58 protein-coding genes and 2 pseudogenes (2 of these 60 only partly in view) are annotated in these 55,454 nt (G+C 69.6%); 26 read left to right on the top strand and 34 right to left on the bottom strand.

Translation table 11 applies throughout. The features are described 5' to 3' along the window. The 3 genes in view from ABZW60_RS26290 to ABZW60_RS26280 are tightly spaced (each overlapping or abutting the next) and all read right to left on the bottom strand, a layout consistent with a single transcriptional unit that may run on beyond the window. On the bottom strand, positions 1–832 hold the 5' portion of the coding sequence (locus ABZW60_RS26290; protein WP_355481084.1) for a PHP domain-containing protein. 5 nt of this gene lie to the left of the window's left edge; the window shows 832 of its 837 coding nt (coding positions 1–832); its start codon is at positions 830–832; its stop codon lies off the left edge, out of view. Further along, positions 832–1,131 (bottom strand): hypothetical protein, encoded by a 300-nt coding sequence (locus ABZW60_RS26285; protein WP_355481083.1) that lies wholly within the window; start codon positions 1,129–1,131, stop codon positions 832–834. Before ABZW60_RS26285 ends, ABZW60_RS26290 begins: the two co-directional genes overlap by 1 nt. Then, entirely contained in the window at positions 1,124–1,912 is a 789-nt protein-coding gene (locus tag ABZW60_RS26280) for a helix-turn-helix transcriptional regulator (protein ID WP_355481081.1), read from the bottom strand. The genes ABZW60_RS26285 and ABZW60_RS26280 overlap by 8 nt, the downstream gene beginning before the upstream one ends. Before the next feature lie 134 nt (positions 1,913–2,046). Here ABZW60_RS26280 and ABZW60_RS26275 point away from each other — a divergent pair, with 134 nt between their 5' ends. Continuing rightward, positions 2,047–2,457, top strand: a complete 411-nt coding sequence (locus ABZW60_RS26275; protein ID WP_355481079.1) for an Ohr family peroxiredoxin — start codon at positions 2,047–2,049, stop codon at positions 2,455–2,457. Positions 2,458–2,469: 12 nt separating this feature from the next. Here ABZW60_RS26275 and ABZW60_RS26270 read toward each other — a convergent pair whose 3' ends face one another. From ABZW60_RS26270 to ABZW60_RS26260, 3 genes are read right to left on the bottom strand one after another with little or no spacing between them, the layout of a single operon-like run. Beyond that, on the bottom strand, positions 2,470–3,540 hold the full coding sequence (locus ABZW60_RS26270; protein WP_355481077.1) for an HAD-IA family hydrolase: 1,071 nt from the start codon (positions 3,538–3,540) through the stop codon (positions 2,470–2,472). Then, a complete protein-coding gene (locus ABZW60_RS26265) occupies positions 3,533–3,664 on the bottom strand; it encodes a hypothetical protein (protein ID WP_355481075.1) in 132 nt (43 codons plus the stop codon). The genes ABZW60_RS26270 and ABZW60_RS26265 overlap by 8 nt, the downstream gene beginning before the upstream one ends. Positions 3,665–3,666: 2 nt before the next feature. After that, complete coding sequence (locus tag ABZW60_RS26260) at positions 3,667–4,011, bottom strand: VOC family protein (protein ID WP_355481073.1); 345 nt, start codon at positions 4,009–4,011, stop codon at positions 3,667–3,669. Between the two features lie 168 nt (positions 4,012–4,179). Here ABZW60_RS26260 and ABZW60_RS26255 point away from each other — a divergent pair, with 168 nt between their 5' ends. Continuing rightward, positions 4,180–4,806, top strand: coding sequence for an HD domain-containing protein (locus tag ABZW60_RS26255; protein WP_355481071.1), 627 nt, complete (start codon positions 4,180–4,182; stop codon positions 4,804–4,806). 5 nt (positions 4,807–4,811) lie between these two features. On the opposite strand, the gene ABZW60_RS26250 is transcribed toward ABZW60_RS26255, so the two are convergent. The 5 genes from ABZW60_RS26250 to ABZW60_RS26230 all read right to left on the bottom strand — a co-directional run bounded on the left by ABZW60_RS26250 (position 4,812) and on the right by ABZW60_RS26230 (position 10,733). Then, complete coding sequence (locus ABZW60_RS26250) at positions 4,812–7,172, bottom strand: excinuclease ABC subunit UvrA (RefSeq protein WP_355481069.1); 2,361 nt, start codon at positions 7,170–7,172, stop codon at positions 4,812–4,814. Positions 7,173–7,200: 28 nt separating this feature from the next. Beyond that, positions 7,201–7,611, bottom strand: coding sequence for a VOC family protein (locus ABZW60_RS26245; protein WP_355481066.1), 411 nt, complete (start codon positions 7,609–7,611; stop codon positions 7,201–7,203). A 9-nt stretch (positions 7,612–7,620) separates the two neighbouring features. Further along, positions 7,621–8,064 (bottom strand): AraC family transcriptional regulator, encoded by a 444-nt coding sequence (locus ABZW60_RS26240; protein WP_355481065.1) that lies wholly within the window; start codon positions 8,062–8,064, stop codon positions 7,621–7,623. Positions 8,065–8,113: 49 nt separating this feature from the next. Beyond that, positions 8,114–9,685 (bottom strand): hypothetical protein, encoded by a 1,572-nt coding sequence (locus ABZW60_RS26235; RefSeq protein ID WP_355481063.1) that lies wholly within the window; start codon positions 9,683–9,685, stop codon positions 8,114–8,116. A 61-nt stretch (positions 9,686–9,746) separates the two neighbouring features. Continuing rightward, a complete protein-coding gene (locus ABZW60_RS26230; RefSeq protein WP_355481061.1) occupies positions 9,747–10,733 on the bottom strand; it encodes a saccharopine dehydrogenase NADP-binding domain-containing protein in 987 nt (328 codons plus the stop codon). 72 nt (positions 10,734–10,805) lie between these two features. Here ABZW60_RS26230 and ABZW60_RS26225 point away from each other — a divergent pair, with 72 nt between their 5' ends. From ABZW60_RS26225 to ABZW60_RS26205, 5 genes are all read left to right on the top strand, one after another. Continuing rightward, entirely contained in the window at positions 10,806–11,741 is a 936-nt protein-coding gene (locus ABZW60_RS26225) for a helix-turn-helix domain-containing protein (RefSeq protein WP_355481059.1), read from the top strand. A gap of 11 nt (positions 11,742–11,752) precedes the next feature. Further along, a complete protein-coding gene (locus ABZW60_RS26220) occupies positions 11,753–12,172 on the top strand; it encodes a VOC family protein (RefSeq protein ID WP_355481057.1) in 420 nt (139 codons plus the stop codon). After that, positions 12,169–12,960, top strand: coding sequence for an alpha/beta hydrolase (locus ABZW60_RS26215; protein ID WP_355481055.1), 792 nt, complete (start codon positions 12,169–12,171; stop codon positions 12,958–12,960). The genes ABZW60_RS26220 and ABZW60_RS26215 overlap by 4 nt, the downstream gene beginning before the upstream one ends. Before the next feature lie 3 nt (positions 12,961–12,963). Next, positions 12,964–13,839, top strand: a complete 876-nt coding sequence (locus tag ABZW60_RS26210; RefSeq protein ID WP_355481053.1) for an AraC family transcriptional regulator — start codon at positions 12,964–12,966, stop codon at positions 13,837–13,839. Positions 13,840–13,908: 69 nt separating this feature from the next. Then, entirely contained in the window at positions 13,909–14,670 is a 762-nt protein-coding gene (locus ABZW60_RS26205; protein ID WP_355481051.1) for an SDR family oxidoreductase, read from the top strand. Here ABZW60_RS26205 and ABZW60_RS26200 read toward each other — a convergent pair whose 3' ends face one another. Beyond that, the gene (locus ABZW60_RS26200; RefSeq protein ID WP_355481049.1) at positions 14,671–15,471 is read right to left on the bottom strand and encodes a MerR family transcriptional regulator; all 801 of its coding nucleotides are present in this window, start codon (positions 15,469–15,471) and stop codon (positions 14,671–14,673) included. Between the two features lie 115 nt (positions 15,472–15,586). Between ABZW60_RS26200 and ABZW60_RS26195 the strand changes: the two genes are divergently transcribed. Further along, complete coding sequence (locus ABZW60_RS26195) at positions 15,587–15,907, top strand: nuclear transport factor 2 family protein (RefSeq protein ID WP_355481048.1); 321 nt, start codon at positions 15,587–15,589, stop codon at positions 15,905–15,907. On the opposite strand, the gene ABZW60_RS26190 is transcribed toward ABZW60_RS26195, so the two are convergent. From ABZW60_RS26190 to ABZW60_RS26180, 3 genes and pseudogenes are all read right to left on the bottom strand, one after another. Beyond that, positions 15,897–16,841, bottom strand: a complete 945-nt coding sequence (locus ABZW60_RS26190) for a small ribosomal subunit Rsm22 family protein (RefSeq protein WP_355481046.1) — start codon at positions 16,839–16,841, stop codon at positions 15,897–15,899. The genes ABZW60_RS26195 and ABZW60_RS26190 overlap by 11 nt on opposite strands. 207 nt (positions 16,842–17,048) lie before the next feature. Then, complete coding sequence (locus ABZW60_RS26185) at positions 17,049–17,639, bottom strand: VOC family protein (RefSeq protein ID WP_355481044.1); 591 nt, start codon at positions 17,637–17,639, stop codon at positions 17,049–17,051. A gap of 95 nt (positions 17,640–17,734) precedes the next feature. Continuing rightward, a pseudogene (locus ABZW60_RS26180) lies at positions 17,735–17,956 on the bottom strand (DinB family protein); the annotation flags it as partial. 454 nt (positions 17,957–18,410) lie between these two features. On the opposite strand from ABZW60_RS26180, the gene ABZW60_RS26175 reads away from it, so the two are divergent. Beyond that, positions 18,411–20,375, top strand: a complete 1,965-nt coding sequence (locus tag ABZW60_RS26175; protein ID WP_355481042.1) for a translation factor GTPase family protein — start codon at positions 18,411–18,413, stop codon at positions 20,373–20,375. Here ABZW60_RS26175 and ABZW60_RS26170 read toward each other — a convergent pair. Genes ABZW60_RS26170 through ABZW60_RS26160 form a run of 3 tightly spaced genes read right to left on the bottom strand, consistent with a single transcriptional unit; the run spans position 20,332 to position 23,067 of the window. Continuing rightward, positions 20,332–21,114: a putative protein N(5)-glutamine methyltransferase gene (locus tag ABZW60_RS26170; RefSeq protein WP_355481040.1), complete on the bottom strand. Its 783-nt coding sequence runs from the start codon at positions 21,112–21,114 to the stop codon at positions 20,332–20,334. The two genes, ABZW60_RS26175 and ABZW60_RS26170, sit on opposite strands and share 44 nt — an antisense overlap. A 44-nt stretch (positions 21,115–21,158) precedes the next feature. Then, complete coding sequence (locus ABZW60_RS26165; RefSeq protein ID WP_355481039.1) at positions 21,159–22,133, bottom strand: SDR family NAD(P)-dependent oxidoreductase; 975 nt, start codon at positions 22,131–22,133, stop codon at positions 21,159–21,161. 34 nt (positions 22,134–22,167) lie between these two features. Next, on the bottom strand, positions 22,168–23,067 hold the full coding sequence (locus tag ABZW60_RS26160; RefSeq protein WP_355481038.1) for a LysR substrate-binding domain-containing protein: 900 nt from the start codon (positions 23,065–23,067) through the stop codon (positions 22,168–22,170). 95 nt (positions 23,068–23,162) lie between these two features. Between ABZW60_RS26160 and ABZW60_RS26155 the strand changes: the two genes are divergently transcribed. The 8 genes from ABZW60_RS26155 to ABZW60_RS26120 all read left to right on the top strand — a co-directional run bounded on the left by ABZW60_RS26155 (position 23,163) and on the right by ABZW60_RS26120 (position 30,125). Next, positions 23,163–24,200 carry a hydroxyacid dehydrogenase gene (locus ABZW60_RS26155; protein WP_355481036.1) on the top strand — a complete coding sequence of 346 codons (1,038 nt, stop codon included), beginning with the start codon at positions 23,163–23,165 and terminating at the stop codon, positions 24,198–24,200. An 11-nt stretch (positions 24,201–24,211) separates the two neighbouring features. Then, positions 24,212–25,354 (top strand): enolase C-terminal domain-like protein, encoded by a 1,143-nt coding sequence (locus ABZW60_RS26150; protein WP_355481035.1) that lies wholly within the window; start codon positions 24,212–24,214, stop codon positions 25,352–25,354. A gap of 8 nt (positions 25,355–25,362) precedes the next feature. Further along, positions 25,363–26,667, top strand: coding sequence for a sugar ABC transporter substrate-binding protein (locus tag ABZW60_RS26145; protein WP_355481033.1), 1,305 nt, complete (start codon positions 25,363–25,365; stop codon positions 26,665–26,667). A gap of 5 nt (positions 26,668–26,672) precedes the next feature. Next, positions 26,673–27,620: a sugar ABC transporter permease gene (locus ABZW60_RS26140; RefSeq protein WP_355481031.1), complete on the top strand. Its 948-nt coding sequence runs from the start codon at positions 26,673–26,675 to the stop codon at positions 27,618–27,620. Next, positions 27,610–28,434, top strand: a complete 825-nt coding sequence (locus ABZW60_RS26135) for a carbohydrate ABC transporter permease (protein ID WP_355481029.1) — start codon at positions 27,610–27,612, stop codon at positions 28,432–28,434. Before ABZW60_RS26140 ends, ABZW60_RS26135 begins: the two co-directional genes overlap by 11 nt. 2 nt (positions 28,435–28,436) lie before the next feature. Further along, positions 28,437–29,213 (top strand): sugar phosphate isomerase/epimerase family protein, encoded by a 777-nt coding sequence (locus tag ABZW60_RS26130; RefSeq protein ID WP_355481027.1) that lies wholly within the window; start codon positions 28,437–28,439, stop codon positions 29,211–29,213. Positions 29,214–29,258: 45 nt separating this feature from the next. Further along, a complete protein-coding gene (locus ABZW60_RS26125; RefSeq protein WP_355481025.1) occupies positions 29,259–29,702 on the top strand; it encodes a carboxymuconolactone decarboxylase family protein in 444 nt (147 codons plus the stop codon). Between the two features lie 72 nt (positions 29,703–29,774). Then, positions 29,775–30,125 (top strand): YciI family protein, encoded by a 351-nt coding sequence (locus tag ABZW60_RS26120; protein ID WP_355481024.1) that lies wholly within the window; start codon positions 29,775–29,777, stop codon positions 30,123–30,125. Positions 30,126–30,205: 80 nt separating this feature from the next. Here ABZW60_RS26120 and ABZW60_RS26115 read toward each other — a convergent pair whose 3' ends face one another. From ABZW60_RS26115 to ABZW60_RS26090, 6 genes are all read right to left on the bottom strand, one after another. Beyond that, on the bottom strand, positions 30,206–30,514 hold the full coding sequence (locus ABZW60_RS26115; protein ID WP_355481022.1) for a hypothetical protein: 309 nt from the start codon (positions 30,512–30,514) through the stop codon (positions 30,206–30,208). Positions 30,515–30,722: 208 nt separating this feature from the next. After that, positions 30,723–31,616, bottom strand: a complete 894-nt coding sequence (locus ABZW60_RS26110) for a carbohydrate ABC transporter permease (RefSeq protein WP_355481021.1) — start codon at positions 31,614–31,616, stop codon at positions 30,723–30,725. Then, complete coding sequence (locus tag ABZW60_RS26105; protein WP_355481019.1) at positions 31,613–32,521, bottom strand: sugar ABC transporter permease; 909 nt, start codon at positions 32,519–32,521, stop codon at positions 31,613–31,615. The genes ABZW60_RS26110 and ABZW60_RS26105 overlap by 4 nt, the downstream gene beginning before the upstream one ends. Before the next feature lie 41 nt (positions 32,522–32,562). Beyond that, positions 32,563–33,855 carry an extracellular solute-binding protein gene (locus tag ABZW60_RS26100; RefSeq protein WP_355481017.1) on the bottom strand — a complete coding sequence of 431 codons (1,293 nt, stop codon included), beginning with the start codon at positions 33,853–33,855 and terminating at the stop codon, positions 32,563–32,565. Between the two features lie 89 nt (positions 33,856–33,944). Beyond that, on the bottom strand, positions 33,945–34,994 hold the full coding sequence (locus ABZW60_RS26095; protein WP_355481015.1) for a LacI family DNA-binding transcriptional regulator: 1,050 nt from the start codon (positions 34,992–34,994) through the stop codon (positions 33,945–33,947). Positions 34,995–35,031: 37 nt separating this feature from the next. Then, positions 35,032–35,739 (bottom strand): SDR family oxidoreductase, encoded by a 708-nt coding sequence (locus ABZW60_RS26090; RefSeq protein ID WP_355481013.1) that lies wholly within the window; start codon positions 35,737–35,739, stop codon positions 35,032–35,034. Between the two features lie 70 nt (positions 35,740–35,809). Between ABZW60_RS26090 and ABZW60_RS26085 the strand changes: the two genes are divergently transcribed. Both ABZW60_RS26085 and ABZW60_RS26080 read left to right on the top strand, forming a co-directional pair. After that, the gene (locus ABZW60_RS26085; RefSeq protein ID WP_355481011.1) at positions 35,810–36,355 is read left to right on the top strand and encodes a MarR family transcriptional regulator; all 546 of its coding nucleotides are present in this window, start codon (positions 35,810–35,812) and stop codon (positions 36,353–36,355) included. Between the two features lie 73 nt (positions 36,356–36,428). After that, entirely contained in the window at positions 36,429–38,729 is a 2,301-nt protein-coding gene (locus tag ABZW60_RS26080; protein WP_355481009.1) for an excinuclease ABC subunit UvrA, read from the top strand. On the opposite strand, the gene ABZW60_RS26075 is transcribed toward ABZW60_RS26080, so the two are convergent. The 7 genes from ABZW60_RS26075 to ABZW60_RS26045 all read right to left on the bottom strand — a co-directional run bounded on the left by ABZW60_RS26075 (position 38,690) and on the right by ABZW60_RS26045 (position 45,657). Beyond that, positions 38,690–39,679: a winged helix DNA-binding domain-containing protein gene (locus ABZW60_RS26075; protein WP_355481007.1), complete on the bottom strand. Its 990-nt coding sequence runs from the start codon at positions 39,677–39,679 to the stop codon at positions 38,690–38,692. The two genes, ABZW60_RS26080 and ABZW60_RS26075, sit on opposite strands and share 40 nt — an antisense overlap. 102 nt (positions 39,680–39,781) lie before the next feature. After that, positions 39,782–40,567, bottom strand: coding sequence for an SGNH/GDSL hydrolase family protein (locus ABZW60_RS26070; RefSeq protein ID WP_355481005.1), 786 nt, complete (start codon positions 40,565–40,567; stop codon positions 39,782–39,784). Between the two features lie 122 nt (positions 40,568–40,689). Continuing rightward, positions 40,690–41,724 (bottom strand): mandelate racemase/muconate lactonizing enzyme family protein, encoded by a 1,035-nt coding sequence (locus ABZW60_RS26065; RefSeq protein ID WP_355481003.1) that lies wholly within the window; start codon positions 41,722–41,724, stop codon positions 40,690–40,692. After that, a complete protein-coding gene (locus tag ABZW60_RS26060) occupies positions 41,721–42,494 on the bottom strand; it encodes an ABC transporter ATP-binding protein (protein WP_355481001.1) in 774 nt (257 codons plus the stop codon). Before ABZW60_RS26060 ends, ABZW60_RS26065 begins: the two co-directional genes overlap by 4 nt. Then, entirely contained in the window at positions 42,491–43,249 is a 759-nt protein-coding gene (gene cbiQ, locus ABZW60_RS26055; protein ID WP_355480999.1) for a cobalt ECF transporter T component CbiQ, read from the bottom strand. Before cbiQ ends, ABZW60_RS26060 begins: the two co-directional genes overlap by 4 nt. Beyond that, positions 43,246–44,265 carry an energy-coupling factor ABC transporter permease gene (locus ABZW60_RS26050; RefSeq protein ID WP_355480997.1) on the bottom strand — a complete coding sequence of 340 codons (1,020 nt, stop codon included), beginning with the start codon at positions 44,263–44,265 and terminating at the stop codon, positions 43,246–43,248. The genes cbiQ and ABZW60_RS26050 overlap by 4 nt, the downstream gene beginning before the upstream one ends. A gap of 36 nt (positions 44,266–44,301) precedes the next feature. Next, positions 44,302–45,657, bottom strand: coding sequence for an NAD(P)/FAD-dependent oxidoreductase (locus tag ABZW60_RS26045; protein WP_355480995.1), 1,356 nt, complete (start codon positions 45,655–45,657; stop codon positions 44,302–44,304). Between the two features lie 117 nt (positions 45,658–45,774). Here ABZW60_RS26045 and ABZW60_RS26040 point away from each other — a divergent pair, with 117 nt between their 5' ends. The 3 genes and pseudogenes from ABZW60_RS26040 to ABZW60_RS26030 form a co-directional block, all read left to right on the top strand. Next, on the top strand, positions 45,775–46,518 hold the full coding sequence (locus ABZW60_RS26040; protein WP_355480993.1) for a metallophosphoesterase: 744 nt from the start codon (positions 45,775–45,777) through the stop codon (positions 46,516–46,518). Beyond that, on the top strand, positions 46,515–46,928 hold the full coding sequence (gene tsaA / locus ABZW60_RS26035) for a tRNA (N6-threonylcarbamoyladenosine(37)-N6)-methyltransferase TrmO (protein WP_355480992.1): 414 nt from the start codon (positions 46,515–46,517) through the stop codon (positions 46,926–46,928). Before ABZW60_RS26040 ends, tsaA begins: the two co-directional genes overlap by 4 nt. Before the next feature lie 81 nt (positions 46,929–47,009). Then, positions 47,010–48,119, top strand: a pseudogene (locus ABZW60_RS26030) (acyltransferase); the annotation flags it as partial. Here ABZW60_RS26030 and ABZW60_RS26025 read toward each other — a convergent pair. Then, entirely contained in the window at positions 48,090–49,178 is a 1,089-nt protein-coding gene (locus ABZW60_RS26025; RefSeq protein WP_355480990.1) for a WYL domain-containing protein, read from the bottom strand. The pseudogene ABZW60_RS26030 and the gene ABZW60_RS26025 overlap by 30 nt on opposite strands. A gap of 59 nt (positions 49,179–49,237) precedes the next feature. Here ABZW60_RS26025 and ABZW60_RS26020 point away from each other — a divergent pair, with 59 nt between their 5' ends. Beyond that, entirely contained in the window at positions 49,238–49,633 is a 396-nt protein-coding gene (locus ABZW60_RS26020) for a RidA family protein (RefSeq protein ID WP_355481801.1), read from the top strand. Between the two features lie 69 nt (positions 49,634–49,702). On the opposite strand, the gene lpdA is transcribed toward ABZW60_RS26020, so the two are convergent. Beyond that, positions 49,703–51,100 carry a dihydrolipoyl dehydrogenase gene (gene lpdA, locus ABZW60_RS26015; protein WP_355480988.1) on the bottom strand — a complete coding sequence of 466 codons (1,398 nt, stop codon included), beginning with the start codon at positions 51,098–51,100 and terminating at the stop codon, positions 49,703–49,705. A 163-nt stretch (positions 51,101–51,263) separates the two neighbouring features. Here lpdA and ABZW60_RS26010 point away from each other — a divergent pair, with 163 nt between their 5' ends. Both ABZW60_RS26010 and ABZW60_RS26005 read left to right on the top strand, forming a co-directional pair. Beyond that, positions 51,264–53,399: a peptidoglycan DD-metalloendopeptidase family protein gene (locus ABZW60_RS26010; protein ID WP_355480986.1), complete on the top strand. Its 2,136-nt coding sequence runs from the start codon at positions 51,264–51,266 to the stop codon at positions 53,397–53,399. A 9-nt stretch (positions 53,400–53,408) separates the two neighbouring features. Beyond that, on the top strand, positions 53,409–53,867 hold the full coding sequence (locus tag ABZW60_RS26005; protein WP_355480984.1) for a PGPGW domain-containing protein: 459 nt from the start codon (positions 53,409–53,411) through the stop codon (positions 53,865–53,867). On the opposite strand, the gene ABZW60_RS26000 is transcribed toward ABZW60_RS26005, so the two are convergent. Beyond that, on the bottom strand, positions 53,835–55,022 hold the full coding sequence (locus tag ABZW60_RS26000; protein WP_355480982.1) for an FAD-dependent monooxygenase: 1,188 nt from the start codon (positions 55,020–55,022) through the stop codon (positions 53,835–53,837). The two genes, ABZW60_RS26005 and ABZW60_RS26000, sit on opposite strands and share 33 nt — an antisense overlap. Positions 55,023–55,099: 77 nt before the next feature. Here ABZW60_RS26000 and ABZW60_RS25995 point away from each other — a divergent pair, with 77 nt between their 5' ends. After that, positions 55,100–55,454: the 5' end (the start) of a TetR/AcrR family transcriptional regulator gene (locus ABZW60_RS25995; protein ID WP_355480980.1), read on the top strand. Its footprint extends 377 nt past the window's final position; only the first 355 of its 732 coding nucleotides appear in the window; it begins with the start codon at positions 55,100–55,102; its stop codon lies beyond the right edge, outside the window.

The raw sequence follows: 55,454 nt of genomic DNA, 5'->3' as shown, positions 1-55,454 counted from the left end.
CATCGGTCCGCTCCCGGTTGTCGTACGGCGTGGGGCCTGGACGAAAGCCGCAGGATTCCGCGATCGCGACCGCCTCGGGGAATCCTCGGGCGAGCATCTCCGGTTCGTGGGCGTCGCTGGCGAACGTGATGCCCGATCCGCCTTCGGCACGCCACCACCGCAGGAGCTGTGGGCTCAACGGCAGCTTCGTGTTGAGCTCCAATGCCTTGCCCTTGCAAGCCAGTGCCCGGAGTACTGCGCGAAACTCCTCCTCGAACGTCTCCGGATCGAAGCGGCCGGCGCCGGTGGGCCAGTAGCGCAGTGGGTAGTCGAGATGCGCGAGTACGTCGAAACCGTCGTACTGCTCGATCATCCGCAGCGTCTCAGCGAGATAGGTCCGGACGACGTCCGCGGCAGGTAGGGCGTCGTACGCCAGCGAGACCTCGCCGAGGCCGGCGTCGGTGCGGAGCGAGTGCACCGAACTGATCACCAGGTCGAAGTCGGCGGCCTTCGGCAGAGCTTCCACTGCTGCCGTGTGCCAGTGCGGCTCGCTCAGTTCGATGCCGGACAGGATCCGGAGGTCCGGGAAGTGGTGCCGGCATCGCTCCAGGGATTCCAGGTAACTGTCGAGATCCAGCGCCGGCGGGGTGAGGACCTGCTCGCTCACGAGGGCTTGCCATCTGGTTGGGAGAGCTTCGCCGTCGCTTACTGCCCAAGGCGTGAAGTCGGCATGTTCGGTGAACACCAGAGCCGGCAGACCGATCTCCACAGCTCGCCGGCACGTAGCCTCCATCGACCCGCGCAGTGCATCCCATGACCACTGGCTGTGCACATGACTGTCCCGAGGAAGCATCAAATCCTCGTCACCGAGAACTCGCGGGCGAGGGCAGTCGCGAGGTGGCGGTAGTCCTCCATCAGAGGGCCGGTGAGAGCCGGGTCGGGTTCGCAGAAGTCGCGCAGGCCCTTGGCGAGGTCCTCGATCTGTGCCGCGAGATCGGACGGGCGGCGCGGGTTGCGGCGTGCGTAGGAACACCACCGCCGTACGGCGACTGCTAGCACCTCGTCCACGTCATCGGCGCGCACGACTGGCGAACCGGACTCCTCCACCCGCAGCAGCGCGTCGCGCGCCGCCCGCAGCACCGCCTCATCCATCGGCGAGTTGTTGGAGGCGGGTAGCGCTGGTGGGGTTGGCGGGGAGGAAGGTTTCTATGGCGAGGTTGGCGGCGGTGACCTCCAAGGGGGCTCCGATGGTGGCGATGAGGGTGAAGAGGCGGACCGGGCCCAGGCGGGTGTTGAGGTCGAGGGTGACCATGGGTTGCTGGGCGGGGGCTGTGGGGGGTTTGTCGGGGAGGTAGGCCTCGACCTCTTCGAGGAGGGTGGCGAGGGCGTCGTCGGCGGTGTCCCGGCTCTTGCGTTTCAGTTGGTGGATGAGGCCGAGGCTGCACGCGGCGGTCATCGACGAGATGCTCGGGAGACCGCCGGGGTGGACGGACAGGCGGAGCATGTTCATCGGGGGTTCGAGGAGCTCGGGGTCGACGCCCTCCCACAGGAGTGACGCGGCTTCGTTCGCGTCGACCAGGTTCCACAGGCCGTCGACGATCAGCGCGGGGTTGGGCATGTGCGCGTCGATCAGCTGGCGCAGTGGTTCGCGGAGCGGGAGCATCGCCGCGGAGTCGTACGGCTGGTCGAGGTACCGGGGCGCGTACCCGCCGGCGAGCAGCAGCCGGTTCTGTTCGGCCAGCGGGAGGTCGAGGTGGTTCGCGAGGTGGACCAGCAGTTGCCGGCTCGGTTGTGCGCGGCCGGTCTCGACGAAGCTGAGGTGCTTGGTCGACACCTCGGCGTCGAGCGCCAGGTCCAGCTGACTCATCCGGCGGTGCGTCCGCCAGAAGCGCAGCAGCTCGCCGACGGTCTGTGGCTCCTCCAGCACGGTCACGCCTTCAGCGTACGGCGGTGGCGCGGCGCGCAGCCATTACCCGCGAGGTAACTGCACCAAGGAGGTAATTGAGCCGCTCCCCCGCGGCCCTGGATCGTTGCCGGTGTCCGCACAACGACCTGGAGGGCAGCACCATGAACCCCACGTACACCGCCGTCGCGACCTCGTCCGGACGGGACTCCCGCGCCGTCACCGCCGACGGGCAGCTCGACGTCAAGCTGGCCATGCCGAAGGAGATGGGCGGCACCGGCGACGGACTCAACCCCGAGCAGCTGCTCGCCGCCGGCTGGGCGGCCTGCTTCTCGACCGTGCTGGACATCCTGGCGAAGCGTCAGAACCTCGACGCCAAGGACGTCGCGGTCACCGCCGAGGTCAGCCTCGTCCCCGCGAACGGCAGACTCGACCTGGCCGCCGTCCTGCGCGTCGAACTGCCCGACCACCTGCACGGCGAGATCGGCGAAAAGTTGCTCGAAGCAACCCACGCCACCTGCCCGTACTCCCGGGCCACCCAGGGCAACATCTCCGTGGACGTCATCGCCGAGTAGATCGGCACGGCCCTAAGCGGTGCTGCGGGCGTCGACGCCGTGCGTGCTGAAGAGCGCGTGCAGGGCGGCGTGGCCCTGGGTGAAGTCCCATTGTTCGGCGTGCAGGCCGGCGGTGCGGGCGCCGGTGATGTTGCGGGGTGTGTCGTCGATGAACAGGATCGTGGCGGCGTCCGCGCCGATCCGTTCCGCGGCACGGGTGAAGAAGGCCGGGTCGGGCTTGGCCACGCCGAGGTCGTACGAGTAGCAGCTGACGTCGAACAGGTCGTCGTACCCGAGCGCCGTCCGCATGTGCGCGCCGCGGTAGCACTCCTGGTTGGTGCCGAGGTGTACGCCGTACCCGTTGCGCTTCAGCGCCCGCACGACGGCGAGAGACTCCTCGATCAGCACGATGTTCTTCCAGACCGCGTCGTACACCTCGGCCACCGGTGTGCTGACGCCGTACTTCACCAGCCCGGCCTCGAGCACCGGCAGGTAGTCGCCACGCCCGGCGAGCATCGGCAGCTCGTCGGACCAGGTCTCGTGCAGGAAGTCCCGCGCCCGGTCGCCGACGTACGGTTCCAGGGCCGAGTACCGCCCGCCGGGCAGATCCTGCAGGACGCCGTCCGCGTCGAACAGCACATGCCGGATCCTGGACCCGGCGACCGCCCGTTTCGAGCCGCCCGATGTCGGGGTCAGCACGGTCCCGTCGGGAAGCGGCGTCGGTTCGCCGCGCACGTACGGAACCACGCCGACCTGGAACTCGTCCTCGTACACGATCGTCCCGGGATCGCCGGATGTGACCTGCTCCCAGGCGACGTCGTGGGCGTCGAGGATCTCCAGCAGCGAGTCCACGAGCTCCCGCATCGGCGGCGGGATCGGGTCCTTGAACCAGGTGACCGCGCCGATGCTGTTGCCGTCGGCATAGAAAGCCGGGTTCGGCAGGTTGGCGAGGAACCAGTCGTCGACGTCCAGATAGCGCGCCTCCTCCGCCGGAGTCAGCCGGCCCGCCCGCCGCAGATGATCCACCGCGACGAACAGGCCGACCTCGACCCCCAGCCGGCCCCGGTAGCCGGCCTGCAGACGGACGTACGTGCGCTCACTCACGCAGGACAGGATGCCGGACGGACTCGTCGGCGTCCGGAGATTTCTCGTCCTCCGGTACGTCGTCGGGTGCTTCCTGCCGGACGCCGTACACGGCCGCGCGGACCTCCCGCGGGACGTTGCACATGGTCAGGACGGGTCTTGCAGGATGCCGAGGACGTTGCCGTCGGGGTCGGTCAGCGTGGCGACCAGGCGGCCGGCGCCGACGTCCTTCGGGGCGTCCTTGAGGGTGCCGCCGGCCGCGGTGATCTCCTTGATCTTGGCCTCGATGTCGGTCACGTGCCAGTACGCGATCGGCGAGGTCATGTCGCTGTTCGGGACCAGCCCGATCTGCTGCCCCTCGGCCTCGTACCCGACGTAGTACGGCGAGTCGGCCATCGGCTCGACCCCGAGCAGGGCGGTGTACACCGGCTTGGCCTTCTCGATGTCGGTGACGGGGTGCAGGATCGTGTTGACGCCTAGCGTGGTGGTCATTTCGTCTCTCCAGATTCGAGGGCCGCAGCCCCTGACGTTTACTGCCCCCAACGCTATTTCCATACCGCCCAGGGTGCTTCTCGATTCCTGACCGGTTGGCCGGAACATTGCGGCATCTGACCTGCGAACGGCTGCCGCGCACCACGCGCACGCACATAGCCTCGCGGTATGGACCTGACTCTGCCGACCAGTCCCCTGGCCGACGCGATCCTCTCCACGGTGAGCGGCACGGAGGCGCCGCCGATCGCCAATCACAGCGTGCGGAGCTTCTTCTTCGCGCAGCTCGTCGCCGAGCGCGAGGGATGTACGACGGACGCGGCGTACGACCGCGACCTGCTGTACGCCGCGACTGTGCTGCACGATCTCGGCGCCGGTGACCTCGCGAAGGGCGAGGCCCGGTTCGAGGTGGAGGGCGCCGACCTGGCGGCCGAACTGCTCCGCCGGCACGGGCTCGCCGAGGCGGACGTCGACCGGGTCTGGGAGGCGATCGCGCTGCACACCTCGCCGGGGATCGCCGAGCGCCGTGGGCTGCTCGCCTATCTGACCCGCGCGGGCGTGGGCGTCGACTTCGGTGCCGGCCTCGACGGCGCGTCCGAGTGGGAGCGCCGGATCCACGCCGAGTACCCGCGGCTGGACATGGCCCGTTCACTGGTCGACGCGATCGTGGAGCGGGCGGCACACTCGGCCGTGGCGTCGGCGCCGTACACGCTCGGTGGCGAACTTCTGCGCGAGCGCCGGGCCGACGGCGTCACACGTGTCGAGCGAGCCGCCGCGGCATCACCGTGGAGTGAATGACCAGGTCAGGCGACGTACTCCGCGAGGTGCTTGCCGGTCAGCGTCTTCGGCTTCTTGATCAGGTCCGCGGGGGTGCCCTCGAAGACGACCTTGCCGCCGTCGTGGCCGGCGCCGGGGCCGAGGTCGATGATCCAGTCGGCGTGCGCCATCACGGCTTGGTGGTGCTCGATGACGATCACCGACTTGCCGGCGTCGACCAGCCGGTCCAGCAGGCCGAGGAGCTGCTCGACGTCGGCCAGGTGCAGACCGGTGGTCGGCTCGTCGAGGACGTAGATGCCACCCTTCTCGCCCATGTGTGTGGCCAGCTTCAGCCGCTGCCGCTCGCCGCCGGACAGTGTCGTGAGCGGCTGCCCGAGCGAGAGGTACCCGAGCCCGACGTCGGCCAGCCGCTCGAGGATCTTCTCCGCGGCCGGCGTCCGCGCCTCGCCCTCGGCGAAGTACGTCAGCGCCTCCGACACCGGCATCGCGAGCACGTCCGCGATGTTCTTCCCGCCGAACGTGTACTCCAGCACGGCCGCCTGGAAGCGCCGGCCCTCGCACTCCTCGCACGGCGCCTCGACGGTCGCCATCACACCGAGCTCGGTGTAGATCACGCCGGCGCCCTTGCACGCCGGGCAGGCGCCCTCGGAGTTCGCGCTGAACAGCGCCGGCTTCACCCCGTTGGCCTTGGCGAACGCCTTCCGGATCGGGTCCAGCAGACCCGTGTACGTCGCCGGGTTGCTGCGCCGCGAGCCGCGGATCGCGCCCTGGTCGATCGCGATCACGCCCTCGCGGTCGGCGATCGAACCCTGGATCAGCGAGCTCTTCCCGGATCCGGCGACCCCGGTGACGACCACCAGCACCCCGAGCGGTACGTCGACATCCACGTCCTGCAGGTTGTTCGTCGAGGCCCCGCGGACCTCCAGCGCGCCCGCGGCCGAGCGCACCGACGGCTTGACCGACGCCTTGTCGTCCAGGTGCCGCCCGGTGAGCGTCCCGCTGGTCCGCAGCTTGGCGAGCGTGCCCTCGAACACCACCTCGCCGCCGCCGGAGCCCGCGCCCGGTCCCAGGTCGATCACGTGGTCGGCGATCGCGATCGTCTCCGGCTTGTGCTCCACGACGAGGACCGTGTTGCCCTTGTTCCGCAGCTGCAGGAGCAGCTCGTTCATCCGCTGGATGTCGTGCGGGTGCAGGCCGATGGTCGGCTCGTCGAACACGTACGTGACATCGGTCAGCGACGACCCGAGATGGCGGATCATCTTGGTCCGCTGCGCCTCACCGCCGGACAGCGTGCCGGCGGGGCGTTCGAGCGACAGGTACCCGAGCCCGATGTCGACGAACGAGTCGAGGGTGTCGCCGAGCGCCTTGAGCAGCGGCGCGACCGACGGCTCCTTCAGGGCCCGGATCCAGGCGGCCAGGTCGGTGATCTGCATCGCGCAGAGGTCGGCGATGTTCTTGCCGTTGATCTTCGAGGCCCGCGCCTCGGCGCCGAGCCGGGTCCCGTCGCAGTCCGGGCAGGTCGTGAACGTCACGGCCCGCTCGACGAACGCGCGGATGTGCGGCTGCATCGCGTCGACGTCCTTGGACAGGAACGACCGCTGGATCGCCGGGATGATCCCGTTGTAGGTGAGGTTGATGCCCTCGACCTTGATCTTGGTCGGCTCCCGGTACAGCAGGTCGTGCAGTTCCTTCTTGGTGTACTTCTTGATCGGCTTGTCCGGGTTGAAGAAGCCGGAGCCGCGGAAGATCCGCCCGTACCAGCCGTCCATGCTGTAGCCGGGGATCGTCAGCGCGCCCTCGTTCAGCGACTTGTTCTCGTCGTACAGCGCGGTCAGGTCGAAGTCGGTGACCGAGCCCATCCCCTCACAGCGCGGGCACATGCCGCCGGCGTACACCTGCTCGCGGACGACCTTCTTCTCGCCGGCGCCCTTGTCGGCCGTCATCGAGCCGGTCGCGGTGCGCTTCGGGACGTTGAACGAGTACGCCGTGGGCGGGCCCGCGTGCGGCTTCGCGACCCGGCTGAACAGGATCCGGAGCATCGCGTTGGCGTCGGTCGCCGTGCCGACCGTGGAGCGCGGGTTGGCGCCCATCCGCTCCTGGTCGACGATGATCGCGGTGGTCAGGCCGTCGAGGACGTCGACCTCGGGACGGGCCAGGTTCGGCATGAAGCCCTGGACGAAGGCGCTGTAGGTCTCGTTGATCAGCCGCTGCGACTCGGCCGCGATGGTGCCGAACACCAGCGAGCTCTTGCCCGAGCCGGACACCCCGGTGAAGGCGGTCAGCCGGCGCTTCGGGATCTCGACGCTGACGTCCTTCAGGTTGTTCACCCGGGCGCCGGTGACCCGGATCAGGTCGTGGCTGTCGGCAACATGCTCCTCGCGGCCCATGCGTTCGTCCTCCCCAAGAGTTGGTGTGTCAGGATGCCTGGTTGATCCGGATGTGGTTGCCGGCCGGGTCGCGGAACGCGCAGTCGCGGATGCCGTACGGCTGGTCGACGGGTTCCTGGATGACTTCGGCGTCGGTGGCTTGCAGCCGCTCGAACAGGCTGTCGAGATCGTCGGTCTGCAGCACCAGGGTCGCGTAGGTGCCCTTGGCCATCATCTCGCTGATCGTGCGCCGCTCGTCGTCGGTGACGCCGGGGTCGGCGGACGGCGGGTACAGCACGATGCCGGTGTCCGGCTGGCCGGCGGGGCCGACCGTGATCCAGCGCATGCCCTCGTACCCGACGTCGGTGCGGACCTCGAAGCCGAGCACGTCGCGGTAGAACTTCACCGACTCCTCGGGGTCGGTGTGCGGCAGGAAGCTGGCGTGAATCTTGATCTCCATGGCCGTACGCTACGTGCCGGACGTGGGGGATGCTTCTCGATTCCTGATCGGTCGCGTGACCTGTTTCGCGACGCACGACGGGATCCCGAGGGTCGCGTCGCCGGCCCGCTCCTTGTAGACGCTCGGCGGCATCCCGACCAGCTCGGTGAACCGCGTGCTGAAGGTGCCGAGCGACTGGCAGCCGACCGCGAAGCAGACGTCGGTGACGCTCATCCCGCCGCGCCGCAGCAGCATCATCGCCCGCTCGATCCGCCGGGTCATCAGGTACCCGTACGGCGACTCTCCGTAAGCGCGCTTGAACTCGCGGCTCAGGTGCCCCGACGACATGTGCGCCCCGCGGGCGAGCGCGTCGACGTCCAGCGGCTGCGCGTACTCCCGGTCGATCCGGTCCTTCACACGCCGCAGCCGCGCCAGATCCTGCAGGCGCTGCTCCTCCGTCGTCCCGCTACTCACCGTAGGAATCCTGCCATGTCAGCCGACCGAAGTCATGTACCGGCCGAGCTCAGCGCGCTCCCCAGTTGAGGTAGGCGACGTTGGCCAGGAGCCAGCCGAAGCCGATGGCTTGTTGGCCGTCTCGTTCTGGCGTGGGCTGGTAGCGGTTGTAGAGGGCGAGGCAGTGGGCGTGGACCTGGGGGTCCCAGGGAGACGCCTGCATCCAGCGCGGGGCCTGGTGGGCGACCGAGGCCGCCCCGAGCGCGGTGCCTGCGACCGTGGTGTGGACGGCGGGGAGGCCGTCGGCGTCGGTGGTCGCGACGTTCTGGGTGAAGGTGCGGGCGATCCGCGCCATGTCCTGCCCGGTGAACGCGAGCCGTGCGCGGAACGCCCGGACGGCGAACTCGACGTCGATCGCACCGTGGCTGACGTCCTCGAACTGGCGCGCCGGGCCGCCCGACGGCGTGAAGACCGAGACGTCGGTGTCCGGGTCGCCCGTCTTCGTGAACCCGTCGTGGATCCGGCCGCCCGCCGGCCAGTAGTGCCACTGGTAGGCGTCGCCCGCGTCGACCGCAAGCTGCCCGGCGAGCATCCGGCCCATCGCGGCGACCTTCTGCCGGTATCCGCTGTCCCCGGTCGCCAGCGCGAGTTCGACCAGTGTCTGCCCGAGTCCCACCGACTGGTTGATCGGCTGCTCGCACCCGTCGTACGCGAGCGGTTGGCCCTTCGGCCAGATCAGGTGCCCGCCGTCCCGGTACTCCCAGTCGTGCACCGCGACCGCCTCGCGGCACGCGACCAGGTACTCGGCCGCCTTCCGCGAGTACCGGCGGCGCAGGACGGGCGAGCCGGCGACGATCCGGACGAAGCTCGCGATCGGATAGGTGATCATGCCGGTGTGGACGGCGAAGATCACCGGCCGGCAGTGCATCTCGTATGTCCCGAGCCGCGGTACGTCGCCCGCGCGCGGCGCCTCCCGCCGATCGACGGCCGTGAGCTGGAGCGGTCCCGGGGCGGCCGCGTAGATCCGGCTGACGGCGTAGTCGGGGCTGGCCGGATCCAGCGAAAGGTCGGTCAGCGTCACGGTGCGGTTCACGAAGGTGTTGACGAGACGGACCGTGAACGTGTCCGGCCGGGTCCCCGCGGAGACGGTCACCGTGGTGTCCTCGGCGTACGACAAGGCCTCGCGGAGATCGAGCAGCGGCTGTCCGTTGCTGTCGGCAAGGGTGGCGTGCCCGGTCGTGTACGGGTGGTCTGCCCGCCACGCCGGGAGCGACAGCCCGCGGTAGTCGGTGACGCCGCGCTCGCTGTCGCGGACCGCGAGGACCTGGTCGACGTTGTCGATCAGGCGGTCCAGGTAGTGGGTGTCGCGGTACTTCTCGTACATGCGGACAAGGCCGAGCAGCACGTACGACTGGCTCCACGCGAGCATGCCGGAGCGCCCGTCGCGGTTGGTGTTGTCGTTCGGCTGGTCCGGCTGACCGGGACCGCCCTCCTGGAAGAGGCGGTCCCAGTCGTCGAACGTCTTCCGGGCCGTGTAGTCGATGCCGTCGGCGTACGCCGGGGTCGTTCCGATCGTGCCGGCCACGGCCCCGGCCGCGGTCAGGTGGAGGAGGGTACGGCGGGACGGGCGAAGCTCGGGCATGGCGGGTCTCCAGCTGTGAGGCGGTCAGCAGGGGACCACCATTCTCCAGCAGGAAACCGATTTACGGCAGGTCGAGCGTCAGTGGTAAATCCTTGAGGAAGTCGACCGCGTCGAACATCGCGCCGGCCGACGCCACCCCGGTGGTCCGCGTCTCGCCGGCGAGGATCCGGCGGACCGCACCGACCGCCAGCGGCGCCGAGATCGCGTAGATGTCCTGACCGGTCGCCGTCGCCCGCCGCTCCTCGCCACCGGTCCGGACCCGGACATCCACGACGAACGTCTGGTCGGACCGGCCCTGCTCGTCGACGGCGGCCGGCGCCGGGGTCTCCGCGTTCGCCAGGTCACCGGCGGCCTCGAGCGTCATGTACGTACGAACCTCGGGTACGGCGACGTGGGTCGGGATCGTCACGACGTCGGCCATCGTGAACTCAGCGAGGACGCGGCGCCGGCCGAGCGGAGCCGGGAACGTCCAGTCCTGCTGGACCAGCTCGTCGTGGTGGTACTGCAGGCTGCCTCCGGCGAAGCGGACCCGCCGGCCGTTCCGCCGGTCGTGCGAGACCTGGCCCGCGGCGCGGGTGCCGGGCGTGGGGTGCCAGCTGCTGAGGCCGTACGCGACCTGCACCTCGTCGGCAGCTGTCAGCTCGCCGAGCGCCGCCGTCGTCAGCAGGTCGCCGAGTCCGCCGTAGAAGGCCATGGCCGGCACGACCGGGAGGTCGCTGTGCCTGGCGAAGGTCGACACGTTGGCCTCCAGTTCGGCCGCCACGTCGACGTACGGGATCCCGGCGCGCGCGGCGGCGTCGATGAGCGGGTCGGCGGTGGTGGCGAACGGGCCCGCGCAGTTGATGACGGCGGCCGCGTTCTTCAGGGCCCGGTCGAGGGCGTGCGGGTCGTCGACGGCTGCCGGGCGGAGGTCGAGGTCGCCCCACTGCGCCGCGAGTGCGGCCTGGTTGCGGCCCGAGACCGCGACGGGAAGGTGCTGCCGGACGAGTTCCTCGACGACGAAGCGGCCGGTGTGACCGGTGGCGCCGTACACCACGATTGCGTTCATGTGATCGAGTCTCGCCGGTCCGGGCCGGGTGGCGTGAGGGTCCGGAACGACACCATCCGTACACTTTCGGACATGCACACTGTCGCGCTCGCCACGGCCGGGCACCTGCTCCACTTCGAGCTCGGGATCGCGTACGAGATCTTCGGCAATCCGCCGGCCGGGTTCGACGAGTGGTACGACGTCCGGTTGTGCGGACCGGGTCCGGTCCAGGTCGGGCCGTTGGTGGTCGAGCCGACCGAGCCGCTGAACGCGATCGCGCGTGCGGACACCGTGCTGGTGCCGGCGCTCGCGGACGTCGACGAGCCGATGCCCGCCGAGCTGGTCGACGCGGTGCGTACGGCGTACGACGCGGGCGCGCGGATCGCGTCACTGTGCACCGGCGCCTTCGTGCTCGGTGCGGCCGGGGTGCTCGACGGACGGCGGGCAACGACGCACTGGGCGCACACCGACGTGCTGAGCGCGCGGTATCCGGAGGCTGTTGTCGATCCGGACGTGCTCTACACGGACAACGGCAACGTGCTGACCGCGGCGGGCAAGGCCGCGGCGGTCGACCTGTGCCTGCATCTCATCCACCTCGATCACGGCGCGACGATCGCCAACACGGTCGCCCGGCGTCTCGTCGTACCGCCGCACCGCGCCGGTGGGCAGGCTCAGTTCGTGTCGACGCCGGTGCAGGTCAAGGGTGAGCATTCACTCGCACAGTTGCTGGCCTGGGTGCAGGAGCGATTGGACGAGCCGTTGACCGTGACGGACCTGGCCAAGCGCGCCAACACCAGCCCTCGCCATCTCGGCCGCCAGTTCCGTGCCGTCACCGGCCAGACCCCGCTCCAGTGGCTCCTCACCCAACGCGTCCGCCGGGCCCAGCAACTCCTCGAGTCGACCGACGATGCCGTCGAGAAGATCGCGACCGCCACCGGCCTCGGCACCGCCACCACCTTGCGTCGGCATTTCCAGCGCGTCGTCGGCGTACCGCCGAACACGTACCGCCGCTCGTTCCGTAGCGCGTAGGCTCGGTCGGCATGGAGACCTACCCGCGGCGGATGCACACGGCGCTGGACGCAACAGATGCGCGCGGGCTCGCCGAGTTCTATCGCGTGCTGCTCGGCCTGCGGTACCGGCCGGGTGACGAGCCGCCCGCCGACGGTACGACCGATGACGCGGACTGGCTGGTGCTGGTCGACGACGAGGGCCGTCGTCAGCTCGCGGTCCAGCAGGTCGACGTACTGCCGGCGTCCACGTGGCCGGCGGCCGACGTTCCGATGCAGCTGCACATCGACTACGCCGTACCGTCGATCGACGAGTTGCACCGGCATCGGGGGCGGGCCGAGGAACTCGGTGCCAGGTTGTTGTACGACCGGTCCTCGGACAGCGGCGAGCCGCTCTATGTCCTGGCCGACCCGGCAGGACATCCTTTCTGTCTACTGGTGGGAGAACCGTGAGCAAGCAGACTGGATACGCCGACGTGAACGGCCTGCGGATGTACTACGAGGTGCACGGCGAGGGCGGCACACCGCTGCTGCTGTTGCACGGCGGGCTGTTCAACATCGACCTGCAGTTCGGTGAGCTGATCGACGGGCTGGCGGCCGGGCGGCAGGTGATCGCGACCGACTTCCAGGGCCACGGGTACACGAACGACATCGACCGCCCGCTGGGCACGGCCGAGCTGGCGTCCGACGTGGTGGGGCTGCTCGCGCGTCTCGACGTACCGAGGGTCGACCTGTTCGGGTTCAGCGTCGGCGGCGCGGTCGCTCTGTACCTCGCGATCGAGTATCCGGAGCTGGTCCGCAAGGCGGTCATCTCGTCGGTGTCGTTCGCCCCGTCCGGCGACCGCGAGGAGAACGCGGCCGCGGTCGGCTCGATGAAGGTGGAGATGATCGCCGGGACGCCGATGGAGGCCGACTACCTGGCGAAGTCGCCGCACCCGGACCACGACCACCTGCAGACGCTGCTCGACAAGCTCGGCAGCTACGACCGCGGCACCTCGGGCTGGTCCGACGACGACATCCGCGGCATCGAGGCGCCGACGCTGCTGACCTTCGGCGACGCCGACGCGGTGAAGCTCGAGCACGCCGTCCGCTTCCACCAGCTCCGCGGCGGCGACGTCAACGGCGACTTCGTGGGCCTTCCCGCCTCGCAGCTCGCGATCTTCCCCGGCACCACCCACTTCACCGGCCTCGCCCGCACTCCCCTGGTGCTGAACGCCGTCACCAGCTTCCTCGACGGCTGACCCATGGACGCGTTGGCCGAGTTGCGCCGGCTGATCGCCGGCGCCGCCGGGCGTGAGGGCGTCGTCGACGGTCTGCTGGTGTCGGTGGTGACAGCGCCGACGCCGCCCGCGGCGAGTCTGGCGTCGCCGACCTTCGCGTTGGTGGCGCAAGGACGCAAGCGGCTGGCGCTCGGGGAGCAGGTCTTCGAGTACGGCGCGGGCGATTACCTCGTCGTGTCCGTGGACCTACCGGTGACAGGGCACTTCGTCGAGGCGTCGCCGGACGCGCCGTGCCTCGGCGTCGGGCTGGAGCTTCGTCCCGAGACGATCGCGTCCCTCCTGCTCGACGCGGCGCAGAAACCGGGCGGGCCCGTCCGCGGCCTGAGCGTCGACCGTGCCTCGGCCGAGTTGGTCGATGCCGTCACCCGTCTCCTCCGCCTGGTCGACGAGCCCGACGACGCGCCCGTTCTGGCGCCGCTCGTCCAGCGCGAGATCCTGTGGCGTCTGCTCCGCAGTCCGCAGGGAGCCGCCGTCCGTGACATCGGCCTGGCCGACAGCAGCCTGTCGCACGTCGCGCGCGTGATCCGCTGGATCCGCGACCACTACACCGAGCCGTTCCGTGTCGAGGACCTCGCGGGGATGGCCGGCATGAGCCCGTCGGCCTTCCACCGGCATTTCCGGACCGTGACCGAGCTGACCCCGATCCAGTTCCAGAAGAAGATCCGCCTGCAGGAAGCACGGCTGCGCGTCGTCGGTCTCGGCGAGGACGTGACGAGCGCCGGGTACGCCGTCGGCTACGACAGCCCGTCCCAGTTCAGCCGCGAGTACCGGCGCGAGTTCGGGCGGCCGCCGAGCCGTGATCGAGCAGGATCAGGCAAGTCGTCGCCAGCATTGGTCTAACGCTTCCCCATCTCTGCAGCGTGTACTGGTCAGGTATCCGAACCTGACCAGTAGGAGTTGTGCACGATCATGCAGGTAGCTGTGATTACCGGCGGAAGTTCCGGCATCGGGCAGAGCGCGGCCTTCGAGCTCGCGAAACGCGGCGCGGCCGTGGTCCTCACGTACCGCGGCGGCCGCGACCGCGCGCAGGAGACGGTCGAGCGGATCGAGAAGGACGGCGGCACCGCGGTTGCGCTGCCGCTCGACGTCGCCCGGCCGCACACGTTCGACACGTTCCGCTCCGCGCTCACCGACGTACTCCGGGCCTGGGACCGAACGTCGTTCGACGTTCTGGTCAGCAACGCCGGCGTCGGGCAGCCGCCGGTGATGTTCGACGACACCACCGAGGAGCTGTTCGACCAGATGGTCGACGTCCACCTGAAGGGCCCGTACTTCCTCACCCAGACACTGCTGCCGTTGATCGCCGACCACGGCTCGATCGTGTTCACCACCAGTACATCGGCGCTCGAGTCGGCCCGCCCGACGCCCGGATACTCGGTCTACGCGAGCGTGAAGGGCGCGCAGATCGTCCTCACCCGCTACCTCGCCAAGGAGCTCAGCGCCCGTGGGATCCGCGTCAATGCCGTCGCCCCCGGCGTGACCCGGACTCGGTTGGGCGACGACGCGTTCGCGCAGCACCCCGAACTGATCCCGCCGATCGCCGAACGCACCGCCCTCGGCCGGATCGGCGAGTCCGACGACCTCGGCAAGGTCATCGCGTTCCTCGGCTCCCCCGACGCCGGCTGGATCACCGCCCAGACCGTCGAAGCGTCCGGCGGCTACGAGCTCTGATCAGCTGACCCGGAAGACAGGCCACGCGATCCCGGTGCGCCAGGTCGCCGGGTCGGGGTCGTCCCGCGGACCGACCGTGTATGTCTCCTGCACCGGGCCGGCCACGGCCAGCGCGTGCTCGTGCACCCAGGTCGCGAGCCGGCCGTAGGTGACGTCGATGTCGTCGTGCGATCCGTGGTGGACCGTGGCGGCGAGCTCGACGGCGGGCAGCTCGACCGGGTGCACCCGCCCGTACGACGGCGCGTCGGCCACGGGGTAGTAGACGAGGACCGTCCCGCGCCCCTCGGCGAACAATTCGTTGTCGTAGTGGCCGCCGGGCGGACCGAGGGGCTCGGCGACGGCGGCGTCGAGCTCGGCCATCGCACCGTCGTACCACTGCAGGACCCCGTCCAGGCTCAGCACATCGGTGATCCCGGCAACCAACCTGGCGGGCTCGGTGCGGAGCTCGACCTCGAGATCGCCCGAGGCGGGGCGGAGCAGCCGTTGCAGCGAGGTGACGGCCGCCCGGGTCCGCTCGAGGGTCTCCTGCAAGCGATCGAGATGGACGGCGACCAGATCCGCGCGCCGGTCCGGGTCGTCGGTCGCGATGATCTCGGCGACCTCGGCCAGCGGTACGTCGAGCTCGCGCAACCGGTGGATGACCTGCGCGGACGGGATCTGGTCGACGGTGTAGTACCGGTACCCACTGGACGCGTCGACCGTCGCCGGCTCGAGCAGCCCGCTCTCGTGGTACCGCCGCAGCGTGCGCACGCTCAGATGGGTCGCCCGCGCGAACTCGCCGATCGTCAACCCGCTTCGCACGTGCTTCAGCCTGCACCCTCCGCCGGGGAGAGAGTCAACTCCTTGCGTCTCCCCCGGCGGGAGACGCCAGCGTCGCCGGTATGAATCCCAGCGACCGCACCATCTGAGGAGCATCGTGCTACCCGACACCATCACCAAGTACCTGATCAGTCACGTCACCCGGAACGTGCCGGCGGCCATGCGCTGGTACGCCGACGACGCCGAGGTCAGCGACGACGGCAAGACCTACCGCGGCCGGGACGAGATCCGCGCCTGGCTGGCGAGTTCGGCGAGCGAATACAGCTACACGACCGAACTCACCAGCACCCGGCAGGTCGACGAGCGGACCTACGTCGCGACGCACCACCTGGAAGGCGACTTCCCCGGCGGAACCGTCGACCTCGACTTCACCTTCACCCTGATCGACGGGCGGATCACGCGGCTCGTCATCGCCTGAGCTCCGCACCCCAGGAGGCGTCCCGGGCGCTGCGGTACGACGGCGACGACTTCGGTACGACGACCCGCTCCGCCGTACCGTTCGCGGTGCAGAGGTCGAGGACTACCTGAGCCTTACGGCGGGTCGGCCGGGTCAGCACCCGCGCCGCCGCCGCGCGTGCCGCGTGCCGGGTCGCGACGACGTACGTGAACTTCTCGTCCTCGTAGTTGCGGGTGCCGTCCTTGAGGACGCGATGGAGTTCGGTCCGCGGCAGGCGCGCGGCGAAGTGACACCAGTCGATCGGGCACGGTCCCTGGTGCGGGCAGGGGGCCGCGATCGTGAACCCCTGACCGATCAGGAGGTCGCGAGCGGCGAGCGTACGGCGATGGCCGGCCGGGGTGCCGGGCTCGACCAGGACGATCGTGGTCGCACACCGCACGGCGGTCCGGATGAGGGCGTCGCGGTCGGCGAGCTCGTTGAGGACGTACCCGATGGTGACGAGATCCACCGGGCCGGGCGTCGTCCAGGTGCGAAGGTCTGCCGGTGTCCAGCGCCAGTTCGACGCGAAGTTGCCCTCGGCAAGTTGCTTGCCGAGGGCGATCGCGGCCGGTTGACGTTCGACGATCTCGGTGGTGATCGCGGGCCACAGCGAGGCGGCGGCCCAGGCGGCGGCGCCCGTCCCGCCGCCGAGATCCAGGTGCGTGGTGAAGGGCGCGTCGACGTGATGCTCGGCCGTCGACAACGCCGCGTGCAGCGCGCGGAAGGTGGCCGGCATGCGCACCACGGCGTACGCGAGGGCGTCGAGCGGGTCGCTCATCCCAGGGGTCGCGTCGTCGATCTGTTCGGTGCGGTAGCGCTGTGAGAGGGCGGCTACGCGGCGGCGTAGCTCGTGGTGCGGTACGCCGTCGGCGGCGCGGGCGAGGGCAGCATGAAGGTTGTTGTCCACGGAGGACATGCGGAAGCTCCGGTTCGATCGGCACGGAGTGCGCGGCTGCTTCAGCGCGCACGTGATCCGCGGCCAGATGCCGCGACGCACCGATCGGTCCGGAGAAGAGAGCTGTCAGCCTGTCAGCGGGCAGCAGAAGAGGAGGGATCGGCGCGGAACCGGATAACCTTCCTGGCCATCACACACCTCCTCGATTCAGCTCGACGATAGCAGAGCTCAGCGGCCCTCCGACGTGCACAAGCAGACCTTGTTGCCCTGCGGATCGGCCAGCACGATGAAGGCCGGCGCCTCCTCGTCGTACGCGACCGTGCCGCCGGCGGCGAGCGCCGCCTCGATCCGGCCGGGCACGACCTCGGGCGGCAACCACAGGTCGAGGTGGAACCGCTGGCGCGGCGGCTCGTGCGGCTTCGTGCCCTGGAACCAGAGGTTCGCCACCCGTCCCGTCGGATCGAAGATGTCGTTGCCGGTGAAGGATTCGGTGGTGCCGGTGAGCACCGCGGCCCAGAACGGACCCAGCTCGACCAGGTCCGCCGTGTCCAGCGCGATCTCGAGCTGCGACACCGCCGTCGGGTCGGGGGTCAGACCGTGCTCGGCCGCGATCGCGCTGATCCGCGCCGCGAGCTCCGCGTCCCTGGTCGCGACGTCCACGAACGACGCACCGAGCCGCACCTCGGGCACGACGTCCTGGCACGCCTCCCCCACCGCGGCCACGAACCGCGCACCGTCCACGTATGCGCCGACCAGGAACCTCGCATGAAACGCCTGCGCCAGCCGCCGCCAGTCCGCCAATTCAGTCTCGACCACCATGCCCCGAGGCTACGGCCCACCACCGACAGTTCGGGCTTGCAGTCAGGAGTCGTGTGCTCGTTCAGTTGCTTGTCGGTGAGATCGGCTAGCAGCGCCCGTACCGTCGTCACCCGGTCGTCGCGCACCGCGAGTACTTCGTCGAGCGACGGACGGACGCAGCGGTCCCGCGGTACCGGAGGCGTGTTGTGCATCTCGTCGTGCGGCAGGTCGAGCGGGTCCCACAGCTCGGCGATGCCGAGGACAGCACGCCGTACCCACGCGTCCGTCGCGAACGCGAGGTGCCGCAGGGTCTCGATGAACGACCACTCACCGTCCACCGACTCGCGCAGACTCCGGCGTCAGCGACGAACCGCAACCGCCGCGGACTCGCTGGACGAGTCCTACACTGTGGAGCCATCGCCGGCGCGCTGCTTCAGGGGAGGTCCGCAGGCGCCCGTGCGTTCTTCGAGAACCATCGGGCCGAGGTCGATCCGGCGACCAGGGATCTGATCCTGGAAGCCTTTACGGTCGAGTCCATCCACGGGGCCGGCGCAGCACGTCGCGTCCTTGCGCCGCTCGTCTGTCCGCCACCCGCTGAGGGCCGACGCTAGCCAGTATCCCGCCACCCCGCACCATGTAGGCCGCGGCTAAATAGTTTGTCCGCGAATGGGGCGGGTTGGTGTACTCGGGGCGTACCGGAGAACAGGTGTCACGTTAAGGAGTCCGTCATGCGACCTCGCTTCATGTCTGTCGCGGAGACCACTGACATCTGTTCAAAGGACATGAAGCTGCGTGGAAGTACTGAACCTTGGAATTCTGGCGCATGTTGACGCCGGGAAGACCAGCCTGACCGAGCGGCTGCTCTACGCCGCCGGTGTCATCGACGAGGTCGGCAGCGTCGACGACGGGAACACCCAGACCGACTCGCTCGCGCTCGAGCGGCAGCGCGGGATCACGATCAAGACGGCGGTCGCGTCGTTCGCGCTCGGTGATCTGACCGTCAACCTGATCGACACCCCGGGACACCCGGACTTCATCGCCGAGGTGGAGCGTGCGCTGAGCGTGCTCGACGGCGCGGTCCTGGTCGTCTCCGCCGTCGAAGGCGTCCAGGCGCAGACCCGCGTCCTCATGCGCACGCTGCAACGCCTGCGCATCCCGACGCTGATCTTCGTGAACAAGCTCGACCGGCCGGGCGCGCAGTACGACGGCGTCCTGCGACAGATCGCCACCAAGCTCACCGGTGAGATCGTCCCGATGGGAGAGGTGCCGAACCTCGGCACGCCCGACGCGACGTTCAAGCCGATCGTCCAGGAGGACACGCTCCTGGAGGTCCTCACCCACCAGGACGACGAGCTCCTCCAGCGGTACGTCGACAACGAGCCGCTGGCCCTGGACGAAGCACTCGCGGCGCAGACGCACCGGGCGCTCGTGCACCCGGTGTACTTCGGCTCGGCCATCACCGGCGCAGGCACCGAGGCGCTGACCGACGGGATCCGGGAACTGCTCCCCCGGGCCCGCACGACCGGCGAACCGCTCGACGGCACCGTGTTCAAGGTCGAGCGCGGGCCGGCCGGCGAGAAGATCGCCTACGTGCGGATGTTCTCGGGCACCGCCCACGTCCGCGAGCGCGTCCGGTACGGCGGCACGGACGGCAAGATCACCGCGCTCGAGGTGGTCGGCGAAGGCGCCGCGCAGGCGATCCACGCCGGCCGGATCGGTCGGTTCTGGGGACTGGCGGACATCCGGATCGGGGATGCCGTCACCGACGCGCGCGACATCATCGCCCCGGAGGGGCGGATCCGATCTACCTATGCGTTCGCCCCGCCGACCCTGGAGACGGTCATCACCCCGCGCAAGCCGTCCGACAAGGGCAACCTGCGCGTCGCGCTCACCCAGCTCGCCGAGCAGGATCCGCTGATCAACCTCCGCCAGGACGACCTGCGGCAGGAAACCTACGTCTCCCTGTACGGCGAGGTGCAGAAGGAGGTCATCGAATCCACGCTGGCCACCGACTTCGGCATCGACGTCGACTTCCGCGAGACGACCACGATCTGCATCGAGCGGGTCGCCGGGACCGGCGCGGCGGTCGAGTTCAACAAGAAGGACGCGAACCCGTTCCTGGCCACCGTCGGCCTCCGTGTCGAACCGGCGCCGGTGAACGCCGGCGTCAGCTTCGACCTGGAGGTCGAGCTGGGCTCGATGCCGTACGCGTTCATCAAGGCCGTCGAGGAGACCGTCCGCGAAACCCTGCACCAGGGCATCCACGGCTGGCAGATCCCGGACGCCAAGGTGGTGATGACGCACTCGGGATACTCCGCGCGCCAGAGTCATGCCCACGCCGTGTTCGACAAGAGCATGTCCAGCACCGCCGGCGACTTCCGGTTCCTCACGCCGCTGGTCCTGATGACCGCACTCCAGCAAGCCGGGACGACGGTGCAGGAGCCGATGCACCGCTTCCGGCTGGAGATCCCGACCGATACCACCCGCGCCGTACTGGCGGCGCTCGCCCGGCTGCGGGCGATCCCGCAGGTGCCGGCGCTGGCCGCGGAAACCTCGACCCTGGAGGGAGAAATCCCCGCGGCCGCGGTGTACGAACTCGAGCAGCAGCTCCCCGCCCTCACCCGCGGCGAGGGCGTCCTGGAGTCGGCGTTCGAGCGGTACCAGCCGGTGACCGGCCGCATCCCGGACCGGCCGCGCACCGATCACGACCCGCTCAACCGGCGGGAGTACCTCCTGCATGTCCAGCGGCGGGTCTGATCCCGTGCACGACGTTGGCGCCGAGGTCGTCATCCACGACGACCTCGGCCACCAGCCCGGCCGCGACCATCACCGCCCGCGCCACCGGTGCCTGCTGATCACTGGTCTCGACGAACAGATGCCCACCGGGCGACAACCAGTCCGCGGCACCCGCAGCCACCCGGCGCAGCGTCGCCAGCCCGTCTGGTCCACCGTCCAGCGTGACCCGCGGCTCGTACAGCCGGGCCTCGGGCGGCAGCAACCGGATCTCGTCCGTCGGCACGTACGGGACATTCGCCAGCAGTACGTCGATGTGTCCGCGCAACCGCGACGGCAACGCCTCGAACAGGTCGCCCTGATAGACGGACCCCTGCCACGGCAGCAGGTTCTGCCGAGCACACCGCACGGCGGCCGGCTCGATGTCGGCCGCGTACAACGACACGTCACGCTCGGCCGCGACCGCGGCGCCCAACGCGCCGGCGCCGCAGCACAGGTCCACCACGACCGACCCCGCGACGGTGACCCGCAATGCCTCGCCGACCAGGAACTCGGTACGGCGACGCGGGATGAACACCCCGGGATCGACCGCGATCCGCAACCCGCGGAACGACGCCCAGCCGACGACGTACTCCAACGGCTGCCCGGCGACCCGCTGGTCGACCATCGCCGCCAGCTCGGCCGCGTCCCGCGCGGTCCCGGCGATCAGCGCCGCCTCGTCCTCGGCGAACACGCACCCGGACGCCCGCAGCCGCTCGACCACGGCGCCGAGCTCAACACCAGAAGGGGAAACAGACACGGGGCAGGCTACCCGAAAGCGTTGACCCCGGTGAGACCTGCTGAGACCGTCCAGAGCCGCTCCGCCGACCGCAGGTCGATCGCGTACGGCCGTACGCCCGGGGTGTCGTCGGTCGACACCTCCGCGACCTCGCAGTCCTCGAGAAACACACCGCCGAGCCCGTCGAGCTGGGGCGACGTCGCCGCCCAGACCTGCGTCGCGGCGCCCTGCTCCGGGGACTTGAAGCCGGCGCCGACCGGGTTGCCGTCCTCGTCGATCCAGCCGTAGCCGACCATCTCCTCGCGGGTCAGGTGCCGCTGCAGCGGCGTCAGGATCCCGCCCGGATGCAGCGCGAACGCCCGCACGCCGGAATCCTTGCCGAGAGCATCGAGCTGGACGGCGAACAGCACGTTCGCGGTCTTCGCCTGCCCGTACGCCTCCCACTTGTCGTACCCGAGCCGGAACTCCAGGTCGTCCCAGCGGATGTCCGACCGCCGGTGCCCGGTCGACGACACCGACACGACCCGGCCGCCGCCGTCCGCCGCGATCGCCGGCCACAACCGGTTCACCAGCGCGAAGTGCCCGAGGTGGTTGGTTGCGAACTGCGCCTCCCAGCCCGGACCGACGCGGGTCTCCGGGCTGGCCATGATCGCCGCGTTGTCGATCACGATGTCGACCGGCCGGCCCGAGGCCAGGAACCGCCCGGCGAACGCCTCGACACTGTCCAGCGACCCGAGGTCCAGCTCGTCGACCTCGACCCGATCCCCGAGGGCCGCGCCGCCGGGGGCCGGGTCGCCGAGGATCTCGCGGGCCGCGTCCGGACGGCGCGCCGGCACCACGACGTGCGCGCCCGCGCGGGCGAGCGCCTTGGTGGTCTCCAGCCCGAGACCGGAATATCCACCGGTGACGATCGCCAGCTTGCCGGTCAGGTCGATCCCGGCAAGGACGTCGTCCGCGGTGCTGTCGTGCCCGAAACCCGAGCCGATCTTGTGTTGTGCACTCATACGGTCGAGCCTATGAATTAGAGCTCGCTCTAGGTCAAGTGCCGAGCTGCGGGTCCGCCCGCAGCGACTCGGCCAGCCGCTGCAGCGCCGGGTTCGGGTTGTCCGGGCTCCAGCAGGCGTGCAACGTCACCGAATGTGCGTCGGCCGCGTCCAGCTCCCGGTACCGGACCCCTTCGACGCCCATCGCCATGATCGAGCGCGGGATCAGCGCGCACCCCAGGCCGGCCCGCACCAGGGCGAGCATCGTCGGCACCTGCGACGCCAGTTGGCTCACGGCGTACCGGTCCATCCCGATCATCGCCGCACAGATGTCGTGCAGGTACTGCGATCCCTCCGGGCTGTAGCCGATGTAGTCGTCGGTCGCGTCCACCAACGACACCGGACCGTCGCCGACGGCCAGCGGATGCGCGGCCGGTACGGCGAGCACCAGGTCCTCGGAGTGCACCAGCAGCGATTCGAACCGCTCCGGGATCGGCGGCCGCACCAGCCCGAGGTCGATCTCGAGGTTCGCGAGCGCCTCGAACTGCGCCGGACTCACCAGCTCGGTCAGCTCCGCCGTCACCCCCGGCGTCCGCTTCCCGACCATGGTCAGGAAGTCGGCGAGGACGGCGTACGCGCCGATCGCCGTGAACGCGAGCCGCAACGTCCCCGTGGTGCCGTCGGCGGCCCGTCGCGTCGCCCCGGGCGCGACCTCCAGCAGCGCCAGCACCCGGCGGGCGTGCTCGAGGAAGACTCCCCCGGCCGCGGTCAGGCGGACGCCGCGGCCGGTGCGGTCGAACAGCCGCACGTCGAGGGTGCGTTCCAGGCCCTGGATCTGCCGGGTCAGCGGCGGCTGGGTCAGGTTGAGGCGCTGCGCCGCGCGGCCGTAGTGCAACTCCTCGGCGACCGCGACGAACCCGCGGAGTTGTTGCAGCGACAAGTCCATGGCCGCCATGCAAGCACGGTATCGGTCCATACGTAAATGGGTTTGGACCTGCATAACGGAAAGCGCCTACCGTCGAGCTGTCCCCAGACGAAGGAGCCCCCACTGTGTCGAATCCTGTGCCCAGACTTGCCGCCCTGATCTCCCCGGAACGTGCCGCCGACGTGGTCGACGCGGACGCCCGCGCACTGCTCGAGGAGCACTTCGAGGTGGTCTGGGCGACCGCCGAGCACACCACCGGACCCGGCTGCGCCGCGAAGCCTCCGGCGCTGGATCCGGCCGCCGTCCCCAGCCTCGCCGCGGGCTCCGACGTGCTGCTGACGAGCTGGGGTACGCCGCACCTGGGCAAGGAACTGTGGGCCGACGGCAACGGACCGAAGGTCGTCGCGCACGCCGCCGGCACGGTGAAGAACCTGATCGATCCGGCCATCCTCGACCAGGGCGCCGCAGTGTTCTCGGCGGGCCCGCGGATCGCGTGGTCGGTCGGCGAGTACTGCCTGGCGTCGATGCTCACCCTCGCCCGGCGGCTGCCGCGCTTCGACGGCGCGATCCGCGGCGGCGGCTGGAAGCAGACCGGCTTCCGCGGTCACGAACTGGCCGGCGCGAAGGTCGGCATCATCGGCGCGAGCAGTACGGCGCGGGCGTTGATCACCCTGCTGAAGCCGTTCGGCTGCGATGTGGTCGTGTACGACCCGTACCTGAGCGCGGAGCGCGCGACCGAGCTCGGCGTACGCCTGGCCGACCTGCCCGAAGCGGCCGCGAGCACCTTCGTCTCGATCCACGTCCCGAACGTCCCGGAGACACAAGGCATGATCTCCCGCGAGCTGGTCGAGAAGCTGCCCGACGGCGCGGTCGTGGTCAACTCGTCGCGCGGTCCGGCGGTCGACCAGCAGGCCCTGCTCGACCATGCACTCGACGGCCGGATCTCCGCGGCCCTCGACGTCTACGACCCCGAGCCGCCGACCTTCGACGCGACCACGCTCGCGTCCCCGAACCTGCTGCTCACCCCGCACATCGCCGGAGACACCGCCGAGGGCCACCTGGCGCTGGCCGGCTACGTCATCCGCGACGCGCTCAAGTGGCTCGAGGACGGCACCCGCGGGCCGAGCTTCGTCGACCCGGCCGTCTGGTCGATCGCCGCCTGAAAGGACTGACCATGTCCCGCATCACCCAGGTCGAGGTGTTCCCGGTGGCGGTGCCGTTCGCCCGCCGGTTCGTGCTCGGCAGCGGCGCGGTCGGTTCGCCTGACGCGGCCCCGGACCAGGCCGGCGCGGTGATCTTCGTCAAGCTGACCACCGAGGACGGTGTGGTCGGCTGGGGAGAGCAGCGCGCGCTGCCCAGCTGGAGCTACGAGACCGCCGAGACGATGGCCGTTGTGATCCGCCGGCATCTCGCGCCGATCCTGCGCGAGCTCACGCCGTTCGACGTCGAACTGTTCCATCAGCGCGCCGCCAAGCGGCTCAGCCCCGCCGTCTCGAACGGTTTCCCGTTCGCCCGCGCGGCCGTCGACGTCGCGATGCACGACGCGGCCGGCAAGCTCGCCGGCGTCCCCGTGCACGCGCTGCTCGGCGGCAAGGTGCACGACGAGATCCCGCTCTGCTCGGCGATCGGCGTCGGCGACCAGGACACCGTCCGCGCGCACGCCCTCGACTCGTCGGACTACGCGGCGTACAAGGTCAAGATCGGCGGCGACCAGGACGCGGACACCGCGGCGATCGAGACCGTCGCGGAAGTCGCCGACGGCAAACCGCTGTGGCTCGACGCGAACCAGTCCTACCGCCCGGCAGCGCTCAAGCAATTGCTGCAGCGCACCAAGCACATCGGCATGATCCACTGCATCGAGCAGCCCGTCCCCAGCACAGACACCCTCGCGATGCAGCGGGTCCGCGAGCTGATCGACGTGCCGGTCGCGATCGACGAAGGCAGCTTCTCCGCGCAGGACCTCGCGCGCGCGATCCGCCTGGACGCCGCCGACCTCGTCGTGGTCAAGATCTGCAAGTCGGGCGGTCTGCGAAACGCGCTCAAGACCGCCCAGACCGCGCTGGCGGGCGGCGTGGAACTGCTCGCCAGTGGTCTGACCGACTGCGGCGTCGCGTTCGCCGCCGCCCTGCACGTGTTCAGTCAGCTCGAGCTCGCCCTGCCCGCCGAGCTCAACGGGCCGGAGCTGCTGAGCGATCTGTACGTCGAGGGGCTGAGCATCACCAAGGCCGTCGCAACGGTCCCCACCGCCCCTGGACTGGGCGTCGAGGTCGACGAGGAGCGCATCCGCGCCGAGTCGATCGACCTGCTCTACCGGTGAGGAGAACCATGAACAAGCTGTCCCGCCGCAGCGTCCTGCGGATCGGCGGCCTGGCCGGGCTCGGTCTCGCGGCCGGCTGCTCGTCCGGCCCGCCCTCGGGCACGGCGACCTGGGCCATGTGGTCCAGCAGCGCCGCCGAGAAGAAGGTGTGGGACGACTTCGGCACGTACGTCGAGCAGCAGCTCGGCGTCCGGTCGGTCGCCACGCTGACGCCGTCCAGCGGGTACCCGACCAAGCTCGACCTGCAGCTCGTCAGCGGCACGGCGAGCCTGGTCACCGCGCTCAACGGCACGCTGATCCCGACGTACGCCGCCCGCGGCGCGCACCGGCCGCTCGACGACCTGATCGCCGCCGACCCGGACTTCGCGCTCGACGACTTCTACGACACGAGCCGGAAGATCTCCAGCTTCAACGGCAGGACCTACGCGATCGGCTTCGACGTCGCGCCGACCGTCATGTATTACAACAAGGACCTGCTGAAGAAGCAGGGCATCCCGCTGCCGTCGCGGACCGAGCCGATGTCCTGGGCGACGTTCCGCGACCTGGCCAAGCACCTCACCAGACCGGGTGAACAGTACGGCTTCACCTGCGCGCCGGCGATCGACGACCTGGTGTCGTGGATCTACTGTGCCGGCGGGAACGTGATGAGCGCCGACGGCGGCCGCAGTGCCCTGCGCGATCCCGGGGCGATGGAGGCGCTGCGGTTCGTCATCGACCTGTTCGTCACCGACAAGGTGACGCCGCCGATCAAGAACCTGGTCACTGAGAGCTCGCTGTCCAACTTCATGCAGGGCAACGTCGCGTTCATGCAGAACGGGCCGTGGCAGGTCGTGAACGCCCGGAAGGCGAAGTTCGACTGGGACATCATCCCGTTCCCGGCCGGCGCGAACGGGAGTACGCCGCGGGTGTCGGGTTCCAGCTTCGCGATTCCATCGGGGGTGCGCGAGGGTGCCGAGCTCGACCTCGCGTGGAAGCTGCTCAAGACGCTCACCAGCACCGGCGCGCTCGACATCTACGCCGAGGCCGGTCGCAACAACCCGGCCCGGCTGAGCGCCGGCAGCGCGTTCCGGCCGCCGCCCGACAACCTCGGGATCGTCCAGGACATCCTGGCCGGCAAGGTCGCCGGCGGGCACGCGTTCGACGTCACCACGAACTGGAACCAGGTCAAACAGCTGCTCGGTCAGGACCTTCCGCGCACGTTCCTCGGCCAGGTCACGGTCGAGGACGCGGTCAACGGTCTCACGCCGCGTCTCGACGTCCTGATGCGTCAGCATCTCGACACCGTCCGCCAAGCCACCGCCAGGAAGGGGTGACCACGATGGCACTGTCAACGGCCGGCACCGCACCGGCCGCCACCGCGCCGGCCCGGCCGAAGCAGGCCCCGCCGCCGCGATGGCGCAGCCGGGAGGCGCTCACCGCCTGGCTCTTCATCCTGCCGAGCCTGATCGGCTTCCTGATCTTCACCGCGGGACCGGTCGTCGCCGCCGGCGTCATCTCGCTGCTGAACTGGAACCTGTTCAGCGCGCCGACCTGGGCCGGTCTGCACAACTTCGCCCGGCTCGGGCCCGACCCGACGTTCTGGTCGGCCCTCGGCAGCACGGCGTACTTCACGCTGGTGAGCGTCCCGCTGACCATCCTCGTCAGCCTGCTGCTCGCACTGCTGCTGAACCAGGGCCTGCGCCGGATCGCCGTCTTCCGGTCACTGTTACTGTTGCCGTACGCAACCATCACGGTGGCGGTCGCGTTCGTCTGGATCTGGCTCTACATCCCGCACGACGGCCTGATGAACGCCGTGCTCGGCTGGTTCGGCATCAGCGGCCCGGCGTGGCTGATCTCCGACACCTGGGCGATGCCGGCGCTGATCCTGATGAGCGTCTGGAAGAGCTTCGGTTTCGGCATGGTCGTCTTCCTGGCCGGCCTCCAGGCCATCCCGCAGCAGCTGTACGAAGCGGGCCGGGTCGACGGCACGTCACCGTGGAAGAGCTTGCGGCACATCACGCTGCCGATGCTCTCCCCCGCGCTGTTCTTCGTCGTCGTCACGTCGGTGATCGGCTCGTTCCAGGTGTTCGACCAGGCACTGATCATGACGAACGGCGGCCCGGGCACCCGCACCACCACGCTCGTCATGTACATCTACCGGACCGGCTTCGAGAACTACGACCAGGGGTACGCCGCGGCGCAGTCGCTCGTGCTGTTCGCGTTCATCGTGCTCATCACCGCCGGCCAGTTCCTGTTCCAGCGGAGGCTGGTCCACTATGACAACTGAGATCCGTCAGAAGCTTGTTGTCTTCACCTGCTTCCTGGTCACCGCGATCACGCTGGTCCCGGTCGTCATGATGGTGCTGGTCGCGTTCCAGTCCGACGGCGAGTCGATGGCCGCGAAACCGTCGTTCTGGCCGAGCACCTGGCACCCGGAGAACCTGACGCGCGCGTTCGACCTGGTCCCGCTCGGCAAGTACCTGCTGAACACCATCTACTTCGCCGCCGGTACGACGCTGCTCGAGACGGTCACAGCGGCGCTCGCGGCGTACGCGTTCGCGCGGCTCAACTTCCCCGGCCGCAGCTGGCTGTTCGGGATCTATCTGGCGACCCTGATGATCCCGTCGCAGGTGACGCTGATCCCGCAGTTCGTCCTGGTGGCGAAGCTGCACGGGATCGACACCTGGCCGGGCATGATCCTGCCGCACGCGTTCACCGCGATCGGGGTGTTCCTGCTCCGGCAGTTCTTCCTCGGCATCCCGCGCGACTACGAGGAAGCCGCGCGGCTGGACGGCGCGAACCGCTGGCAGGCGTTCGTCCGCGTGATCGTGCCGCTCGCGGTGCCGGCGATCGCGACCCTGGCGGTGTTCAAGTTCATCGGCCAGTGGAACAACCTGCTGTGGCCGCTGGTGATCTCCAACAGCGACGCCACCCGGACGGCATCGGTCGGCCTGCAGGTGTTCCAGGACACCAACGGGACCCAGTGGAACCTGCTGCTGATGGCCGCCACCGTCACCACGATCCCGTTGATCGTGCTGTTCTTCCTCACACAGCGCTGGTTCGTCCGAGGTATCACCATGAGTGGGCTGGGAGGCCGCTGAACATGACCTATCTGTGGTCCGTCTTCACCAAACCCTGGATCGGGCTGCCCGGTGACGAGCTCGGCCGGCTGGTCGCCGGCCTCGGGTTCGCCGGCGCCGAGGTGCCGGTCCGCGACACGGCGCACGTCACCCCGGCGTCCGCCGAGGCCGAGCTGCCGAAGTTCACCGCCCAGTTACGGGCCGAGGGCATCGAACCGGTCAGCGTCGCGAGCGACCTGTCCGAGCCGGTGTTCGCCGCCTGCGCGGAGGCCGGCGTACCGATGATCCGGATCATGGCCGAACTCGGTCCCGACGGGTATGCCGCCTCCGTACGACGCAACCGCCGGCTGCTCGAACGCGCCGCGGTACTCACCGAGCGGTACGACGTACAGGTCGGCGTACAACCGCACCACGGGCGGTACGTGTCGTCGACGCTCGGCGTCCTGCAGTTGCTCGAGGGACTGCCGGAGCGGTTCAAGCTCGTCTGGGACGCGGCGCACGACGCGCTCGCCGGCGAGCATCCCGCGGTGACACTGGAGCTCGGCGCGGACCGGCTCGGCATCGTGAACCTGAAGAACGCGCACTACCTCCGCACGGACGGGACCTGGAAGACGAGCTTCGTCGAGGCCGAGGAGGGGCTGTCCGACTGGTCCGCCGTGTTCGCCGCGTTGCGGCAACTGCAGTGGAGCGGACCGATCTGCCTCACCGCGCAGTACTCCACGGGGTCTGTCGAGGAACGGCTCGGAAGAGATCTGCGGTTCGCTGTCACATCCGCCGCGCAGCATCCGTCAAGGGAGTGAGAGCAACCAAAAGACCCTGATGGAGAAACGATCATGCAAGCACGGATGACCAACCCCGCAATGGTTCTGCCCGACGCCACGAAGGGCATCCAGAACATCTACAAGGCGATCGGGCAGTCCGGCACCGACGGCAAGACCCTCGAGCTCGTGCACCTGCGGGCCAGCCAGATCAACGGCTGCTCGCCGTGCGTGTTCGGCGGCGTCAAGTCGGCGCTGAAGAACGGCGAGACCGACGAGCGGCTGCACCAGGTCGCCGCCTGGCGGGACTCCGACCTGTTCACCGACGCCGAACGGGCCGCGCTCGAGATGGCCGAGGCCGCGACCCGGCTGGCCGACAACCCGACCGCGGTCACCGACGAGATCTGGAGCGCGGCCGCCGACCACTTCGACGAGAAGGAACTGTCGGCGATCATCTTGATGATCGGGCTGACCAACCTGTTCAACCGCCTCAACACCACGGTCCGCGCTCCTGCCGGCGCCACCTGGTAGTGGCTACTGTGAGCCCCGGATGTCGAAATGATGTCCGGGGCTCCGACGTCCCCGGGTGAATGGAGGCGAGCGATGAAATACATGCTGCTCATCTACGGGAACGACGAGACGTGGGACACCCTGCACGCCGAGGGCATCGAAGGCGTGCTGGACCAGCACCGGGTGCTGTCGGAGGAGCTGAAGGCGAACGGTGAACTGGTCGACGGCATCGGTCTGACCACCACGAACGCGCGGGTCGTCCGGGTCACCGACGGCGTGCCGGCGGTCACCGACGGGCCCTTCACCGAGGCCAAGGAAGTGCTGGCCGGCTACTACATCGTCGAGTGCGACGCGGAGCGGGCCGCCGAGATCGCTGCCCGGTTGCCGGAGGCGCGCTACTCGCCCATCGAGATCCGGGAGTTCACCGATCCGATGGAAAGCTGAGTGTCACCGACTCTCCAGGGACTTGCCGGCCTCAGCTGGGCGTTGACACCTGAGACCGGCGAATCACTGACTCTGACCGTTCACGTCCCGACAGGTTGGCTCGACGCGAGGATGACCCCACCTGAGGCGGGCTGATCACCCATGCCCCGGCCACCCTGGACGAGAACGGTCGCGCCGGGCGCCGGCGCCTGCGCACCGTCGCCGAGTCGCAGCGTGGTCGTCATTCCGTTGCTCAGCCTGAGCATCGCCACGCGTCGCGGCCGCACCGACGGGATCGACGAGCTCACCTCGTGGATGCCGGTGCACACCGCTGGTTGGACCGCGGCCCGTCCGAGCCCTGCTTCGCCGTGACTCCTCACATCACGGCGCTGCTCGGCGAGCCTTTTCATCGCTGACACACTTCCCCCTTCTCATCGTGTACTACCCCGAGTGACGGCGGATGCGGCCGTGTTCACGTCACACGACCGCACACTCCCCCGTCCTCCCCGCACCCGGAAACGACGCGGAAGTGATCAGGCAACCCTCGCTGAGAGTGACGACCTTTTCAAGGGATCGTGACCGGAATCCCGAGTGCCGGAATTCCTGTCCAGGAACGTTCTACTGACCACCGAAGCCGGTGGTCGCGATGCCCTTGATGATCTGACGCTGGAAGAACAGGAACACCACGACCAGCGGCAGGGCGGCCAGGATCGCGGACGCCATGTTCTGCGCGTACTGCAGCCCGTAGGCGCTCTTGACGGTCTGCAGGCCGACCGGCAGCGTCATCAGGTCCGCGTCCGTGGTCACGATGAACGGCCAGAGGAAGTTGTTCCACGCACCGATGAACACGAAGATCGCCACCGCCGCGAGGATCGGCCGCGACAACGGCAGGACCACCGACCAGAACACCCGCAGCCGGCCCGCGCCGTCGACGCGCGCCGCGTCCTCCAGTTCCACCGGGATCTGGTCGAAGAACCGCTTCAGGATCAGCACCATCGCGGGCGCGAACGCCTGCGGCAGGATGATGCCCCAGTAGGTGTCGACCAGGTTGAACGCCAGCATCTGCCGGAACAACGGCACGATCAGCAACTGCGGCGGAATGATGATCGCCGCGATGATCGCGGCGTACAGCAGCCGCTTGCCCTTGAAGTTCACCCGCGAGAACGCGTACCCCGCCAGCGCCGACGTCGCGACCGTGATCAGCGTGATCGCCACCGACGTGATCAGGCTGTTCCACGCCCAGGACGGGATGTCGCCCGCGGACAGCACCTTGCGATACGCCTCGAAGCTGAGCCCGTCCGGCGGGTTCAGCGTGACCTGCGACGCGCCCGCGTCCGCCTCGCTCTTCAGTGACGTGAGCACCGCCCAGGCGAACGGAACCAGCCACGTTACGGCCAGGACCGCCAGGACGAGCAGCGCGGCAATTCTGGACACGCTCCAGGGGTTTTCGCCTGGCTTGTGCGTTTGTTTGATGCCCGGCCGGTTGTTCCGGGCCAGGGTGTAGGTGCTCACGAGGCGCTCCTGCGGTTGATCAGCTTGTACTGCGCCAGCGACACCAGGACGATCAGCGCGAAGAACAGGTACGAGATGGCCGACGAGTAACCGAACCGGTAGCCGGTGAAGCCGGACTCGTAGATGTACTGCACGATCGACCGCGTCGTCCCGGCCGGACCGCCGTTGGTCAGCATGTAGATCTGGTCGAAAACCTTCAGCGACGCGAGGATCTGCAACGTCACCAGCAGTGCCGTGGTCGGCGCGAGTTGCGGGATCACGATCGAGAACAGCTGCCGCCACTTGCCCGCGCCGTCGAGCGCCGCGGCCTCGAACTGCTGCTCCGGAATGTTCTGCAGGGCCGCCAGGTAGAGCAGGAAGTTGAACCCGATCGTCCACCACAGCGTGGTGACCACGACCGAGATCATCGCCACCTTCGGATCCTGCAGCCACGCCACGGGTCCGGCGCCGAACGTGTCCAGCACGGCGTTGATCAGCCCGAGCTTCGGGTTGTACATCCAGCTCCAGAACATCACCACGACCGTGGACGCGAGCAGGTACGGCAGGAAGAACGACAGCCGCCACAACCAGCGCCCCGGCAGACCGAGGTTCACGAGCAGAGCGAGCGCGAGGGACAAGAAGATGAGCGGGACCGTGCTCAGCACCGTGAACCACAACGTGTTCCCGAGCGACTTCCACAGGTCCGGGTCGCGCAACGCGTCGGCGTAGTTCGAGAAGCCGACCAGTCCGCTGCCCGCACCGGTCAGCGTCTCGCCGGTGAAGCTGAGGTACAGGCCGTAGATCGCCGGCACCACGAGGAAAAGCACGAACAGTACGGCGAACGGCGCCGCGAACGCCCAACCCGTCAGGGTCTCGCCACGTTTCGCGCGGGCCTTGCCCTGAGCGGTGACCTCCTCCGTCGTCACAGGCGGAGTGTCGATTGCAGTAGACATCTGTGCCTCCTCTCTCACACCGGCTGCGGACGGTCGAGCAGCTTGTTCAGCCGGGCGACGAAACCGTCGAACCCGGCCGCTGGGTCACCACTGCCGAGGAACACGTTCTGCACGTTCTCGGCGAAGTAGTTCTGGAAGTCGCTGCCCGCACCGCTGAACCACACGTCCGGGTCGTAGTTCACGTAGCCCGGGATGCCCGCGTAGTTCGACTGCGGCTTCAGCGCCTGGTACTCCGCGCTGGTCGCGACCGGCTGGTACGCCGGGATGTGGCCACCGTCGGCCCATTTCACCGACCGCTTCAGCACCTCGGCCACCATCGTGTACACGTGCTTGCGGCGCTCCGGCGACACCTTCGACTGCCGCGGCAGCACGAACGTGTGCGAGTCGGCGTACGCGGCCTGGGTCCCGAACATCGTCGGGATCGGCACCGCGTCGACCGGGAGCTTGGCCTCCTTCAGCACCGGGAGCTCCCAGACGCCGCCGAAGAACATGCCGCTCTCGCCGTGCAGGAACTCGCTGGTCGCCGTACCGCCGTCGCCGCTGCGCGAGGCGATCGTGTCGTTGAGCAACGACTGGACGAAGCTCAGCGTCTTGACCGCGGCATCCTTGTCCACCTCGGCCTGCCGGCCGGGCACCAGCGTCATGTCGGCGCCGGTCTGCTTGTACAGCGTGTACCACAGCCGCCACATCTGGGCGCCGTCACCGAGGTAGCCGTACGACAGGCCGTGCTTGCCGGTGACCTTCTGCAGCTTGGTCGCGACCTCGGTGAACTCCTCCGGGCTCTTCAGCGTGTGCAGAGCCTCGGTGACACCGGCCTTCTCGGCGTGCTCGGTGTTGTAGTAGAGCACGAACGGGTGGGTGTCGAGGGCGATCGCGTACAGCTTGCCGTCGTACTGGCCCTTCTCCCAGACGCGGGCCGGGAAGTCGCTCTCGCGCAGGCCGACCTCGGCGAGCAGATCCAGGTCCCAGGGCTCGAGCAGGCCGCCGGGCGCGTAGCCCGCGATCCGGGACGCGTGCATGATCGCCACGTCCGGAGCGCGGCCGCCGGCGGAGGCCATCGCGAGTTTCGTGTAGTACGGCGGTCCCCAGGCCAGCACGGTCTGGGTCGTGTGAAAGCCGAGGTTCGCGGCGTTGACGGCGTCCACCAGGCCTGCCATCACCGTGCCGTCACCACCGGTCAAGAGGTGCCAGTAGTTGAGGTTGGTCGTCGAGCGGGACGCGCCGGGCGCGCAGCCGACGAGCAACCCGCCACCGGCCAGCGCGGCCGCTGCTTTCAGCAGGCTGCGCCGGGAGAAATCTTCACTCATTCGGTCTCCTTCGGGGGCGGGACCGATGATTACATCGTTAGAATGCCCGGCACAAGGCTCCGATGTGCGATTTTGTGGAAACGTATCCGTTATCGTGCGGTACTGGCGCGCTCGACAACGCGGTGCGGAATCATCACTCTGCGTGGCGGTGCGGTCTTGTCCGCCATCCGGTCGGCGAGCAGGTCGAGGGCCGCGGCGACGAACGCCCGCCGGTCGAAGTCGATGGTGGTCAGCGGCGGGATCATGAACTGGCTGTCGAGGATGTTGTCGAACCCGGCGACCAGCGTCTGCTTCGGTACGTCGATACCCGCGCTCCACAGCGCCGACAGCGTGCCGGAGGCCATCGTGTCGGTGAAGCAGAAGAACGCGTCCGGCAACTCGTGCTCGGTCAGGTACTTCCCCACCACGGTCGCGGCGCCCTCGGGCCGCCAGCGGTCGAGGCTGATCTCAAGACTCGGATCGACCGGTACGCCGGCCTGCTCGAGCGCCTCGCGATAGCCCGCGGTCCGCAGCCGCGAGGCCGCCGTCCCCGGCGACTGCGCCGATCCACCCAGGACGCCGGCGCCGCTCGAGCCGCGCGGGATCTCCGGCGTACCGACGGCGACGATCCGCCGGCAGCCCTGCGCCAGCAGGTGATTGGTCATGTCCCGCGCGGCCGCGACGTTGTCGATCGCGACCTGGCTCACGACGTCCTGGTCGACGTCGCCGATCAGGACCAGCGGCGGCAGCGGACCGGCCGACGTCACCGCGCTGTCGTCGAGGTTCACCGGGTTCAGGATCAGGCCGTCCACCAGGTACGCACGGGCCTTCGACAGCAGCTCGAACTCACGGTTCGGCTCGGCCGCGGTCTGCTCGATCTGGACGCCCCAGCCGCGCTCGTGGGCGAGCTCGACGACCAGGTGGACGATCTCCGCGGAGTACGGCCGGAGCAGGTCGGGCAGTGCCAGCGCGATCATCCCGGAGCGGCCGTTGCGCAGGCCGCGGGCGCTCATGTTCGGCACGTAGTCGAGCTCGGCCAGCGCGCTCTCCACCCGCGCCCGGGTCTCGGGGCGCACGAAGACGACGCCGTTGATCACGTTCGACACCGTCTTCGGCGACACCCCGGCCAGCTTGGCGACATCTTTGACGGTGGGACGCATGTCGCCCATTGTCACACCTGGCGCACGTTGTCACGTGTCAGCGTGTGATCAGCGCACCGCCGTTCACGTGCAGGACCTGGCCGGTGAGGTGCCGGGCGGCCGGTGAGGCGAGGAAGTGGATGGTGCCCGCGATGTCAGCCACCTGACCTTCGCGATTGGTCAGTGTTGCCTGCAGCAACGTCTGCCGCCGCTCGGCGGTCAGTCGCCCCTGGAAGAATTCGGTATCGGCGGTGAATCCGGGCGCGACGACGTTCGAGGTCACGCCCTGCGGCCCCAGTTCGGCGGCGACGTCGGCGTTCCACAGCGCGAGCGCCGCCTTCGAGGCGCCGTACGAACCCGCGCCGCGGGCGCCCGCGATCGAGCCCAGATGGACGACGGCCGTGGTCAGCCGGGGACCGAGCGCGGCCGTCGTGAGCACCGCGCTGAGCAGATTGGCCTCCAGGTTGGCCAGCCAGTTCGCCTTCAGCTGGGCGAGATCGCCGTCGGGCCGTCCGAAGTCGGTGTTGCCGCCGGCGTTGTTCACCAGGACGTCCACCCGGTCGGGCAGCTCGTCGGCGAGCCGCCGCACCTGGGCCGGATCCGTCGCATCGCACACCACTGCCCTGGCCCCGAGGTCCGCCGCGGTCTTCTCGAGTACGTCGGCCCGCCGGCCGGTGATCACCACGTCGTCGCCGTCGGCCCGGAACCGCTCCGCGGTCGCCCGCCCGATCCCGGTCGCTCCCCCGGTCACCACGATCGTCCTCATACCGGCATCCTCACTCTGGTCTCCTCACGTTTAGCTCTAAATGTTTAGACCTAAACGTATCATGGCTCCCGTGGCCGACAACTACCCGCTCGACGCGCCCAGCGCGTATCCCGCCGCCGAGATCGCGCGTGCCTGGCAGCGCGAGCGTCCCGGCACGCCGACCGACTCGATCGAGATCGTCACCCCGCTGTGGCGGCTGGCGAAGCTGTTCGCGGACGACCGCCGCCGGGTGCTGGCGGACGCCGGCGTGGATCCCGCGACCCTCGATCTGCTCAGCGTGCTGCGACGCGCGGGCACGCCGTACGAGCTGAGCACGCGCGAGCTGTCCCGCCGGACGCTCGTCACCGCCGGGGCGATCTCGCAGCGGGTCGCGCGCGCCGAGGAGGCCGGTCTGGTCACCCGGCGATCCGCGGACGACGGGAGTCGCGCCGTCGTCGTCACCCTGACCGGGGCCGGTCACGACCTGATCGAGCGGACCGTCGACCAGGTCCTCACCCGGGAGTCCGAACTGGTCGCCTCCCTGTCCCCCACGGCCCGCACCCAGCTCGCGGTCCAGCTCCAGGAACTCCTCGACGAGGTCGCCCGGGTCGCTCGCGAACCTTCCCCACGGCGTTGAGACTTTCTCCCACGGCTTCGGCTGGGCGCTCAACCCCAAGTTCATATGGGCGGTTCAATGAGACCATTGAAGGATGCTTCCTGCTGACAGGCACGACGTCATCCAGGTGCGCGGCGCCCGCGAGAACAACCTCAGCGGCGTCTCGCTCGACATCCCCAAACGCCGGCTCACCGTCTTCACCGGAGTCTCCGGTTCCGGCAAGTCCTCACTCGTCTTCGACACCATCGCCGCCGAGTCCCAGCGGCTGATCAACGAGACCTACACCGCGTTCGTGCAGAACTTCATGCCGAGCCTCGGCCGGCCGGACGTGGACGCGCTACGGAACCTGTCCGCCGCGATCATCGTCGACCAGGAACGGATCGGCGCCAACGCCCGCTCCACCGTCGGCACGGCGACCGACGCGCACACGATGCTGCGCGTGCTCTTCAGCCGCGCCGGCACGCCGCACGCCGGGCCGCCGTCGGTGTTCAGCTTCAACCGCGCCGAAGGCATGTGCCCGGCGTGTGAAGGGCTCGGCCGGACCACCGAGTTCACCATCGACGAGCTCGTCGACCGCGAGAAGAGCCTCAACCAGGGCCCGATCAAGGCGCCCGGGTTCTCGGTCGACAGTTGGCACTGGCAACTGATGGCGCAGTCGGGTCTGTTCGATCCGGACCTGCCGCTGAAGGACTACCCGCCCGAGGCGTGGCAGCAGTTCCTCTACCAGGAGCCGATGAAGATCCGGGTCGGGAAGAGCAATCTGACCTTCGAAGGATTGGTCACCAAGCTGAAACGGCAGTACCTGAGCAAGGATCCGCAGTCGATGCAGAGCCAGGCGCGGGCGTTCGCCGAGCGGGCGATCCGGCAGGAGACCTGCGCCGAGTGCGGCGGCGTCCGGCTGAACGCGGCGGCCCGGAGCGTGACCGTGGACGGGCGGACGATCGGCGAGTGTTCGGCCATGCAGATCAGCGATCTCGCCGAGTTCGTTGCCGGGATCAAGCATTCCGGGGTCGGGCCGATGCTGGACGGGCTGCGGGAACTGCTCGGCTCGTTCGTGACGATCGGCCTGGGGTACCTGAGCCTGAACCGCGAGTCGTCCACCTTGTCGGGCGGCGAGGCGCAGCGGGTGAAGCTGGTGCGTCATCTCGGGTCGAGCCTCAGCGACGTCACGTACGTGTTCGACGAGCCGACCGTCGGCCTGCATCCGCACGACATCCAGCAGATGAACGACCTGCTGCTGCAGTTGCGGGACAAGGGCAACACGGTGCTCGTCGTCGAGCACAAGCCGGAGACGATCCGGATCGCCGACCACGTCGTCGACCTCGGCCCCGGCGCGGGACTGGCCGGCGGGCGGCTCTGCTACGCCGGTGACGTGGCCGGGCTGACAGCGTCCGGCACGCTGACCGGGCAGTACCTCGACCATCGGGTGAACGTGCGCGACGACGTCCGGCGCCCGACCGGGAAGCTATCGATCTCGCACGCGACGCTGCACAACCTGCGCGACGTGAGTGTCGACGTTCCGCTCGGCGTATTGACCGTGGTGACCGGTGTCGCGGGATCCGGGAAGAGCTCGCTGATCCACGGTTCGCTGGCGGGGCGGGACGGTGTGATCATCGCGGGACAGGAGCCGATCCGCGGGTCGAAGCGGAGCAACCCGGCGACGTACACCGGGCTGCTGGATCCCATCCGTACCGCCTTCGCCAAGGCGAACAAGGTCAAGCCCGGGCTGTTCAGCGCGAACTCGGTCGGCGCCTGCCCGACGTGCAAGGGCATCGGGCTGGTGTACACCGATCTCGCGATGATGGCCGAGGTCGCGTCGGTGTGCGAGGACTGCAACGGAGCCCGGTTCACCGCGGAGGTTCTCGAGTACCGCCTGCGCGGCAAGAACATCAGCGAGGTCCTGCGGATGACGGTGGCCGAGGCACGGGAGTTCTTCGCGACCGGTACGGCGCGGACGATTCTCGACCGGCTGGCGACGGTCGGCCTCGGGTACATCGGGCTCGGGCAGCCGTTGACCACACTGTCCGGCGGTGAACGTCAGCGGCTCAAGCTGGCGATCAACATGGGGAAGACCGGGTCGATCTACATCCTCGACGAGCCGACGACCGGGCTCCACCTCGCCGACGTCGACAAGCTGCTCGGCATGCTCGACACGCTCGTGGACCAGGGCAATACGGTCATCGTCATCGAGCACCACCAAGCGGTGATGGCGCACGCGGACTGGCTGATCGACATCGGCCCGGGCGCCGGGCACGACGGCGGTCAGGTCGTCTTCACCGGCACGCCGGCGGACCTGGTCGAGAGCAGCCCGACCACGACGGCCGAGCATCTCCGCAAGTACGTCTCAGCTACCCCTCAGTTGCCCAGGAAGCGGGCGATGTCCGCGAGTTCGTGACGCAGGTCGGCCGGTTCGAAGAGGTCTGCCCGGAGCGTGGCGTGCTCCCAGCTGCCGATCGGCCGGCCGGCCTTCACGATCGACGGGCGGAGCATGCCGCCGCCCGGGAAGACGGATTTCGGCAGCTCGACGTGGCGGTCCTGGTAGCCGAGGAGATACGCGTCGAACTCGCCCAGCAGGCGTACGTCCTGGCAGCCGGGAAGGTCGTCGACGGCTCGGAGCTCGCTGGTCCCGACGTCGAACGACGTCGTGGCCACCGCCTCGACGGCCCGGCGCGCGAGCGGTACCGGCAGGCCCGACCAGGTCGCCAGGTCACGTGCCGTGGCCGGGCCGTAGGCCGTCAAGTACCGGCGGGCCAGGACCTCGGGATCACCTTCGAGGACCAGTGGCTTGCCGAGCCAGTCACGGACCGCGACCCAGGTCTCGCCCGGTCCGTAGCAGAGTCGTCCGAGCAGGCCGGTGTGGCGGATCAGCGCATAGACCGCCTGCCCTTTCGGCTCGGCAATCAGCCCGGCCCGCACCAGCACGTCGGCCAGCTCGGCGCGAGTGCCCGGTCCGTGGGCGAGCAGCCACTCTTCCAGGACGTCGGCCGCCTGCGCGCGGACGTGCTCCGGCAGCCCGAGTTCGCCGTACCGGCGTTCGGTGTCCTTGATCAGCTTCGGGCCGAGCAGCCCGAGCAAGGGGCCGGCGTCCTCGGTCGCCACAAGCTGGATGGTGCCGCGCATGAACCAGCCGCGGAGCACGGAGCGGTCGGTCTCCTGGGCGTGGGCCACGTCGGCGAGCGTGGTCGCCGACGAGCGGGCGCGGACGGCGTACGTCGCGCCTCGCCAGGTCTGCGCCTGGAGTCCCCCCGTCCGGCGCACGACGTCGGCCACCCCTCCGGGGCCGGCCTCGTCCACCGGACGTGCGAGGCAGTTGGCCTCCATCCTGGCCGCCAGCAACCAGTCCACAGACCTCCGCGTCACCCCAGCATGACACCACGAACCGGGCATGTCCGCATCTCAAAAGCAGAAAGTGCCGCCCCGGCGACGGGGCGGCACCGACCGAGCTGCTCAGAGGGCGGGCTGGACCAGATCGGCGTACGCCGTCTGACCGGTGACGTTCGGGTGGTAGGACTCGCTGACCGGGTTCGACAGGCCGTTGATCCACTCCGGGCTGCCGCACACCGAGTGGCCGATGAACTTCGACGTCGGGTTCACGAAGGTGAATCCGGCCGCGCTCGCCGCGGACGAGATCCGCGAGTTCAGCAGGTCGGCGGTCGCGTTCAGCTTGGTCATCTCGTCGGGGCTGAACCAGGTCCCGGCGTTGCAGTCGGTGCCGTTGAACAGCCGCGGGTACCCGACCACGACGACCTTGGCCGCCGTCGCCCGGCTCCGGATCGACGAGTACAGCGTGTTCAGCCGGCCGGGCAGGGTGTTGTTGATGATCGACTGCGCGTTCGCCACGGCGCTGTTGCAGTCACCGAGCCAGGAGGGTTTCGCGCACTCGGTGATCACCGACGAGAACCCGGCATCGTTGCCACCGACCTGGACGGAGACGATGTCGGTCGAGCTGGTGACCGACGGCAACTGGCTCGAGGTGACGTTCGCGACCTTCGCGCCGGAGCAGGCGACGAACGTCAGGTTCGCGCCGAGCCGGCCGGCGTCGATGTAGGCGTACGCCTTCGTCGAGCGCTGGCAGGAGCCGCTGCTCTCGATGTAGCTGCGGGTCCCGACACCGGAGGCGTAGGAGTCACCGAGCGCGACGTAGTTCGGCGCCGCGGCGTGCGCGACCCCGGGGCTGAGGAGCATCGCGGCGCCGAGGGCCGCGGCGGACAGCAGACTGACGACTGACTTCATGGGGGCGGACCGCCTTTGCATGAGCGGGAAGTGGCGACAGTAGTACTCAACGTCACTGTTACTGACCCGCGAGTAACACACAAGGGCTTGGTAACAAATTCACCGTGGATTCCCGGTGACCGTCACCAGCTCGACAGACCGGCTCCCGTCGGCAGCGGGTAGCATCCGTCGACGAGCTGGACATCGGGCGGCAGCAGCCCGCTCTCCAGGTAGATCGTGTTCGGCAGCGCCGCCAGGACGTGGATGTGCGCGCCGCCGCCGTGCGACGCGTACGGCACGCCGAACCCGGCCGCCATCAGCCCGATCTCCAGACAGTCCGTCAGCCCGCCCGCTCGGCGCAGATCGGGCTGGACGACGCCGACGCCGCCGCGCGCGATCAGGTCCCGGAAGGCGGCCTGCCCGTACCGGTTCTCGCCCGTCGCGATCGGGATGTCGAGCTTGTCCGCCAGCCGGACATGACCGTCGGTGTCCCCGGCCGGCAGCGGCTCCTCGAACCAGCGGCAGTCCAGGTCCTCGTACACCCGGCCGCGCCGCAGGGCCTCGGCGTACCCGAAGGCCTGGTTCGCGTCGACCATCAGCGGTGCGTCCGGGCCGATGACGTTGCGGACCGCGGTGATCCGCGCGACGTCCTCGGTCAGCGGCCCGCCGCCGACCTTCATCTTCACGCCCTGGAAGCCCTGCTCCATCGCCTGCGCCGACACCCGCTCCAGGCCGGACACGTCGAGCTCGAGCCAGCCGACCATCGCGTACGCCGGGATCGCGGTCCGTTGCGCGCCGAGGAGTTTCCACACCGGCACGTCCAGCGACTTGCCGAGCAGGTCCCACAGCGCCTGGTCGATCGCCGAGATCCCGTACGACGACAGCCCCGCCGTCCCCTGGTAGTCGGTGAGCGTCTGCAAGGTCTGCCGGATGCCGCGGATGACGGTCGGGTCGGCGCCGATGATCGCCGGCGCCAGCTGCTCGGTGACGATCTGCGCGAGCACGGCCGGTGAGCTCTCGACGCGACCGAAGTACGTCGTACTCACGCCGCTGACGCCCTCGTCGGTGTCGATCCGGACCCGGGTGACACCGTCGCGGTCGAGCAGCTGGATCGCGTCGCGGACCGGATGGGCCTTCGGTTCGGACGTGACCTCGACGGTGACCGCGGTGATCTTCATGAACGCTCCGGGCCGGGGACGGACAGGGGGTTGAAGCCGTACGGCAGCTCGAGCCGGTGCGCGGCCATCAGCCCGGCGTCGCCGAGCAGGTCGCGGGTCTTGCCGTCCGCGACGATCCGGCCGCCGTCCATCAGCAGGCTCCGCTCGCACAGCTGGAGCGCGTACGGCAGGTCGTGGGTGATCATCAGCAGCGTGACGTCGAGCCCGGCGAGGATGTCGGCGAGCTCGCGGCGGGCGGCCGGATCGAGGTTGCTCGACGGCTCGTCCAGCACGAGCACCTCGGGACGCATCGCCAGCACCGTCGCGACCGCGACCCGGCGACGCTGACCGAACGACAGGTGGTGCGGGGCGAGATCGGCGTGGTCCTGCATCCCCACCTGCACCAGAGCTTCGTGGACGCGCTCGTCGAGCTCCGCACCGCGCAGCCCGAGGTTCGCGGGACCGAAGGCCACGTCGTCGCGGACCGTCGGCATGAAGAGCTGGTCGTCCGGGTCCTGGAACACCAGGCCGACCTTGCGGCGGATCGCGGTCAGGTGTTCACGGTGGACACCGGTCCCGCCGATCCGGATCCGGCCGCTGCCGGTGCCGCCGGCGACCGACCCGAGGATGCCGTTGAGGTGCAGCACGAGCGTGGTCTTCCCGGCGCCGTTCGGCCCGAGCAGCGCGACCCGCTCGCCACGCTCCACGGTGAAGTCGACGCCGAACAGCGCCTGCCGCCCGTCCGGGTAGGCGAAAACCAGCCGCTCGACCTGAATCGCTGGACCGCTCACAAGGCGACCACCCTAGCCGCGACCGCGATCGCCACGGCCACCAGGGAGATCGTCAGCCCCTCGAGCCACTGGCTCCTGGTCGCACCTTCCACACTCAGCAGCGGCATCCGTCCGGTGTAGCCGCGCGACCTCATCGCCAGGTGGACCCGCTCGCCGCGCTCGAAGCTCCGGACGAACAGAGCGCCGACTCCCCCGGCCACCGCCTTCAGGTGCCCGGCCCGCCCGCCGGTGTACCCGCGGGACTCCCGGGCCACCCGCATCCGGTGCAGGTCGTCCGACACGACGCTCAGGTACCGGACCATGAACGACAGGATCGCCACCAGCGTCGCCGGCAGCCGCAGCCGTTCGAGGCCGGCGAGCAGGTCGCGCGGTGCCGTGGTCGCCGACAGCAGGATCGCCGCGATCACCCCGAGCGTGCCCTTCGCCAGCACGTTCCAGGCGCCGAGCACGCCGGACTGGGACAGCTGCAGCCCGAGTACGTCGATCCGCGGGCCGGTGGCGACGAACGGCAGCAGCAACGCGAACACGATGAACGGCGTCTCCACCGCGAGCCGCCGCGACACCACGGGCGCCGGCAGCTTCGCGACCACCACGGCCGCCACGAGCATCGCGGCGTACAGGCCGAACGCCCAGAAGATCGCCGCCGGGGTGGAGACGACCGCGAGCACGAAGACGAACAGCGCGACCAGCTTCACCTGCGCGGGAATGCGGTGGACCGGGCTGTCCACCGCGACCAGCAGGCCGTCCCCGCTCATGACGCCTTGTTGGTCCGGAGCGAGGCGAGTTTCGCGATCGCGAGGCCGACGACGATCGTCACCAGGACGCCGATGATGCCGGCCAGCGCCCCGGAGACCTGGGTGTTGCCGATGCCGTGGACGCCGTAATCGGCCAGCGGGCTGCTCGCCACCGCGGAGTTCTTGGCCGCGCTCTCGAACCCGAGCTTGGCCCCGACGAACTCGAGCCCGTCCGGGTGCGCGCTCGCGAACAGGCTCAGGCCGCCGGCGACCAGCAGCGTCACCGCGACACCGACGCCGAGCGAGCGACCGGCCGGCTTCGCGGCGATCGGCCGGTCCGGGGAGACGGTGGAGGTGTTGCCGTCGGCATCGACCAGCACGAGATCCTGCTGCAGGTGCCGGGCGGCGTACACCAGGTCCGGCCGGGTCGCGACGACCGCGCTCAGCACGGCGGCGGTGATCACCGCCTCGCCGATCCCGACCAGGATGTGCCAGCCGACCATCGCGGTCGCCAGCTTGCCGAGCGGGATGTCGACCGCACCGCCGATCGCGTACAGCCCGGTGAACGCCAGCGCCGCGACCGGCACCGACACCAGTGCGCCGACGGTCGCCGCCGGCACGACACTGCCGGCCCGGCGCGGCATCAGCTTGAGCAGCGCCCGCGTCAGCACATACCCGACGAGCACCGTGATCAGGCCCATCAGCGTGATGTTCGTGCCCAGCGCCGTCAGGCCGCCGTCGGCGAACAACAGCCCTTGCACCAGCAACACCGTGGACATCACCAGGACGGCCGTCCAGGGCCCGACCAGCGTGGCCGCCAGCGCACCGCCGAGCAGGTGACCGCTGGTGCCCGCGCCGACCGGGAAGTTGACCATCTGCACCGCGAACACGAACGCCGCGGTCAGCCCGGCCAGCGCCGGACCGGTCTCTCGGAGCTCGCGGTTCGCGCGTTGCAAGCTGAAACCGACCGCCCCGGCAGCGATCAGGCCGGTGGCGACGGACGTTGGCGCGTCGAAGAACCCGTCAGGTACATGCACTCCGACATTCTTGATCTAGTTGCGACCGATTCGCAACTAGAACTTGAGAGCTTCCCCGATCGCACGGTGGAACGTCGGGTACGCGTAGATCATCTGACGCAGAGTGCTCACCGGTACGGCGGCGTGCACCGCGACCGCCAGCGCGCTGAGCACCTCGCCACCGGTCGGGCCCGCGCTGGTCGCGCCGACCAGGACGCCGCGGTCGGCGTCCATGACGACCTTGATGAAGCCCTCGTTGCCGGCCTTGTGGATCCAGCCCCGCGTCGAGGCCGGGATCGGCGTCGATCCGGTGCGCACGTTCAGCCCCGCGTCCCGCGCCTGCTTCTCGGTCAGCCCGACCGCCCCGATCTCCGGGTCGGTGAACGTCACCCGCGGCATCGCGTGGTAGCTCGCTGTCGGCGCGTTCTCCTCCTGAAGGATGTCGCGGACCGCGATGTCGGCCTGGTACATCGCGTTGTGGGTGAACACGCCGACGCCCGTCACGTCGCCGATCGCCCAGACCTTGTCGCCCGCGCGGACGTGCTCGTCGACCTCGATCCGCCGCGCCGCCGGGTCCAGACCGAGCTTGTCCAGGCCGAGCCCCGCGGTCGCCACCCGCCGGCCGGTTGCCACCAGCAACTTCTCGCCCGACACGGTCGTTCCGTTCGCGAGCGTCACGGTGAACGTGCCGTCGGCGTACCCGACCTGCTGCGCGTGCGCGCCGAGGCGGAACGTGACGCCGTCGCGCTCCAGCGCCTCGCGGGCCAGTACACCCGACTCCGGCTCCTCCATCGACAGCACCTCGGGCGCGCCCTCGACCACGGTCATCCGGACGCCGAAGCGCGCGAAGACCTGGGCGAGTTCCATACCGATCGCGCCGCCGCCCAGGACGACCATCGACGCGGGCAGTGTCTCGACCTCGATCGCCTCGCGGTTCGTCCAGTACGGCGTGCCGGCGAGGCCCTCGATCGGCGGCACGGACGGCACCGTGCCGGTCGCGATCACGATGCCGCGGGACGCCTCGTACTCGATGCCGGCGGCGCTGACCGTGCCCGGGCCGGTGATCGTCGCGACGTCCTTGATCACGGTCGCGCCCTTGGTCACCAGGCGGTCGACGGCGACCTGGTCGTTCCAGGTGTCGGTCGCCTCCTCGCGGATCCGCTTCGCCACCGGCGTCCAGTCCGGCTGCACGGTCGCCGTACCGGCCATGCCATCGACGCGGCGGGTCTCGGCGATCAGGTTCGCGGCCCGGATCATCATCTTGCTCGGGATGCACCCGTAGTACGGGCACTCGCCGCCGACCAGCCGGGACTCGATACCCACCACCCGCAGGCCCGCCTGGGCCAGCCGCCCGGCCGCCTCCTCGCCGCCGACACCGAGCCCCACCACCACGACATCAACCTGTTCAGCCATGCGCCCCAATCTCCCAGACCAACCAGACCCGGCCAAGTCGCCACCCGGCGCGTCATCGCAGCGTAAGGAGGCGTTCACCACCGGCCAGCGACTCCTCCAACGGCTAACCTGCTCACCATGTACGTGATCGCGCACCTCAGTGACCCGCATCTCGACGGTTCCGAGGAGCCGCGGTCGCGGCTGCGGCGGGTGACGTCGTACGTCCGGTCGGCGACGGTGGACATGGTGCTGGTGACCGGGGATCTCGCCGATCACGGGCTGGCGGCGGAGTACGCCGAACTCGCCGGCGAGCTGGACTTCGACGTGCCGGTGCTCGTGCTGCCGGGCAACCATGACGTCAGCGCGCCGCTGCGCGACGGGCTCGCCGCGTTCGTGTCGTCTCCCGGCGAAGGGCACCCGGTCCACCAGGTGCACGACGTCGGCGCGGCGCGTTTCGTGCTCGTCGACAGCACAGTCCCCGGCGCGGACCATGGTCTGCTCTCCGCGGACTCACTCGCCTGGCTGGACGGCGTACTGCGGGAGCCATTCGACGGGCCGCTGTTCGTCGCGATGCATCACCCGCCGCTCGACCTGCACCACCCGGTCATGGACCAGTGGAAACTCGAGGACCGCGGCCCACTCGCCGACCTGCTCACCGGCAAGCCCGTCACCGCGATCCTCACCGGTCACGTGCACAACGCCATCGTCACCAGCTTCGCCGGCCACCCCGTCCTCGGCGCCCCCGGCATCCGCTCCGCCGTCCGCCTCCCCTTCGAGCCGCCCACCGGCTCGGTCGTCGACCCCACAGCACCGCCGGGCCTTGCCTTCCACGCCTACACCCCTGGCGAACCCCTCCAGACCGTCTACAGGTACCCGCGATGACCGGCGAGCTCGTTCTCCGGCCGATCGCGCGCGTGGAGTCCAGCCTCCGCGACCGGGACGAGGCACCGCGGCAGGGCGACGAGGGCGCACCTGATGCCTGGGCCGTTTTCGACGAAGCGGTACGGGCCGCTCTCGCCGACGTCGCTGCCGGCGACGAACTCATCCTGATCACCTGGTTCGACCGCGCCGACCGGGACGTGCAGACGGTGCACCCGCGCGGCGACGTCTCGCGCCCACCGACCGGCGTCTTCAGCACCCGCTCCCCCGACCGCCCCAACCCCCTCGGCCTGCACCGCGTGACCGTCCTCGCCCGCGACGACCTCCGCCTCCAGGTCCGCAACCTCGAAGCCCTCGACGGCACCCCGATCGTCGACGTGAAACCCGTCCTGGGCGACATCACCGACCGCTAGCCGCGATCAGGGCCGCTCGACCGGCGGCACCGCGGACGTTCGGCACTGGTCGCCCGACGGAGCGCGCCGCACGCTCAGGGTGTGAGGAAGGTACGCGGCACGGCGACCCGCCGCGTGGCCGGCCGACACGACGCGGAGGTCACGGGCTGGGCGAGCGCGCGTCTGCGGTACGTCGACAACCTCAAGGTGATCCTGATCGCCACGATCATCGCCGGGCACGCCGTCAGCGGGTACGGCGCGATGGACTGGTGGGCGTATGCCGAGCACCGCGAGGCGACGCTGTCCCCGGTCACCCAGGCGATCGTCCTGGCCGTCGGCGGGCCCTTCGCGATGCTGCTGATCCCGGTGCTGTTCCTCGTCGCCGGGCTGATGACACCGCGATCGCTGGTCCGCAAGCACGTCGGCCCGTACGTCCGCGACCGCCTGCTCCGGCTCGGGGTCGTCTTCGCCGTCTACGTGCTGGTTCTGCAACCGATCACGATGTACGTCCTGGAGCACTGGATCGGCACCGACCGAGGCTCGTACTGGTCGTCGTACGTCGGCGCCGAACAGACCCTCGACACTGGCACGCTATGGTTCGTCGGCGACCTGCTGATCTTCTCGCTCGGCTACGCCGCCTGGACCGTCGTACGGCGACGCTTCGCCGCCCGTCCCACCGTCCACGAGCTCGCCGCACGGCATCTCGCCGTGGTGTCGGTGGTCGTTGCCGTGACCACATTCCTGGTCCGCCTCGTGTTCCCGTTCAACAGCGAGAACCGGTATCTAGACCTGAACCTCTACCAGTGGCCGGCCTGTATCGCGATCTTCGGCGTCGGCATCGCGGCGTCGCGATCCGGCTGGCTCACGGTCGTCCCGGAACGGCTCCGCCGGATCAGCGGCGTCGTGACGCTCGTCGCGCTCGCGGCGTTCGGTCTCTTCATCCTCGCCGGAGTCAGCCAGCGCGGGATCGGCGAGGAGGCGTGGACCGGTGGCTGGGACTGGTCGGCGGTCGTGTTCCCGGTGATCGAGAGTCAGTTGGTCGTCTTCGGCCCGATCTGGCTTCTCGCGGTCGCCCAGCGACGTCTCGCGCGGCCGATCCACTGGATCCGGCCCGCGGTGATCCGGAGCTGTTTCGGAGCGTTCGTCCTGCAGCAGTTCGTGCTGGTCATGCTCGCGATCGGCCTACGCCCCGTTCCGCTGCCGGCCGAGCTGAAGGCCCTCGCCGTCGCGTCGATCGGGATCCTCGCCTGCTTCGGCCTCGCCTGGCTGCTCGTCAGCCGGATCTCCGGCCTGTCCCGAGTCCTCTGACCGCGACGCCTGATAGAGGTCGGCCATCGTGGTGGCGCGCCGGTGCAGGGCGGTGCGGACGGACTTCGGGGTGAGGGCTTCGGCGTTCGGGCCGAGTTGCCACAGTGCCCATTCGGCGTGCCAGGCGTCTTGATAGGTCACCTCGAGGCGGAGCCAGCCGTCTGCGTCGGGGGCTTCGGCTCGTACGGCGACCGCCGCGTTCAGGAGATCCTCGCGGCGGGCGGGGTTGACGCGAACCTGGACAGTGAGGTGGCCGTCGGCCAGGAACTGGGCGCGGCGGTCGCGCCAGATGCGGTCCAGGTCGACCTTGGTCGGGCGTTCGGCCGGCTCGGGGAGCTCCTCGGCGGCGAGTAGCCGCGACAGGCGGTAGATACGGTCCTCGCCCGAGCGCCGGGCGAGCAGGTAGCCGCGGTCCCGCACGGTCACCAGGCCGATCGGGTCGACCGTGCGCCACTCGGGATTCTGACCGGTCGCCGCGTAGTGGATCCGGAGCCGGTGCCCGGCCAGCACGGCCCGCCGTACCTCGAGCATCGTCGCGTCCGGCACTTCCTTGATCACCAGCGGACGCGACAGCAGGTCGGTCTCCGGGTCGACGAGGATCCGCTGGGCGGCCTCGCTCGCGGTGGTGCGATGGCTCTCGGGCAGCGCGTCGACCACCTTGCGAGTGGCCGACGCGAGTGCCTGGCTCAGACCGAAGGCCTGCCCCGAACCGGCGGCCGTCAGCAGCGCCAGCGCCTCGTCGTGATTCAGCCCGGTCAGCTCGGTACGAAACCCCGGCAGCAACGCGAACCCGCCGTGCCGGCCGCGTTCGGCGTAGACCGGGACGCCCGCGGCGGACAGCGCCTCGATGTCGCGCAGGACCGTTCGCGTCGACACCTCCAGCTCTCGCGCCAGCACGTCCGCGGTCAGCCGACCCCGCTGACGCAGCAGCAGGACCAGCGAGACCAGCCGGTCGGCGCGCACCCCGAAACATTACCTGACGAAGGATGTCGTGATTTCTTGGCAGGCTCGCCGGTATGACAATCGAACGCACCGCAGTCAACCCGGTCCCGTGGTCGCTGGAGCTGGGCTTCAACCAGGGCGAACTGGTCTCCGGGCAGACCCGCACGCTGTACTGCTCCGGGCAGACCGCGATGAACGCCGACGGCAAGCCCGAGCACGAGGGCGACCTCCCCGCGCAACTCGCACTCAGCCTCGACAACCTGGAAGCCGTCCTCGCCGGGGCCGGGATGTCCCTCGCCAGCCTCGTCCGCCTGAACGTCTACACGACCGACGTCGACCGGCTGTTCCCGCACTACGGTGTCCTGGCCTCGCGCCTGGCCGCCGCCGGCGTGGCACCCACCACCACGATGCTCGGCGTGACCCGCCTCGCCGTCCCCGGCCAGCTCGTCGAACTGGAGGCGACAGCCGTCGCCTGACCTCAACCAAGCGCTGGGGACCTTGCACAGGCAATAGCTCGTCCAGGGTCCCCAGAGGTTGTGTCAGGTTCAGAAGTTGATCATGTGCCCTTCGAGGCCGTGGAAGGCCTCCTGCAGGGCTTCGCTCAGCGTCGGGTGCGCGTGCACGTTGCGGGCCAGCTCCTTGGTGGTCAGGTCCCACTTCTGCGCGAGGGTCAGCTCGGGCAGCAGCTCGGTGACCTCGGGGCCGATCAGGTGCGCACCGAGCAGCTCGCCGTACTTGCTGTCGCTGATCACCTTCACGAAGCCGCTGGCGTCGCCCAGGCCGTGGGCCTTGCCGTTCGCGGTGAACGGGAACTTGGCGACCTTGACCTCGTGGCCGAGCTTGCGGGCCTCCTCCTCGGTGTACCCGAAGCTGGCGATCTGCGGCTGGCAGAACGTCGCCCGCGGGATCATCGCGTAGTCCAGCTCCATGGTCTCGTGGCCGGCGATCGTCTCGGCCGCGATCACACCCATCGCCTCGGCGGCGTGCGCGAGCATCAGCTTCGCGGTGACGTCACCGATCGCGAAGATGTTCGGCACATTGGTCCGGCAGAAGCCGTCGATGCCGATCGCGCCGCGCTCGGTGAGCTGGACGCCGATCTTGTCCAGCCCGTAGCCGTCGACGCGCGGCTGGAAGCCGATCGCCTGCAGGACCTTGTCGGTCTCGATGGTCTGCCGGCTGCCGTCCTTGCCGGTGACCGTGACCTTCACCTTGTCGCCGGAGTCGTCGATCGAGTCGACCCGGGTCGAGGTGAGCACGTCGACACCGAGCTTCTTGTACGCCCGGGCCAGCTCCTTGGAGACCTCCGGGTCCTCCAGCGGCACCATCCGGTCCAGGAACTCGACGATCGTCACCTTCACGCCGTAGTTCGCCAGCACGTAGGCGAACTCGACGCCGATCGCACCGGCGCCGGCGATCACGATCGAGCCCGGCAGCTCCTCGGTGAGGATCTGCTCCTCGTACGTCACCACGCGCTCGCTCAGCTGGGTGCCCGGCAGCGGCTTGGTGGTCGCGCCGGTCGCCACGATGCAGGAGCCGAACGTGACGGTCTCCGAGGAGCCGTCGTTCAGCGTCACGTCCAGGGTGTTGGCGTCGGTGAACGAGCCCCAGCCGTCGAACTCGGTGATGTTGTTCTTCTTCATCAGGAAGTGGACGCCCTTGACCCGGCCGTCCGCGACCTTCCGGCTGCGCTGCAGCGCGGTCGGGAAGTCGAAGGTCACCTCGCCGCTGATGCCGAAGGTCTTCGCCTCCGTCCGGAAGATGTGCGACAGCTCGGCGTTCCGCAGCAGCGCCTTGGACGGGATACAGCCCACGTTCAGGCAGACACCGCCCCAGTACTTCTTCTCGATGATGGCGGTCTTGAGCCCGAGCTGGGCGGCGCGGATCGCCGCGACGTACCCGCCGGGACCGGCGCCGAGGACAACAACGTCAAAGTGCGAGGCCATGCAGTGAACTTTAGTGGGTCGGACCAGGCGATCCGACGCCGAGTCGGCAACTGTGGCCCGCCTCATGTCGTCCGAACGGTCACTTTGTGTGTACCAGGGTTCCGTAAGGACCGTCCGACGCCTACGCTGGCTTCGCGCGTGAGGCGACTGGCATGGGGGACGGATGGATCTGGGGAGACACCGGGGGCTTCGGCTCGCGGCACTCGGCACACTGCTGGCGGCGGTCGCCGTCCCGGCGGCGTATGCCGACCCGACCCCGTCCGCGACCGAGCCGCCGCCGGCCTCCGTCACCGACGTGAACCGCTCGCTCGAGCAGCTCCAGGCCGAGGCCGCGGCCCTCCAGGCCGACTTCGCGAAGGCGACCATCGCCTACACGAAGGCGCTGAAGGAGGCGCAGGCCGCCGAGGCCGCCGCCAAGAAGGCCGAGTCCAGCGCGACCGTCTCCAAGGGCAGGTCCGACGAGGAGCGCCGGCGCCTCGGGGTGATCACCGCACAGGCGTACCAGCTGGGCATCCCGACCGTGATGGGCACCGAGTCGATGCTGTGGTCCCTCGCCCCGGTCGCCGAGAACCTGCAGGAGATCGCCGACCGGCAGACCGCGATCACCCAGCTGGGCAACACCCAGGTCTCGCAGTACCAGCGGGCGACGGCCGCGGAGCGCGAGTCCGACCGGCTGAAGGGCGAGGCGACCACCAAGCGCACCGCCGCCAACCAGGCCGCCGCGAAGGCCCAGGAGCTCAGCAACCAGGTGCAGCAGAAGGCGGCCGACGCCGCGGCAGCGATGGCCGACCAGACCGCCGACCTCGACGTCGCGTCCGCGCTCTCGCAGCAGCTCCAGCAGACCCGCAACCAGCAGGCTCTCGCGCGCTGGAAGACCTACCTCACCGAATTCGCGGCCACGAAGGTCGCTCCCCCGGCGGCCGCCGTGCTCAAGGACCCGGCCAAGCTGCCGGCCGGCCTCGGCCCGCTCACCCGCCGCGGCGCCGCTGTGCCCGGCGTCGCCTCGGTGGCGGTCGGCGGCCGGACCGTGCGGGTGATGTCGGCCGAGACGATCCGCGCGGTCAACCAAGCCTTCAGCCTGGTCGGCAAGCCGTACGGCGTCGCCGCCACCGGCCCCGACAAGTACGGCTGTCTCGGCGCGGCCCGGGTCGCGTGGCAGCCCTACACGACCCTGCCGAACCTGGTCGGCAAGGTGTATCCGGACTACCAGGCCGTCCCGAACGCGCAGATCCAGCCCGGCGACATCCTGGTCATGGGCAGCAAGTCCCTCGGCCTGGTGCACATCGGCATCGCCCTCGACAACGGCGAGATGATCGCGGCCGACGAGTCCAAGGGCGCCGTGGTCGTCACGACGATCCCCGACAACCTGTACGCCGCCCTGCGCCCGACGCTCGGCGCCCCGGCCAAGCCGCAGGTCGCGCCGGTGGCGACGTCCGAGGCCTACGCGTTCCGGTGCGGCAACACCGCCACGTCGTACGACGTCGGCTCGGGTTCCTGGACGTGGCCGCTGCCGGACGGCACCTACGAGATCGGCACGCCGTTCGGCCAGTCGGGCGCGCTGTGGTCCACCGGGTCCCACACCGGCCAGGACTTCCCGGCCGCGGTCGGTACGACGGTGCGCGCGGTCACCTCCGGCGTCGTCCGCGTCGAGCATCCGGCCTGGGCCGGCAACCTGGTGCGCATCGATCACGGCAACGGCCTGGAGACGCTCTACGCACATCTGAGTCGCGTCGACGTGACGGACGGTCAGCAGGTGACCGCCGGACAGCAGATCGGCGCCGTCGGCACCGAGGGCAACTCGACCGGACCGCACCTGCACTTCGAGGTGCGGCTCGGCGGCGACCCGGTCAACCCGATGCCGTTCCTCGCGACCGGGTCCGCGAGCACCGGGTGGGGTGGCTACAGCAACGGCATGATCCCGGCCGGCAAGCTGTGCGCGCTCGGGTCCGGTCACATGCTCCGGTGCGACGCCGCGGCGGCGTACCTGAAACTCGCCTCCGCCTACCGCGCCCAGTTCGGCAAGTCGCTGTGCATCACCGACTCGTACCGCTCGTACGCGTCGCAGGTCAGCCTGTACCAGCGCAAGCCATCCCTGGCCGCACTCCCGGGCACGTCGAACCACGGCTGGGGCGTCGCGGTCGACCTGTGCGGCGGCGTCGACAAGTACAACACCACCCAATACCAGTGGATGAAGGCGCACGCCCCGGCGTACGGCTGGCTGCACCCGGCCTGGGCCGACCAGGGCGGCAACCGCGAGGAGCCGTGGCACTGGGAGTTCGGCAACCCCGCCACCACGTAGGCTGGGTGCGTGGCCGAGAAGGAAAGTCCCGACCGCACCGATCACAACATCACGCTCGATGCTGCGGACGACCGGTGGGAGTGGCGGAGGCGGATCCGCGAGAATCCGCGGAAGTTGATGTTCTACCGGATCGGCGTGGGGGTGGTCGGCGGGCTGCTGATCATCGCGGCGCCGCTGACCGGATGGTTGCCGGGACCGGGCGGGATCCCGCTGTTCATCGCGGGTCTCGCCGTGCTCGCGAGCGAGTTCGAGTGGGCACAGCGGCTGCTGTACCGGGTCAAGGACTGGGTGAAGGCACTCACCGCCTGGACCGGCAAGCAGCCCGCCTGGCTCAAGGCGCTCGGGACCGTCGCGCTCTTCCTCTGCGTCCTCGTCGCGATCTGGCTCTACATGGCCGTGCTCGGCGTGCCGGGCTGGCTGCCCGACGCGTGGGAGTCATTCCTCTACCAGCTGCCCCTGCTGCCCTGAGTAGTCGGGCAGATCGATCAGCTCGCTCATGTTCTGGGCCAGCTTGAGCATCTGCTTGAGGAAGAACGGGATGTCGAGGATCCGGTTCCGCGCCGTGAGGCCGAACCGGGTCGCCGGCGCCATGAACGAGCCCGCGCGGCTGCCGTCCTGCGTCGTCGACACGGCCTTGCGCAGCCGTGCCTCGTACCGGGCGAAGGCAGTCCGGAAGTCGCCGCGCGCCCGCGCCAGCTCCCCCGCCAGCACGTAGGCGCCGACCACCGCCGTACCGGTGCCGAGTGCCCCGAACGTCGCGCCGTAGCCCGCGTCGCCGAGCAGCACGATCCGGTCCGTCGACCAGCGCTCCACCCGGACCCGGCCGATCGAGTCGAAGTACAGCTCCGTTGCCGCCGGCAACGCCTTGAGCAATTCCGGGACATGCCAGCCCAGTCCGCCGAACTGCTCCCGCAGGATGGCCTTCTGCTGGTCCAGGTCGCGCCGGTCGTACTCCAGCCGCGGCGACTTGAACACGAACAGCGTCTGCGCCAGTCCGGGGTCGCGACGGTCCCCGCCGACGCTCGCCAGTTTCCCGGGCACGTTGTACATCAGCGTGTCTCCCGAGATACCCAGCGTGTTCGGCACCTCCCAGCCGGCGACGTAGTAGTCCAGGTGCCGCTCGACGACCTGGTCCGCCGGCCACGCCAGTCGCCGCACGACGGAATGCATCCCGTCGGCGCCGATCACCAGGTCGTACCGCTCCTCGATCCCGCTCTCGAAGCTCACGTCCACACCGTCGGAGTGCTCCCGCAGCGCGGCGATCGAGTCCCCGAAGCGGTACGTCGCCCGCGCCCGGCTGTGCTCGTACAACACCCGGGACAGGTCTGCCCGTAGTACCTCCAGTTCGCCGCCGGCGAACTCGGCCGGCAACCGCATCAGCTTGCGGCCCGACTCGTCGACGAACCGCATCGCGTTCCCGCCGGTCTGCAGCGCCCGGAGGTCGCCGAGCACGCCCATCCGGTCGAGGACCGTCGTGAACACCTCGCCGCGGAAGTCCACCGCATACCCGCCCTGCCGCAGCGCGGGCGCGACCTCGACCACGGTCACGTCGTGGCCCGCGCGCCCCAGCCAGAGCGCCACCGACGGGCCCGCCACGCTCGCACCCGATACCAGGATCTTCATTCCATCTCCTTACTGTGTCCGGTAGACACATTAAAGTGTATGGTAGACACAGTTCAAGCCGCGACGGAAGGACGCCGATGACCGAACTGCTCTGGGGCGGGCCGCCGTCCCGCAGTCGCGGACCGAAGCCGGCGATCACGCTGGCCGAGATCGCCGCGGCCGGGATCGCGATCGCGGACGCCGAAGGGCTGGACGCGGTGTCCATGCAGCGCATCGCGGGCGAGCTGCCGGTGACGAAGATGGCGCTCTACCGGCACGTCCCCGGCAAGACGGAACTGGTCGCGGTGATGAGCGACATCGCGATGGGTCCCCCGCCCGACCGCCCCGACCTACCGTGGCGCGAGGCCCTGCACACCTGGGCACTCGATCTGTACGACGGCTTCACCCGGCACCCGTGGCTGCTCCAGTCCACGATCGGCCGCCGCCTGCTCG

The sequence above is a fragment of the Kribbella sp. NPDC003557 genome (assembly GCF_040610805.1).
Taxonomy (GTDB): domain Bacteria; phylum Actinomycetota; class Actinomycetes; order Propionibacteriales; family Kribbellaceae; genus Kribbella.
The sequence above is the reverse complement of the archived record's forward strand: the minus strand, read 5'-3'. Positions and strand labels throughout refer to the sequence as shown.

Excerpts from the sequence above, each read along its gene's own strand:
- ABZW60_RS26210 (WP_355481053.1), top strand. The coding sequence starts at position 12,964 with ATGGACGCGTTGGCCGAGTTGCGCCGGCTGATCGCCGGCGCCGCCGGG.
- cbiQ (WP_355480999.1), bottom strand. The coding sequence starts at position 43,249 with ATGAGCGGGGACGGCCTGCTGGTCGCGGTGGACAGCCCGGTCCACCGC.
- ABZW60_RS26190 (WP_355481046.1), bottom strand. The coding sequence starts at position 16,841 with ATGTCCTCCGTGGACAACAACCTTCATGCTGCCCTCGCCCGCGCCGCC.
- lpdA (WP_355480988.1), bottom strand. The coding sequence starts at position 51,100 with ATGGCCTCGCACTTTGACGTTGTTGTCCTCGGCGCCGGTCCCGGCGGG.
- ABZW60_RS26000 (WP_355480982.1), bottom strand. The coding sequence starts at position 55,022 with ATGAAGATCCTGGTATCGGGTGCGAGCGTGGCGGGCCCGTCGGTGGCG.
- ABZW60_RS26185 (WP_355481044.1), bottom strand. The coding sequence starts at position 17,639 with ATGGTGGTCGAGACTGAATTGGCGGACTGGCGGCGGCTGGCGCAGGCG.
- ABZW60_RS26235 (WP_355481063.1), bottom strand. The coding sequence starts at position 9,685 with ATGCCCGAGCTTCGCCCGTCCCGCCGTACCCTCCTCCACCTGACCGCG.
- ABZW60_RS26120 (WP_355481024.1), top strand. The coding sequence starts at position 29,775 with ATGAAATACATGCTGCTCATCTACGGGAACGACGAGACGTGGGACACC.
- ABZW60_RS26130 (WP_355481027.1), top strand. The coding sequence starts at position 28,437 with ATGACCTATCTGTGGTCCGTCTTCACCAAACCCTGGATCGGGCTGCCC.
- ABZW60_RS26145 (WP_355481033.1), top strand. The coding sequence starts at position 25,363 with ATGAACAAGCTGTCCCGCCGCAGCGTCCTGCGGATCGGCGGCCTGGCC.
- ABZW60_RS26125 (WP_355481025.1), top strand. The coding sequence starts at position 29,259 with ATGACCAACCCCGCAATGGTTCTGCCCGACGCCACGAAGGGCATCCAG.
- ABZW60_RS26095 (WP_355481015.1), bottom strand. The coding sequence starts at position 34,994 with ATGCGTCCCACCGTCAAAGATGTCGCCAAGCTGGCCGGGGTGTCGCCG.
- ABZW60_RS26220 (WP_355481057.1), top strand. The coding sequence starts at position 11,753 with ATGGAGACCTACCCGCGGCGGATGCACACGGCGCTGGACGCAACAGAT.
- ABZW60_RS26140 (WP_355481031.1), top strand. The coding sequence starts at position 26,673 with ATGGCACTGTCAACGGCCGGCACCGCACCGGCCGCCACCGCGCCGGCC.
- ABZW60_RS26040 (WP_355480993.1), top strand. The coding sequence starts at position 45,775 with ATGTACGTGATCGCGCACCTCAGTGACCCGCATCTCGACGGTTCCGAG.
- ABZW60_RS26010 (WP_355480986.1), top strand. The coding sequence starts at position 51,264 with ATGGATCTGGGGAGACACCGGGGGCTTCGGCTCGCGGCACTCGGCACA.
- tsaA (WP_355480992.1), top strand. The coding sequence starts at position 46,515 with ATGACCGGCGAGCTCGTTCTCCGGCCGATCGCGCGCGTGGAGTCCAGC.
- ABZW60_RS26070 (WP_355481005.1), bottom strand. The coding sequence starts at position 40,567 with ATGAAGTCAGTCGTCAGTCTGCTGTCCGCCGCGGCCCTCGGCGCCGCG.
- ABZW60_RS26205 (WP_355481051.1), top strand. The coding sequence starts at position 13,909 with ATGCAGGTAGCTGTGATTACCGGCGGAAGTTCCGGCATCGGGCAGAGC.
- ABZW60_RS26090 (WP_355481013.1), bottom strand. The coding sequence starts at position 35,739 with ATGAGGACGATCGTGGTGACCGGGGGAGCGACCGGGATCGGGCGGGCG.
- ABZW60_RS26285 (WP_355481083.1), bottom strand. The coding sequence starts at position 1,131 with ATGGATGAGGCGGTGCTGCGGGCGGCGCGCGACGCGCTGCTGCGGGTG.
- ABZW60_RS26115 (WP_355481022.1), bottom strand. The coding sequence starts at position 30,514 with ATGAAAAGGCTCGCCGAGCAGCGCCGTGATGTGAGGAGTCACGGCGAA.
- ABZW60_RS26045 (WP_355480995.1), bottom strand. The coding sequence starts at position 45,657 with ATGGCTGAACAGGTTGATGTCGTGGTGGTGGGGCTCGGTGTCGGCGGC.
- ABZW60_RS26230 (WP_355481061.1), bottom strand. The coding sequence starts at position 10,733 with ATGAACGCAATCGTGGTGTACGGCGCCACCGGTCACACCGGCCGCTTC.
- ABZW60_RS26255 (WP_355481071.1), top strand. The coding sequence starts at position 4,180 with ATGGACCTGACTCTGCCGACCAGTCCCCTGGCCGACGCGATCCTCTCC.
- ABZW60_RS26150 (WP_355481035.1), top strand. The coding sequence starts at position 24,212 with ATGTCCCGCATCACCCAGGTCGAGGTGTTCCCGGTGGCGGTGCCGTTC.
- ABZW60_RS26275 (WP_355481079.1), top strand. The coding sequence starts at position 2,047 with ATGAACCCCACGTACACCGCCGTCGCGACCTCGTCCGGACGGGACTCC.
- ABZW60_RS26100 (WP_355481017.1), bottom strand. The coding sequence starts at position 33,855 with ATGAGTGAAGATTTCTCCCGGCGCAGCCTGCTGAAAGCAGCGGCCGCG.
- ABZW60_RS26160 (WP_355481038.1), bottom strand. The coding sequence starts at position 23,067 with ATGGCGGCCATGGACTTGTCGCTGCAACAACTCCGCGGGTTCGTCGCG.
- ABZW60_RS26250 (WP_355481069.1), bottom strand. The coding sequence starts at position 7,172 with ATGGGCCGCGAGGAGCATGTTGCCGACAGCCACGACCTGATCCGGGTC.
- ABZW60_RS26165 (WP_355481039.1), bottom strand. The coding sequence starts at position 22,133 with ATGAGTGCACAACACAAGATCGGCTCGGGTTTCGGGCACGACAGCACC.
- ABZW60_RS26225 (WP_355481059.1), top strand. The coding sequence starts at position 10,806 with ATGCACACTGTCGCGCTCGCCACGGCCGGGCACCTGCTCCACTTCGAG.
- ABZW60_RS26135 (WP_355481029.1), top strand. The coding sequence starts at position 27,610 with ATGACAACTGAGATCCGTCAGAAGCTTGTTGTCTTCACCTGCTTCCTG.
- ABZW60_RS26065 (WP_355481003.1), bottom strand. The coding sequence starts at position 41,724 with ATGAAGATCACCGCGGTCACCGTCGAGGTCACGTCCGAACCGAAGGCC.
- ABZW60_RS26265 (WP_355481075.1), bottom strand. The coding sequence starts at position 3,664 with ATGTGCAACGTCCCGCGGGAGGTCCGCGCGGCCGTGTACGGCGTCCGG.
- ABZW60_RS26245 (WP_355481066.1), bottom strand. The coding sequence starts at position 7,611 with ATGGAGATCAAGATTCACGCCAGCTTCCTGCCGCACACCGACCCCGAG.
- ABZW60_RS26260 (WP_355481073.1), bottom strand. The coding sequence starts at position 4,011 with ATGACCACCACGCTAGGCGTCAACACGATCCTGCACCCCGTCACCGAC.
- ABZW60_RS26080 (WP_355481009.1), top strand. The coding sequence starts at position 36,429 with ATGCTTCCTGCTGACAGGCACGACGTCATCCAGGTGCGCGGCGCCCGC.